The following is a 55,541-nucleotide window of genomic DNA, read 5'->3' as shown; positions in this document are numbered from 1 at the left end:
CCTTCGACCCCACCGCCCCCACCTCCAGACGGACCGCGCGGGAGGCACCTGATACCGCTCCACCCTTCGCCAAGCGCGACCGCAGCGCCAAGCTCGCCGCGCCCGAGCGCGTGGCCTCGGGGGCGGCGGGTGCGCTGCTTCTCGCCTGGGGCGCCGGCCGAGACGGCCTGCTAGCCAAGCTCGCCCTGTTGGGAGGAGCCGGGCTGCTGGCGCGCGCCGGCACCGGCCGGTGTGCGTTGAAATGCGCCCTGCAACCCAAGCCCTACGAGCGCGAGGTCGCCGAAGAACGCAACTGGCCGATCGCCACGGTCGTCAACTACGCCGTCACCATCAATCGTCCACGCGAAGAGATCTATCGGTTTTGGCGCGACTTCGCGAACCTGCCGCGATTCATGCAGCACGTAGAACAGGTAGAAACCATCACGCCCCAACGTTCGCGCTGGACGGTGAAAGCGCCCCTGGGCCGCAGTGTTCAGTGGATCTCCTATGTCATGGAGGATGTGGAGAACGAACGCATTGCGTGGGAAGCCGAAGCCCAGGCCGACATCCCCAACGCCGGCTGGGTCGAATTCCGCGACGCGCCGGGCGGTCGTGGCACCGAAGTCCGCGCGCAGATCAGCTACCAGCCACCGTACGGCCATGCCGGCCGGCTGGTCAGCCAATTGAAAACCGCCGAGACCCCGAACAATCAACTGGCCGACGACCTGCGCCGGCTGAAACAGGTTTTGGAAACTGGCGACGCCACGACCTCCCAGACCCGTACTCAAGCATAAGGAGCAGAACTATGCGCGCACTCTGCTGGCAAGGCACGAATCAACTTAGCATCGAACGCATCCCTGATCCGGAAATTGTGAATCCGCACGACATCCTCGTGCGGGTGACGATGTCGTCAGTCTGCGGGTCAGACTTGCATTTGATTGGTGGATATGTGCCCGCCCTGAAACCCGGCGACGTGCTGGGGCATGAATTCATCGGCGAAATCGTCGATGTAGGCAAAAACGTAAGCACGCTGCAAAAAGGCGATCGCGTGGTGGTTGTCTCGATTCTGGCTTGCGGGTCCTGCGAACACTGCTTGAGGAAAGCCTTCTCGTGCTGCGATAACACCAATCCAAAACCACAACTGACCGAGCTCGCGTACGGTCAGGCGTGCGCCGGGATTATTGGATATAGCCATGCGTTTGGCGGCTACGCAGGCAGTCATGCGGAATATATTCGCGTGCCGTTTGGCGAGACCAACGCCTTCAAAATACCCGAGGGCGTGCGCGACGATCAGGCGCTGTTTGTTTCCGACGCCGTGCCCACGGGCTATATGGGCGCGGATCTGGCGGACGTGCAGCCGGGGGATGTGGTCGCGGTCTGGGGATGCGGCGGCGTCGGGCAGATGGCCATATGCTCGGCCTATCTACGTGGCGCGGAACGCGTCATCGCCATCGACAAGGTGCCCGAACGACTGCGCCTGGCCGCACTGCACGGGCACGCGGAGGTGTTGAATTTTGAAGAGGTCGATGTACACGAAGCCCTGCAAGACATGACGGGCGGCCGGGGGCCGGACCGCTGTATCGACTGCGTCGGCATGGAGGCAGACGGCACCGGCATCGAGTACTGGTACGACTACATGAAGCAGCAAACCTTCATGCATACCGACCGCGGTGTCGCATTGCGTCAGGCGATCCGTGCGTGCCGTAAAGGCGGCGTGGTCTCGGTCATGGGTGTCTATGGAGGCCTGATGGACAAATTCCCGATGGGCGCCATCGTGAATAAGGCTTTGACGGTGCGCTCGGGCCAGCAACACGGCCAGCGCTATGTGAAGGAACTGTTTGATCTGATCCAAATCGGAAAGTTGGATCCGTCCTATTTATTGACGCATCCCATGTCGCTGGACGAGGGCCCAAAGGGCTACGAGCTGTTCAAAAGCAAACAGGATAACTGCCTGCGCGCGGTGTTCATGCCCGAGGCTTCGGCGCCGATGGTCGCCTGATACAACAAGAAGCCTGCCCTATCGCTAGATTGGGCAGGCAGCAGAAAAAGCGTAGAGTGGATTTGTAGTTGGCGACTCGCGGCGATTAGCGGCTCCCACCGGTATTGGGATAGCGCGGGCCTGCGGAGTTGCTGTTGTTGGTGTCCATGCTGGCCGGAGGTGGCGCAGCGGTAGTGTTCTGCATTTGCGAGCGATCGTAGTCGCTGCGCTGATCGTAATTGCCGTGATGCGTGCAGCCTGCCAGCACCATGCCGGCAGCGATGATAGGTAACGCAAGAATACGTGGTGTCATGACAACCTCCTTTAGTAAGGGAAAGGTGTCATCCCATGCAGCATTTTGCGTGCCTAAAGTAGGCTCGCATTACGAGCTGTGGTTGAGTGCCCGCCTGGGCACATCTCCAAAAATGGGACTAAAGGACATGCGCCAGCGGCCGACCTATGGGAACCGCTGCACCGCACCCGTTACCAAGCTTAGGCAGTCATTGACCATTCAACACCACGCTGAGAGACACCATGCATCCGCAAACACACGTGTTAGCCGAACTAGGAGAACGCCTCGGTGTACCGCTGTCCTTTGGCGAAAGCGGCCAATGCTGCATCGTGCTTGACCAGGAACTATACGTTGCCATTGAGACGCTCGCCTCTGGTTGGCTCTTCACGGGCCTGCTCGGGCAGGGCGTGGACAACCGCGGAAGCGCATTCTTGCAAGACGTGCTTTCGCGCAACCTGAAGCTTACGCAGCAATACGGAGGAACGATCGCATGCGAACCGCAGTCGGGTGCACTCCTATACGTCAGCAAGCTGCCCCTGTCACAACTTGATGGCGAAAAGGCCTACGAATTTCTCGAGCAATTCGTGGATCAGCTGGAAAGCTTGAGTCACCAACTTCAGTTGCACTAACTCTCGCGCACCGTTGACATCCAATCCGGCGCTAAACCAACATCCCACCAACATCGAAATGAACACAATTCCCCTCACGACGTTCGCCGACCTCCAGACGCTGGAGAACTATCTGGCGGCCACCCCAGACACCGATAACGAAGTCTGTCCTACGGTTGCCGCCGGAACGTTCAAAGGCTATGTGCTCGCCGCCCTGAGCCACATTCCTATTTTTCGAGACCTGCCAGCGGTGGTCGACTACTGCAATCAACTCCAGAGCGCAGAGGAATCAGCATTGATCGAAAATGCCCAGGCATTGGGTGTCTTCATGCACGCACTCGCGGCTAAATATGGCGACAGAGCGACCGAGCGTGCGCTGATGATCAATGACGTGAGCTACGACGGCCATACGCCCTTGAATGCTCGCGTCGTGTCGCGCGTGATCGAAACGGCGGAAAAACTCACAGTCGTCAGGAACGATTCGCAACCTATCGGTTTTGAAAATAAGGGCCTGACCTGTTATGCCAACTCTGCGTTGAAAATGTTGATCGCCGCGATGGGCGAAGACGTCCTCGTCGACCATCTTAATAACCTGGTCCACACGTGCGAGGATCCGCGGAAACAGGATGCCGCGAAAAAATTCCTGATTCTGCTGGACGCCTACGCGGCCGGTGGAACCACGGCGGGCAGCGAATTGCGGGCATTCTTCCAAAGCCTGCAAAAGACGCGCCAGTTCAAGAGCGATTTCCAGATTCTCCGGAAACAAAACGATGCCCACGAATTCATGCAAAAGCTGCTCGAGGCCATGGATCTTCATAAGGCAGCTGGCTTTGGCTTAGGGCTGCAAGCAACCAAGACCTTCAACGGCGAGACGCGCCCAGGCAGTACCCAGTCGCCATTTATGCAGACGATCAACATCGGTAGCGATGACCTCGCCACGATGCAAGGCATCATGGATCGATTGTGTGCGGATGAACTGCGCGAATGTCACTGGAATGATGAGGATACCTTTGATAGCAAAGTCAATTTCTCGGCTCAGTGGACCACTCCGGATTTGACGGCGGTGAAGCGGCTTACCATCGACATCAATCCAGTCGTCTGGGATCGAAACAGTGGTGAGACGACCAAGACCATCTTGAAGGACGCCAAGTTCGGCTCCAACGTTTTCATCGTGATTCACGATGAAAAGACCAAAGAGAAGTATCAAGTGGAGCTAGAGCCACGAGAAATCGTGGTCCAGGACGGCGGAGTGAATTCCGGGCACTACACCGCCTACACGAACAATGGGTTCGGGACTTGGTTGTACCACGATGATGCCGACGTGAAAGAGGTCAAAGGCATCGCCCCTGGTCACCAAGCTAAGCTGATCAGCTACGCCGTGAAAAGTGCGGAGAAATGGACTGGCGAGTGGACCGGCAAAGCAGCGTCGGTCATGGGCGAGCCACTCACGGCTTCCAGCATGCACCGTTCGGCCCGCGGCTAATCGGCTGAACGCCGCCTGCGGCTTTTGAGTCGCGGCAAGGTCTGAGCTTCGCGCCTCCGGCGCCATCTGCAAGTCAGATGGCGCCTTTTCGCATTTGGCCGTATGAGTCACCCGTCTGCTGGGCATAGCAAGGGGGGCGCCCATATCTACATTCGCTCGGCCACTAGGACCAACTGTCCCGCTATCCAGAATTCTCAGCCTGTTACGCGCTTTAGCCCCACGCCGATACCGTCTAAAATGCGTGCTCGATACTTTTTGTAACCGCGCCTCCCGGCAGGTTTGCCCCCTAGGCTGAGGGCCAAGCATTTCGCAACATCGGGTTATGCTTTGTCTTGGCTCTTTGTATGCAGCACTGAACTCAATGGCAAGAATCACTATAGAGAACGTCACCAAGCGCTATGGCGACGTGACCATCATCGACAAACTCTCCCTCACGATCGAGCACGGAGAGTTTTTTACGTTATTGGGCCCCAGTGGCTGTGGCAAGACGACGCTCTTGCGGATGATCGCGGGTTTCATCATCCCGGATGGCGGACGCTTGCTGCTGGATGACGAGGACATCACCCGCATGCCGCCTCACAAGCGCGAAACCGGCATGGTGTTCCAGGACTACGCGCTGTTCCCCGATAAAACGGTGTTCGACAACGTGGCCTATGGTTTGCGCGTGCGCAAATTCTCCGCGCAGCAGATCAAGCAAAAAGTCGGCGATATGCTCGAGCGTGTCGGCCTGGGTCATTTGCCGGCGCGTTATCCGGGCGAACTGTCCGGCGGCCAGCGTCAGCGCGTGGCATTGGCTCGCGCTTTGGTCATCGAGCCCCGCGTGCTGCTGATGGACGAGCCCCTGTCGAATCTGGATGCCAAGTTGCGCATCCAGATGCGCGACGTCATCCGCCAGCTGCAACAGGAATCGCGCATCACCGCGATTTTCGTGACGCACGACCAGGAAGAAGCCCTGTCCATGTCCGACCGCATCGCGTTGCTGCGCCAAGGCAGGATCGATCAGCTCGATACGCCCGAGGGTCTGTACGCCCGGCCCGTGACGTCCTACGCCGCAGACTTTATCGGCGCGGCCAATCTGATCAAGGTCCAGGCACAACAGCCGCAGGGCAGCGACGTACTGGTGGACATCCCCGGGGGCCGCATTTCGGTGCCTGGGCCCACGCCGGGTCCGGACACGATGCTCGCCGCGCGACCGGAACATGTCGAGATGCATGCCGAGAGCGGCGCCGGCGGACGCGTGCCGGCCGAGGTCATTTTCCGCCGGTATCTGGGTTTCAAAGCCACCTACGCCCTGCGTCTGGCCGATGGCACGACGCTGAATGTCGATGTTCCTTCGGCTCTGGACCCCGCCTACGCGCCGGGCACCCGGGTTCATCTCAGCTTCAGCCAGGCTTGCCGGCTGGTGACGGCGTGAGGGAGCAAGCGTCATGAGTTCGCATGTTCAACCCGCCGCGCCCGGCCCTTTCGGCCGGCTGAGCGAGTTTTTTGCTTCGTCGCGCTCGCCCTGGCTGTGGCCCGCGCTGTTTTGTCTGGTCGTGCTGGTGGCGCTGGTGGTCTGGCCCCTGGTCGCCCTGTTCCACCATAGCGCCCTGGACCCGCAAACCGGCCAGCTCAGCTTGGACGGATTCCGGCAGTTTTTCGACAACCCGCGCTATACCACCGCGTTTTTCAACACCATCATCCTGGGTGTGGCCTCGACCACCGGCGCGATGATGCTGGGCGCGCCGCTGGCCTATGTGGTGGCGCGCTACGACTTCCCCGGTAAAACGCTGGTGGCGCTATTGCCCCTGGCCACCATCATCCTGCCCGATATCGTGGTGTCGCAGGCTTGGCTGATGCTGCTGGGCAATAACGGCATCGTGCGTCATTTCCTCGAAGGCGTAGGCATCGATCTGCCGTCCTTCTACGGCTGGTTCGGGATGGTGTTCACGCTGATCCTGAACGACTATACCTACGTCTACATTGGCATGCTCGCCGCGCTCAAGGCCATCGACGGCTCCATCGAGGAGGCGGCGGTCAACCTGGGCGCGAGCAATTTCCGCCGGGCCATGACCGTGACGCTGCCCGTGCTGGCGCCGGCGCTGCTGGTCAACGCGATGATTGTCTTTACGCTCGCGGTGGACAATTTCTCGATCCCGATGATTCTCGGTGGGCGCGTCGATGTGCTGTCTTCGCTGACCTATACGACGTTCCTGTCGGAAATGGGCGGCAGCCCCGTGATGCAAAGCGTGCTGGCCGTGGTGTCGGTCGTGCTGGTGGGCTGCGTGCTGTTCCTGCAAAAACGCGTGGTGGAACGCAAGACCTACCAGATGTACCAGGGCCGCGCTCCCAAGGCGGTGCGGGCACGCGGCGTGGCGGCGATATTCCTGGCGGGGTCGGCGGTGCTGTTCGTGGCGATCTCCATGATCCCGGCGGTCATCGTGGTCGTCGGTGCGTTCACCAAGGCACGCGGGCCGGTGATGCGTTACGGCACCTGGACGCTGGAGAACATGGAACGGGCCCTGCGTAACGCGCCCGAGCCCATTATCAATTCGCTCATGCTGGCTAGCGTCGCCGCCATCGTCGGCACCTGCTTTGCGACGGTTGCCAGCTATCTGATCGTGAAAAAGCGCCTGTGGGCCGTCTCGATCCTGGATTATGTCGTGATGCTGCCATTGGCGATTTCCGGCACCGTGCTGGGTATCGCGCTGATCCAGACGTACAACAGCGGCATGATTGTGCTGACCGGCACCTGGGTCATCATGGCGGCCGCGCTGTTCGTGCGCAAGGTACCATTCTCGATCCGATCGGCCTCGGCTTCGCTCTATAGCATTCCCGATTCGATCGAAGAGGCCTCGATCAACCTGGGCGTGTCGCCGATCAAGAGCTTTTTCAAGGTCGTGTTGCCCGTGATGAAGCCGGCGATTCTGGGCGCGGCCATCCTGATGTGGGTGACCTCGCTGGCCGAGATTTCGGCCACGATTGTGTTGTACTACGGCGGCATGGAGACCATGCCGATTCAGATGTTCCGTCAAATCGACGCCGGCTATCTGGCGCGTGCTTCGGCATATGGCGTCATACTGATGGTTGTCATCATTGTGCCGATCTATTTGGCGGTTCGTTTCCTCAAGCTAGACCTCTTCTCAAATCGTTAGCCCTAACCGAGAACGCTCTATGTTCAGTCACTTCAAACTCAAGACGCAACTGGCCGCCATCGTGGGCGGCGCCTCGCTGGTCATGGGCGCTGCGGCGCAGGCCGAAGAAGCCGTCGTGTACACCTCGAACAACGTCCAAGTGATCGACACGGCCGTGGATATTGGCAAGGAAAAGGCCCCGAATCTGTCGATTCAAAAGGTCACCTCGGGCACTGGCGCGCTGATGAAGCGCATCGAGGCCGAGGCCGGCAAGCCGCTGGGCGACGTGGTGTGGGGCGCGGGCTTCGGCACGATGGCGGCGTTCAAGCAGAACTTCCAGCCCTATAACTCGCCGCAGCTCAAAGAGCTGGACGCGCGCTTTATCGGCCCGGACAATCTCTGGGCGGGCAGCAACGTGCACGTCATGATGATCATGGTCAACGAAAAGCACCTGAAGGATCTGCCGGCGCCCAAGCGTTGGTCGGACCTGTTTGACCCGAAGTGGAAGGGCAAGGTCATCATCGGTGACCCGACGTCCTCGGGTAGCGCCTACGATCAGGTGTACGGTCTGTACCAGCTGTATGGCCAGGAAGGCTTTGACAAGCTGCTCGCTAATGTCGATATCTCCAAGAGCTCGGCCCAGGTCTACAAGAGCGTGGCCAACGGCGAATACGCCGCCGGCATCACAATGGAATATGCGGCCTATGCGTACGTGGCGGGTGGTCAGAAAGAAATCCGCCTGATCTACCCCGAGGAAGGCTCGTTCGCCGCACCGGAAGCCGTCGCGGTCATCAAAAACCCGAAGAACGGTGCCAAAGTGGCCGAGCAGCTGTATGACTTGCTGCTGTCCAAGGAAGTTCAGGAAGCCGAACTGACCGAAAACTTCCGCCGTCCCAGCCGTTCGGATATCGATGTCGCGGCGCTGACTGATCTGCCTAACCTGAAAGACATCAAGATCGAAGCCACCGATCCGCTGAAGGCCGCCGCCGATTACGACAAGATCATCGGCGCCTGGAAGCAGGCGATGGAAAAAGCCGGTAAATAATCTGAGTCGCTAGCGCTGCCTTCAATCGGCAGCGCACAGCCGGCGCGTCAGCACGTCGCGGCGCGTCGGCGTATCGCCCATACGGGGCCTTTCCGGTTGGACACATGCCCATGACCCAATCCAAGCATGACGACCCCAATCCGGGGCGCGCGTTCGCCAGTCTCTCGCCGCCAGTGTGGCGCGGCTCGACCGTGGTGTTCGATTCCATTCGCGATTTCTGCGCGCGAGCGGCCCGTTCGCCGGATGGATTCAGCTATGGCATCACCGGCACGCCGACCGCGCGTCTGCTGGAAGACCGCATCGCCGCGCTGGAAAACGGCAAACGTTGCGTGATTGCCCCCTCGGGCGCGGCAGCGCTGATGATGGTGGTGATGTCCTACGTGCGCGCGGGCGACCACTTGCTGCTCTCGGCGGCCAGCTACAGCTCGCTTGCCTCGCTGGCCGACAAATGGCTCGCGAATCTGGGTGTCGAGGTCGAATACTATCCGCCGCGTATCGGCGCGGAGATCGAGGAACGGATACGCCCCAACACGCGCATGATCTGCCTGGAGTCACCCGGCAGTATCACCATGGAAATGAGCGATGTGCCCGCGATCGCAGAAGTCGCGCGACGGCACGGCGTGCTGACCATGATCGACAATACCTGGGCTAGTCCGCTGGGGTTTCGGCCACTGGATCATGGCGTGGATTTCAGCGTCGAGGCCGCCACCAAGTTTTTCAGCGGGCATTCCGACGTCATGATGGGCAGCGTCGCGATGCAAAGCGAGGAACACTACGCGGTGCTACGCGATGCACAGGGAACCTTGGGATTGCAAGTCAGCCCCGAAGACTGCTTTCTGGTGTTGCGCGGACTAGAGACATTGGCCGTTCGAGTGCGAGCGCAAGGCGAAGCGACGTATCGCTTGGCAAGCTGGCTGGAAAGCCAACCCCTCGTGGACCGTGTCTGGTACCCGCCCCTGGCCAGCGATCCCGGTCATGCGTGGTGGAAACGGGATTACCGCAGCAAGGGCTGTCTGTTCTCGCTGCAATTGGCGCCCGCGCCGCAAGAGGCGTTTGAGGCGTTCTTTGATGCGCTCCGGCACTTTTCCATTGGAGCGAGTTGGGGCGGCGTCCATAGCCTGGCGGCGTATTATCCGGCCGAGATGCAACGCATTCGGCGCTATAGCGCGACGGATCGTCCCTTGATTCGTCTGGCCATCGGATTGGAAGAGCCGGACGCGCTGCAAGCGGATCTGGCGGCGGCTCTGGGCGCGTTTGCCGAACGTCGCGCGTAATGCGCTCGCAGACCGCATCGCGGCCTGAGTTGCACTACGACCGCGGCAACATTAGATCGACCGGGCTTTCCTCCGGCGGGCCACCGGCGTGCGCTGTCCCACGTCCACGCCGCGCTCTGGCACATCCGTGCACACCGCCAGGACGCGCGCCGGCGTTTTGCTCGTCGACAGATAGACGTGCCCCACCGAGCTGTCGAAATACGCGGCTTCGTCACGCTTGAGCCGGATTTCTTCGCCATTCTCGAACACCAGTCGGATCGCGCCGGACAACACATAGGCGAACTCCTGTCCGGGATGGCGGATATATTCGGAGAACTCGTCCACGCTGCGCGAGAACACCGTCGCCACGATGGGCGTCATGACCTTGCCCGAGATCTCGCTGAAGAAAAACTGATGCCGGTAGGTCGCGGTCTGATAGTCATGCTGGTCCTGCATGCTGGCCTTGATGACCTTGCCGTTGAGGCGATTGGATGGCTGCTCGCCGTCCGGCTGCAGAAGCACGGACATATCGACGTCCAGCGCCAGGGCGATGGCGACGAACTTCTCATAACTCAGCGCCGTCTGTCCCAACTCTGCCTTCGATAGCGTTGACAGCGCGACCCCGGAGGCCTGCGACAGTTGTTTGAGGGTGAACCCCTTTTCTTTGCGGATGGCTCGCAGACGAGCTCCCATGGCCTCTTTAGAAAAACTTCGTTGTTTGTCCGCATCCCTGCTTGAGGCCATCCAGCGCTCCGTGTGTTTATAACGGCTGTCGGCTGGCGCCAACTCTTTCCACGATGGCCTGATAGTGCTCGGGCCTACGGTGCCGCTCAAAAGCGAACATGTTACCCCTGTAGCCATCGGCCAGCGTCATGTCGCAGACGTAGTTGATCACCTCGTCATCCTCGGACAGCGCCTGCACCGCGATCTCGCCCGTCGGCGCGACGATGCACGAACCGCCGATCATATGGATCCCCTCCTCCACGCCGGCTTTGGCGGCGGCGGCGATCCAGCAGGTGTTTTGATAGGCTGCGGCCTGCAGCGACAGATGATTGTGGTGTGCGGGCAGATGCTTGGGCTCACCCAGCCGGCCGTAGCCTGTGGGGGTGTTATACCCGACCATGACCAGGTCCACCGCTTGCAATCCCATCACCCGATACGTCTCGGGCCAGCGGCGGTCGTTGCAGATGCACATGCCGATGCGCACATCGCCCGCGTCGAACACCGGGAAGCCGAGATCGCCGACCTCGAAGTATTTCTTCTCCAGGTGTTGTATCGGGTAGCCGTCCTGCGACGTGGCATCGCCGGGGATGTGGATCTTGCGATACTTGCCGATGATGGCGCCAGCCCCATCGACCAGGATGCTGGTATTGAACTGGCGATCACCATCCAGCTCGGCATACCCCAGATAAAAGCCCACACCCAGCTCGCGCGCCAGGTCGAAGAGCGGCTGGGTTTCTTTACCCGGCATCTCGGTTTCGTAAAAACTGCGAATCTCGGCGGGGTCTTCCATGTCCCAGCGCGGAAAAAACGTCGTCAGTGCGAGCTCGGGAAAGGTCACCCACTTCGCGCCACGACTGGCGGCATCCTTGAGCAGTTCACACAAGCGCGCCACCGCCTGCCGGCGCGTATCGCTGCGTTGAATCGGGCCCATCTGGGCGACGGCAATATGCATCTTCATGTTGGAGTTCTCGCTATGGATCAGTCGCGCGACAACACGCGGCCGGGGAAATTGCCGGTGAATCGTTCCTTGGCATCCCAAACTTGGGTGCCGTTGACGTACACCTGATGAATCCCGCGCGAGTGCTCCATCGGCGTCTCGAAGGTCGCGGCATCCGCAACCGTGGCCGGGTCGAACACAACCAGATCCGCGAAAGCGTTTTCCTGAATAACGCCACGGTCCTTCAGGCCAAAGCGGCTGGCGGTCAGCCCGGTCATTTTCCACACCGCGGTTTCCAGTGGGAACAGACCCAGATCGCGGCTGTAGTGACCCAGCACGCGCGGGAACGTACCCCACAAGCGCGGATGCGGATGGGTGTCGTGCGGCAGACCGTCCGAGCCGATCATGGTGTCGGGGAAGGCCATGATGCGCTGGACATCGTCCTCGTCCATCATGAAGTAGATGGCGCCCGCGGGCATCAGTTCGTCCACGACATCCCAGCGATCCTTGCCACGTTCCTTGGCGATCTCGTCCAGATCCCGGCCCGTGTATTCCGGGAACGGCTTGCACCACGTGATGATCGTCTTGGCCGACAGCAGTGCACGATCTTTCTTCAGGATGGTCGAGCCCGCGATATAGGGATAGGCATCCAGCGAGATTTCCTGACCCTTCATCGCTTCGGAGATAATAGCCAGCGTCTCGTTGGAGCGACCGAAATTCTGCTTGCCCATCAACTTGTGGTGCGAGATCACCACGGGCACATCGAGTTCCTTACCGATGCGGAAGGTCTCGTTCAATGCCTCGACGATGTGGTCGCCCTCATCGCGCATGTGCGTGGCATAGATACCGTTGTGCTGCGAAAGTGGACGGCAGACTTCAATGATTTCCTCCGTCGTTGCGTTAGCGGCCGGCGGATAAAACGTGCCAGTGGAAATCCCGATCGCGCCGGCCTCCATGCCTTCCTGCGCCAGGCGCTGCATGCGTTCGATTTCATCGGGCGTCGCATTGCGATCCAGGTTCGGCATGATCGCCGCACGCAGGGTCGAATGCCCCAGCATGCAAGCCGCGTTGACGGCCGGCGGCGTCTCACGCAATGCGTTGAGATAGCCCGCGAATGTCGAGAACACGTAACTGCCACCCAAGTCCAGCAGGTCCAAAGGCGGCGGCGGGCTGTCGTGCAGCAAGGGCGCCAGACTGATGCCGCAATTGCCCGTGACCACCGTCGTCACCCCTTGCGAGATTTTCGGCTCCATGGCGGGTTTACGCAGCAACAAGTTATCGTCGTGCGTATGCGAGTCGATAAAGCCGGGCGATACCGCCAGACCCGACACATCTACGCGACGCGTCGCATTAGCCTGACTCAGATCGCCAATGGCGGCAACACGGTCGCCGCGCACGCCGATATCGGCCAAGAATGGCTTGGCGTTGGTACCGTCGACCACCAGGCCGCCAGACAGAATCAGGTCAAAGGAATCATTGGTCGGGTTGCTCATACCCTGCTCCACGGAAAATGAATTAGGCAAAATGACAGGCCACCACGTGGCTATCGCTGAATCGCTTGGCCTCTGGCAAACGTTCGGCGCATAAAGGCTGTGCGTTGGGACAACGTGTACGGAAAGCGCAACCCGAGGGAGGCGACAAGGGGCTGGGGATTTCGCCCGTCAGTCGCAGCGCCTTTGCCTCACCCTGGCTGGCCTCGGAAAAGCGCGGAACCGCCGCCATGAGCGCGCGCGTATAGGGATGCCGCGGGGTATTGAATATCTCGTCGCGCGTGCCGGTTTCCACCACGCGACCCAGGTACATCACTGCCACCGAATGACTCAGATGACGCACCACGCTCAGATCGTGCGAGATAAACAGGTAAGTCAGGTGCAGGGATTTCTGCAGATCCACCAGCAGATTGATGACCTGCGCCTGCACCGACACGTCCAGGGCCGATACGGGTTCGTCACAGACGATGAATTCAGGCTCCAGCGCCAGGGCGCGCGCGATCACCAGACGCTGCCGTTGGCCGCCCGAGAACTGGTGCGGATACTTATCCAACGATTCCGGCTTCAGGCTGACCAGACGCAATAACTCATCCAGACGCGCGGAGACCTTGGCGGCTGGCACGTTGAAGTTGTGCAAGGGTTCGGCCAATACCGATCGCACTCGCATGCGCGGGTTCATCGAGGAATACGGATCCTGAAAGATGAACTGGATCTTCTTGCGCAGCTCGCGCAACTCTCCGTGGGCGAGTTTGCCGATGTCTTGCCCCTCGAACATCACCCGGCCGTCCGACGGTTCGAGCAGGCGCGCAATGCATCGACCAAGCGTCGACTTACCGCAGCCGGACTCCCCGACGATACTGAAGGTCTCGCCCTTTTTGACGGTGAACGACACATCGTTGACCGCATTGAGCACAGCATTCTTACCACCGCTCTTGACCGTGAAACGCTTGCTCAGTCCGATGACTTCCATCTGCACGTCACCGGCATGTGCGGTGCGCGGAATTTCATTAGCCATATTCGCTACTCGCTATAGATTTCGTCGACGCGACTAAGCCGCTACCCTGCACCAGTAGGTATGGATACCGCCGTCTTGCAAGGCGACGGGCGGCGTCGTCTGGCAAGCGTCGATCGCATGCGAACAGCGCGACGCAAACGCACAGCCGCGCGCCTGGGGAGTGATGGTGGGCACGATGCCCGGCAACTCCGCCAACCGGGTCTGGCTGGCATCCGCATCGGCAAAGGCTGGCAGCGATCGGATCAGTGCCTGGGTGTACGGATGCCTGGACCGGTACAACACGTCGGACACCGAGCCTTCTTCGACCTTGGAGCCGGCATACATCACCATGACGCGGTCGCATGCCTCGGCCACCACGCCCAGGTCGTGTGTGATCAGCACGATGGCGGTACCGAGTTGCGCCTGAATGTCCTTGAGGATCTGCAGAATCTGCGCCTGAATCGTCACATCCAGCGCCGTGGTGGGTTCGTCGGCGATCAACAGGCGAGGCCGGCACGCCAGCGCGATGGCAATCATGACCCGCTGCCGCATGCCGCCCGACAACTCGAAGGGATAGTTCGACAAGCGCTTTTTCGGGTCGGAGACCTGCACCAGTTCCAACAGTCCCTGCGCGTCCACCAGGGCTTGTTTATAGGTCTTGCCCTGATGCCGTACGATCGACTCCGCGATCTGCCGGCCGACCGTGAATACCGGGTTCAAGGACGTCATCGGCTCCTGGAAAATCATCGACAGCTGATTGCCACGCACGGCACGCATTTGCCGCTCGGACAGCGCCAACAGGTTCTGATCCTCGAAATGAATCGCCCCGCTATGTATCTTGGCCGATTTCGCCAGCAGACGCATGATCGCCAGCGAGGTCACGCTCTTGCCGCAGCCTGACTCGCCCACGATGCCCAGCGTCTCGCCGCTGCGCACATGGAACGACAGGTTGTTGACGGCCACGACCGTGCGTTCGAGCCCCTCGAAATGCACGCTGAGATTCTCAACGCGCAGAATGTCTTGATTGCTCATCACGTCGCCCGCCTTAAATCTTCTTGGCCAGTTTGGGGTCCAGCATGTCGCGCAACCCGTCACCCAGCATATTGACCGCCAGCACCGTCATCGCCAGGAACAGGCCTGGGAACAGAATGATGTGAAAGGCAATCGACAGGAAATTGCGTCCGTCGGCCATGATGTTGCCCCAGCTCGGCGTCTGCGGCGGAATGCCCACACCCAGAAAACTCAACACGGCCTCGGTGATGATGGCCGAAGCGGCGATGAAGGTCGCCTGCACCATCAACGGCGCAAACAGGTTCGGCAGGATATGCATGACCAGGATCTTGTGCGTGCGCGTACCCAACGCATGCGCAGCCTCGACATAGGGCTGATTGCGAATCGACATGACGAGCGCGCGCACCAGCCGCACGACCCGTGGCACTTCCGGGATGATGATGGCCGCGATCACCGTGAGCAAACCGCCTTTGAATACCGCCATCAACGCGATAGCCAGCAGGATGTTCGGTATCGCCATCAAGCCATCCATGATCCGCATGATGATCATGTCCAGCTTGGAGAAATAGCCGGCCAGCATACCGATCACCACGCCCAACAAGACACTGAGCAAGGCGACCGCGATGCCGACCACCAGGGACACGCGCGCGCCCCAGACAACACGCGAGAAAATATCGCGGCCCAACGCATCGGTGCCAAAAATATGGGCGGCCGATGGCGGCTTCATCCGGGCTAACGGATTGATGTCCGTGGGACTATAAGGCGCGATCCACGGCGCGAAAATCGCCATCAAGGCCAATGCGACCAGGACCGCGATGCCGATATACATCGTGGGTTGTTGACGCAGCGCGAACGCGATGCGTTTGCGGCTGCTGATAGGATTGGGAGCAAGCACTTGCATGACGATCAGCGGTCCATTCTGGGATCAAAAATGCGATAGCTCAGATCGACCAGCAGGTTGATGAGCACATAGACAGCCGAAGAGATCAGCAAGACCCCCTGAATAACCGGGTAGTCGTGACGCAACACGGCATCCACCGTCAACCGCCCCAGACCCGGGATCGCGAAGACGGTCTCGGTCACCACCACCCCGCCGATCAACATGGCGATACCGACACCGATGGTCGTGACAATCGGATTGGCGGCGTTCTTCAACGCATGCCAGATGATGAGACGCGAATCCAGCCCCTTGGCGCGCGCGGTGCGGATGTAATCCTCGCCCAGCGCTTCCAGCATGGTGGCGCGGGTCATACGCGTGAGCAACGCCATATAGACCAGACCCAGCGACACACAGGGCAGAACCAGATGGCGCGCATACGTAGCCAGCCCGTCCGACATGGGCTTATAACCCTGCACGGGCAGCACGCCCAGCTTGACGGAAAACACATAGGCCAAGCCATAGCCGATCAAAAACACCGGAATGGAAAAGGCCACGACCGACCCCAACATGATCAATCGGTCTGTCAGCGACCCGGCTTTCCACGCGGCGATCACACCCAGCGGCACCGCGAGGAACACCGCCAGGAGGATCGTAAACAGCGCAATCGACAAGGTCGGTCCCATGCGCTGATGAATCAAGGTCAGTACCGGCATCTTTGTCGATGTCGATACGCCGAGATCGCCCCGCAGGACATTACCGCCCCAGTGCAGAAATTGCTCGACCAGCGGTTTGTCCAGCCCCATGGCGGCGCGGATTTTCTCCACGTCTTCCACGGTGGCGTTATCCCCTGCCAGCACCGCCGCCGGATCGCCCGGCGACATGTGGGCAAGAAAGAAGACAAACACCGCGACGATCACCATCACGGGGATAGTGGCGACCAGTCTTCGTATTAAGTACGGCAATTCAACACTCCTTGGGCAAGGTCCCGCCGGGCGGCCTCACACTACTTCTCGACGTTCCACATCACCGGAATACCGACCTTCATCAAGTCGGTGTTTTTCAGGCCGCGCGTGGCGATCACGGGCTTGAATTCGCCCCACATCACATAAGGCACCGATTCGTAGGCGCGTTCCTGGATCTTGGCGGCGAGTTCCTTGCTCTTGGCGGGGTCGCCTTCGGCAATCCATTGCGAGCGCAGCTTGTCGAGTTCTTCATCGCAGGGCCAGCCGGGCAAGCCGTTGCCGCAAGGCGCCGACAGCCACGGATTGGTCACCGGCGTACTGGCATCGAAGTAACCGCCATGCGTGAGGAAGATGTTCCATCCGCCGTTATCGGGCGCGTCTTTCTTCAACCGACGCGCGGCGACGGATGCCCAGTCCATGGCCTGCAGATCCACGTTAAAGCCGGCCTTTTGCAGCGCCTGGGCGAGCACGAGGTTGGCCGGGCCGTTGACGTTATCTGTCGGATACAAGATCACGACCTTTTCGTTCTTGTAGCCGGCTTCCTTGAGCAGTTGCTTGGCCTTTTCGAAATCCGGCTTCTTGTAAGGCGCGGCACCCGCATCGGTCGCGAAAGGCGAGCTGCAGGTATACATCGAACCGCAGTACTCGGTGCGATACTTGCCGCCATAACCGACTGCCGACACGAATGCCGCCTGATCGATCACGTGGTACATCGCCTGACGGGCTTTGGCGTTGTTGAACGGCGGGTGCAGGAAGTTCGGTACGACCATGCCTTGCGAAGCCAGCGACGGGATCAGGCTGACGTCGGAATTGCCCTCCAGCACAGGCAGGAAGTCCGGCGTCACGCTTTCAATCATATCGATCTCGCCGTTTTGCAACGCCGCGGCGGCGGTGTTGGCGTCGGGAATGTAGACCCACTCGACTCGGTCCACTTTCGCGACCTTGCCCCCGGCCAGGCCATCGGCAGGCTCGGCGCGCGGCTTGTAGTTGGGGTTCTTGACGTAGACGACCTTGTTGCCAGGCACCCATTCGTCTTTCTTGAAGAGGAACGGGCCCGAGCCCACCATTTCGGTGATCGGCACGTTGGGGTCGGTGTCGGCCAAGCGCTTGGGCATGATGAACAGCGGCATGCCCGAAGGTTTGGACAAGGCCGCCAACACCAGACCGAAATCGTTGTCCAGGGTGAGCTCGAACGTCTTGTCGTTGACCACATTGAACTTGGCGCCGGCCTTCATCATCAGACGGCCCAGCGTATCTTTCTTGGCCCAGCGCTCGATAGATGCTACGCAGTCAGCCGCGGTCACCGGTGCGCCGTCATTGAACTGCAGGCCGTCGCGCAACGTGAACGACCATTTTTTGCCGTCGTCGGATTTGGTCCAGGTATCGACCATCTGCGGGCGGATCTCGCCCTTGCTGTCCTGAGCGAACAAGGTGTCGAACACCATGTAGCCATGGTTACGCGTGATATAGACCGTGTTGAACGACGGATCCAGCGTCTTCAGATCGCCGTTGGGCGCCATGCGCACCGTCGTCGTGGCCCATGCGCTACCGCTGGCCAGCAATACGCCAGCCGCGGTCAGCGTCGCAGCCAGCGTTTTTAAGCCTGCGAATGTCCTCGTCATAACTGCTCTCCTGTGTTTATCGAGTTTTGCTGCGTTTACACGGCCGGCGTTGTCAGTGGCCACTTGGGGTAAACGATTTTTTGATACGGCAGCGCATTGAGGTCCGACGACACCGAGCCCGGCGTCTTCAGATAGATCACCTGTGCCGCGACCTTGGAGTACTCCGCATAAAAATGCTGCGAGGACTTCACCACGATGATTTTGAATTGCGAAAGATCGATGCCAAATTGCGTGAAGAGGTCGCGCCCGATTGCCTGATTGCGCACGGTGTTCAGCACCAGCGTAATGCCCTCGGTCTCGACTACTGCCACATCGCCGATCAGCGATGGCGTGTTCGACAGCCCGGTCATATAGGCATCGCGTTTGAGCGCCTTGACGACACAGCGGGCATCGACGGGATTACCTGAGGCCGCAGACACCTTGCCGCCGATGCGCAACTGCAACGTGGCGCCAACGCCTGCGTTCATGCACAGACCCACCGCCACCGGGTCCCAGATCGGAGCAATCGCTGCGTCACGCACGCCTTTTTCCAGGAGTTCGGCCAGCACATAGGTCGAATCGCTACCCGCACCGCCGCCCGCGTTGTCGGCGGAATCGGCCAGCACGGCGGGGTAGCGCTGATTGTCCTGGATGATCTTCAGGGCTTCGGCCGTCGAGGGGTACGCGGGCTGCAAGGAATCACGAAACGCGATGATCTCTTTACCCAGGCTTTCAGACAATTGCTGCGCGCGCGCCGCATCGCCATCGGTGTAGACGAGGACCTTAGATCCCATCCCCGGCACATCGCCCCAGGGGAAACCGTGCGCGATGGAAATCGACAGAATGCCAGGCTCTTTTTCCATCGCCAGCAACCGATCGACGAAGCTGCGCATCGGCTCGCGGCTGGTATGCATGATGGAAATCATCTCGCAGTCGAACACCGAGAGCGTGGGCTTGACCTCGCCGCGCACCTTGGCCGCGCACAGGTCCACCAGATCATAGGCTCGCTCGAGAATGTCGGTGTGGGGGTACTCCTTAAAGCACACCAGCACGTCGGCCGTGTCATACATCAGCGGCGTCATATGGCAATGCGGATCCAATTCGGCGCCGATCACGACATCCGGACCCACGATCTCGCGCACGCGCCAAATCAGATCGCCTTCGCAATCGTCGTAGCCGTCCGCGACCATCGCGCCATGCAGTCCCAGCACCACCATATCGACCTGACCGGCATTGCGCAGATCCTGCAGAATCTCATCGCGCAGCGTTTCGTATGCGTGACGCGTAGTCAGACCCGCCGGCATGGCACCCGCCACGGTGCCTTCGATAACCGTCCATCCGTGCACCTTGGCACGCTGGCGCGCCGCCCACAGCGGTCCGGCGAACTGCTGCATGGTGTCGGGATGTTCGCCGGCGCGGTAGTAGCCGCGCGACCTGAACGAATCGATACCCGTGGGGATGGGCGAAAAGGTGTTGGTCTCGGTGGCCAACGATGCGGTGAAGATGCGCATTGCCTGTCTCCTGGACGTCAGTGGCGTTAACGATCCAACGCCTGGATTTCGATTTCGAGATCCACGCCCATCGCGAGCTTGGCTTCAACCGTCGAACGCACTGGCAGACCTGCCGCGAAATACGTGCGATAAACCTCATTGAACTCGGCGAACATCGCCAGATCCGATAGCCACACGGTGGCCTTGATTACATCCTCAAAGCCCAGACCGACCTCGGCAAGACTGTCGCGCAGGCGTTCCATGACGGCAGCCGTTTGCGTCTTGATATCGCCGCGCACCACCTGGCCGTTGCTGTCCATCGGGATCTGGCCCGAAAAGAACACAAAACCGCCGGCGCGGATCATGCGCGAGAAAGGCAGACCCAAGGGAGACTCGTAACGTTCAATGCTCATATCAGTGACTCGCTGTTTAGGTGTTGGGATTCAAGCGTGATAACGTGCTGGCGATACGAGCGCCGCGTCAATGTCTTCAGCCTGCAAAGACGGGTCCAGCGGCTCGCCCAGGACGAGGTTTGCGGCCAGCATCGAAGCGCCGGGCGCCGACTGAATGCCATAGCCGCCCTGCCCCACCAGCCAGAAAAATCCGCTCACTTGCGGGTCCCAGCCGATGGCGAAATCGCCATCGGGCAGAAACGAACGCAGTCCTGCCCAGGTGTGCTTCGGGCGGCGGATCGTCAACGTTGTCGCGGTGCAAATGCGGTCGATACCGATTGCGATATCGAGTTCTTCGGCCACGACATCGTGCGGTTCAACCGGGTCGGCGTTCGCGGGGGAACCCAGGAACTGCCCAGCATCCGGTTTGAAGTAGAAAGACTCGTCTACGCCCACGACGGCGGGCCAGTGATCGGTATCGGTCCATTGGCCGTCGTTCGCGTCGAGCTTGAATGTAAATGCACTGCGACGCTTGGGCTGCAAGCCCAGCGGCGCGGCCCCAAACAATGCGGCGACACGCTCGCCCCAGGCGCCTGCCGCATCCACCACACTACGCGCAGCCACTGTCGTGCCATTGGAGAGCGTCACCTGCCACAACTCACCCTCGCGCTCTGCCCGCTCGACGGCCGCGCTATAGGTGAATTCCACGCCCGACTGCTTCGCGCCGCGCAAGAAACCGTGCAATAGCGCATGCACATCGATATCCATCGCGTCGGGCTCCTCGATCGCACCGATCAGTCCCTCGCGACGCACGCAAGGCACGCGCGCGATGACTTCATCGGCGCTCAGCAAGCGTACCGTCGCCCCAGTGGCCTGCAGTTGTTCGAGCGTCTCGGCGAGCAAGCTCTCCTGCCCCTCATGCGCGATATAGACCACGCCGCGATCGGCCAGCAAAGCATGTTCGCTAAAGCCCGCCGGCGGCGTTTCGAAAAACGACCGGCTAGCGCGAGTCAGGGCGCGTATGGTCGGCGTACCGTAGGTTTCCATGAACATCGCAGCCGAGCGCCCGGACGTGTGATAACCGGCCTGGCTTTCCATCTCGACCACCATGATCGACCCGCGGTCCCGCAGCCGGTAGGCCAGCGAAGCGCCAGCCATTCCCGCGCCAATGATCAGATAGTCGTATACCTTCCCGCCCGTCATGCCGCATCATCCTTTGCACACCGAATTTATTTTCGGATATGAGAATTCTCGAAAACGGGAATATTCGCCGCAATGCAGCAAATGGTCAAGGTCGTAGAGCTGAGGGTTTACCCGTGATGGTAGTTTCCCGGCGGGCCGCACACGGCAAGGCAAAAGGCGACGGCGCCGGCATTGCACCGGCGCGAGAATCAGTAAGGTCGGACGCTGGAGAGTACCCGCAGGCAGGCATCCGCCACGCGCGCGGGACTCACGCGCTGGATGTCGACGACGCCGTTCTCCGGATAGACCGCGGCCGAGTAAGGCCGGGCCCAGAACCATTCAGGATTCGCTTCGTTGAACACGCCCACATATGGCACGCACACGCCTTGGCCGATATGGGAAGGCCCGCAGTCGTTGGCCACCACCAGCCGCGCATTCAGCATCAAGCTGGCCAACTCGGGAATCGAGCGGCCGACGATCAGTTCGAAGTCCGGCCGGCGCAGGGCCTGGAGCGCCCCAACTTCGGCCGCCTCGGCCGGCCCCAGCACGAAGCTGAATCGCGCATCGCCGCCAAGACGGCTTTTCAGCGAATCGGCCAGCGCCAAGAAATTCGCGACGCCCCAACGCTTGAACTCCCCATCGCCACCACCGGGAATCATCACGATATCGGCGGGGGCAGGCTGCGGCACCGCCTGCGCCGCGATCTGTTCGAAACACCGACGTGAAGCCTCCTCGGGCGCGACGGGCCGGTACGTATTCAACAATAACAAGTTGGCCAGCGCGATGTACTCGTTAATGTCTTTGTCGTGCGCGTGGGTCCAGCAACAATCGAGCAAACGGAGATTACGAAACCCTAGCCGCAGCTTTGGCCGTCGCAGCAGATTCACGAGCGCGTAGCGCTCACTGGTGTGGTGCAGGCTCACCGCCAGATCCGCGCGAGGCGGCATGGCGCGTACCGCCTCGACCAGCGTTTCTGCCTGCACGAACTCATCCACCCAGGGTAATGAGCAGTAGTAATGCGACACCGCATGCTGCGCCACGACCCGCAAGCGTGCCTGTGGCCACCAATGCTTTAGTTGGGACAGCGTGGCGTAGGAAACCACCTGATCGCCGAACTTGCATCGGCTGCGAATATAAACTGCGATCTCTTGCATATACGGCAACAAAGCCCTCCCTCGCGGGAGTGAGGACGGAATTGTATAGAAACGGCGTGACGCGCTGGTATCAGAGGCATAAGCAAGCGTGAAATATGTTGCCAGCTGCGTGAATGGCCCGAATGATCCCAGCGGCGTCGTACAAACGCATACACTGTGAGTTACTTCGCTTTTATTTCGGTTCCGTCGTGACTCAATCCCCTTTTTCCGCCCTGCCTTTGCTGCCCGCTTTGTTAGAAAACCTGCAAAGCCTGGGCTTTGACCACATGACGCCGATCCAGGCGCAGAGCCTGCCGCTCATTCTCGAAGGCCGCGATCTCATCGCCCAGGCCAAAACAGGCAGTGGCAAGACCGCCGCTTTTGGGTTGGGCCTGCTGCAAAAACTGGATGTCGCGCGCCTGGTCCCGCAGGCGCTGCTGCTTTGCCCCACGCGGGAATTGGCCGATCAGGTGGCGCAGGAACTGCGCCGGCTGGCCCGCCTGATTCCCAACGTCAAAGTCCTGACGCTCTGCGGCGGCGCGGCTGCCAGACCCCAAGCCGAATCGCTTGCCCGTGGTGCGCACCTGATTGTGGGCACGCCGGGCCGCATCCAGGACCACCTGGCGCGCGGCAGTCTCGATCTGTCCCAACTGAGCACCCTGGTCCTGGACGAGGCAGACCGCATGGTCGACATGGGGTTCTACGACGATATCGTGGCCATTGCCTCCCAATGCCCAGGCAAACGCCAGACCCTGCTGTTCTCGGCGACTTATCCCGACAATATTCGCAAGCTGAGCGCGCGCTTTTTGCGTAACCCGGCCGAAGTCAAGGTCGAGGCGCAACATGACGCGAGCCGCATCGAACAGATCTTTTACGAGATCGATAACAGCCAAAGGCTGGACGCCGTGGCCACGCTGCTCGCGCATTTCCGGCCGGCCTCCACGCTGGCGTTTTGCAATACCAAGATCCGTAGCCACGATCTGGTTGAACGCTTGCAGGCCGAAGGCATCAGCGCCCTGGCGCTGAATGGCGATCTGGAGCAGCGTGAGCGCGACGAGATCCTGATCCAGTTCGCCAACCAGAGTTGCGCCGTGCTGGTGGCCACCGATGTGGCGGCACGCGGCTTGGACATCCAGAATCTAAGCGCCGTCATCAACGTGGATGTGACCAAGGATACGGAAGTGCACATCCACCGCATTGGCCGCAGCGGCCGGGGCGATCAAAAGGGCTTGGCACTAAGCCTGTGTTCGCCCGAGGAAATGCGCTGGGCGAACCTGATCGAACAATATCAGGGCACGCCGTTGAAATGGGCGGATATCAAAGCGCTACGTCCGAAGGCGGACCGGCCATTGCGTGCGCCGATGGTGACGCTATGCATCCAAGGTGGTAAGAAGGACAAACTACGTCCCGGCGATCTGTTGGGCGCTCTGACCGGCGATGGCGGCTTGACCTTCGAACAAGTGGGCAAGATCAATATCCACGAATTCAGCGCCTATGTGGCTATCGATCGCCAGATCGCCAAACAGGCGTTTGCGCGCATATCGAACAGCAACATCAAGGGCCGCCGCTTTCGCATGCGCTACCTGGAAGAGTTTTGATCGCGGCATAGACGGTAAAACATAAACGGCGAGCAAGGCGTCACGCCTTGCTCGCCGATTTCTTATCGCATTACCGCGCCGTCAGGCCGACGCGTTCACGATCAGGCTTCGCTCATGCCCGAGGCTGGTTCCGGCGCTTGGCCCGCACGGACTTTTTCCTCGATGCGCCGGCCCACATCGGGGTCGATCTGTTTCCAGTAGTCGAACGCACGCTCAAGCACCGGGCTGCGCACGCCGCCTAACAACGCACCCGCGACGGTTTCGACCAGCTGCGCGCGAGCGGCATCATCGAACACTTCGCGCACGAGCGCGCCTGGCTGACTGAAGTCATCGTCCTCGGCATGCAGCGTGTAGGCACTGCGCACCATGTCGCCATCGGCCTCCCAACCGTCTTCCATCTTGCCGGTCGTGTCCGACCAGGTACGACCTTGCGAGTTGGGCGCGTAAACCGGCTGATTACCACTGTGTTCGTAAGCCATCTGGCCATCGAACATATAGGACTGCACCGGGCACTTGGGCTTATTCACCGGCAGCTGATGGAAGTTGGTGCCGATACGATTGCGTTGCGCGTCGTTGTAGGCAAACGCGCGACCCAGCAGCATCTTGTCGGGCGACAGGCCGATACCCGGCACCGTATTGCCCGGCGAGAACGCGGCCTGCTCGATCTGCGCGAAGAAGTTCTCCGGATTGCGATTCAAGGTCATCGTGCCGACCTTGATCAACGGGTAGTCCTTATGAGACCAGACCTTGGTCAGGTCGAAAGGATTGAAGCGATACGTCTTGGCATCCGCATACGGCATGACTTGCACGAACATCGTCCACACCGGATGCTCGCCGCGCGCGATGGCGTCAAACAGATCACGACGATGGTAGTCAGCATCGCGACCGGCCATCTCCATCGCTTCGGCGTTGGTGAAGTTCTTCGTGCCCTGCTGCGAATGGAAGTGATACTTCACCCAGAAACGTTCACCCGCGGCATTGACCCACATATAGGTGTGGGAGCCATAGCCGTTCATATGGCGCCAGGTACGCGGCAGCCCACGTTCACCCATCAAATACGTCACCTGGTGCGCGGTCTCGGGATTGAGCGTCCAGAAGTCCCACTGCATATGGTTGTCGCGCAAACCGGAATCCGGCAGGCGTTTCTGGCTGCGAATGAAATGGGGAAACTTCATCGGGTCACGCACGAAGAATACCGGCGTGTTGTTACCCACCAGATCGTAGTTGCCTTCGGTCGTATAGAACTTCAGCGAAAACCCTCGCACATCGCGCCACGTGTCGGGGCTGCCGGCCTCGCCCGCCACCGTCGAAAAACGCGCGAGCATTTCGGTTTGACAGCCTTTCTGAAACAGCGCCGCCTTGGTGTAGGCGGAGACGTCTTCGGTCGTTTCAAACACACCGAAAGCACCTGAGCCCTTGGCATGCGGTTGACGCTCTGGCACTTTCTCGCGATTGAAGTGCGCCATCTGCTCCAGGAAATGCACATCGTGCAAAACGATAGGGCCATTCGGTCCGATGGTCAGCGAATTACGATCGCTCGGTGCGGGAGCGCCGGCTCCCGTCGTCGAACCTACGGCTGCTTTATTTTTCGAATCAGTCATCTGCACCTCCTGAGGTCTAAACGCAGGGCGGCTTGGATGCCCCCTGCTGCCCCAATATACTGCACACAGGTTACTTGATGAATCAATGTGTAGCGGGCATAGACAGTTTGCATGCAAACCTTTATACTCCTAGCCCTTTACGGATGGCCGGTCACAGCTTTATGGTCATCCATCACTAGGCTGCGCACAGCGGCCCGGCAATTTTGCTGAAACACAATCTCCGGCCAGCGGGTTTGGCCGCGTAACACCATGCCGGCTAAACAAGCCGGTTCATTGCTTCCGATCTCGGGATCCGACTGGGCGCCGTCGCCCACGAACACGGCCCGCGGTAGCGCTGCACCTTTGTGTGCGTTCAACGCTGCATGGCTAGCCGACACCCGGCACCAGCCACGCAGGATAACGTGCGCGCGTCGATCGCGCGTACGGTGTTTCAGCACGCCAGTGGGTTGTCGCCACCCATCGCACAGTGCGGAAATGGCTTGGGCGGTCGCGCGCTTTCGGGTGCGCTACGACGAGAGGAGAAAAACATCCCCATGCAGGAAGCACAGCTTTTTCAGCTATCGGGCACAACGGCCATCATGTTATTGGTCGGGTTTTACGGCGCCACATTTTTGATGTCTTTGTTCATTGGCAAGCGCAATGAAAATGTGGACGGCTACATGACTTCGAACAACGCTGTCGGCTTTGGCCTTGCCGCCGCAAGCATGATCGCCACCTGGATCTGGGCGGCTTCCTTTTACGCTAGCGCGACATCTGGCTTTAAGTACGGGCTGTCGGGCCCCATCCATTATGGATTCTGGGGCGCGTTGATGATTCTGTTTATCTACCCTTTTGGCAAACGCTTTCGTCAACTGGCGCCCAAGGCACACACCTTGGCGGAGATCCTGCAAGCGCGCCACGGCACGTCAAGCCAGATGATCATGGCAATATCGAACATCATTGGCAGCTGTATCAGTCTGATGGTGAACTTCACCGCGGCGGGTGCACTGGTGTCGATCTTGAGCCCCTTGAGCTTTACGCAAGGTGTGCTGATCGCGGGTCTGGGCGTCTTGTCCTACTCATTTTGGTCGGGCTTTCGCGCGTCGGTCATGACCGACTTTGCGCAATTGCTGGCGATGATCTTGTCGGCGGTGATCATCATCCCGCTGATCTTCTTTAATGCAGGCGGACCCGATCTGTTGGATACCAACATGTGGCGGCTATCGCCCGAACAAGCGGACCTCTATTCCACTACGGCGATTCTCGAACAAGGCGCACCGTATTTCGTCGCGGTATTGGCGTATGCCATTGGCAACCAAACGATCGCGCAGCGTCTGTTCGCCGTGCGGGAAGACCTGATCAAGCCTACCTTTCTGACGGCCACGATCGGCTATGGCGCGGTGGTGATCGGCTTGGGCATGCTGGGATTGCTGGCACTATTCGTCGGCCTGCAACCGGTAGACGGCGACTTGAATAACATCATCCCGCAAATGGCTTCGACCTATCTGCCGCCGGTGGGCATTGCGTTGTTCTTTATTCTGGTGGTGGGCTCGCTGTCGTCGACGGCCGACTCCGATCTCGCGGCGCTCTCGGCCATTGTCATGACCGACGTTTACGCGCGCAATATTGCCAAGGGCAAGCCCGATCCGCGCCGCATGCTGTGGTGGGGCCGCGCCACAATGGTCGCCGCCACCATGGCGGGCGTGATTTTCGCCAGCATGCGTTTGGACATCCTTGTGATGCTGGTGTTTGTGGGTGCCTTGTGGGGCGCCATCGTGTTCCCGGTCATTGCCAGCTTTTTCTGGGACCGTGTCGATAACCGCGCATTCGTGTGGTCGGTGATCTCGGCTGTGGCTCTGTTTACGGTTGTACGCTTTGAATTGCTGCCCATCGAAGGCGCTGTCGCGGTGTTCTTTGAGGTCTGCGCGGCCCTGGGCGGCGGTGTGGTGCTGGGTCTGATGACGTTTGGTTTCTTCGGCCGTCGTCCCGCGCTGGTGATTGGCGTGATCGCGGCGGTGGTGTTGATGCCCTTGTGCATCGGTTTTCTGCGCGACTACACCGTGTTGACCGGATCGCTCACAGCGTATGGCGTAAGCACCATTGTGTGCGTGGCATTGAGTCTACGGAGCCGCGAGCGTTTTGATTTCAGCCAGTTGTCGCAGCGCGTCACGTCGTTTCAACAAGAGAAAGAAGCCCTGCCCAACCCTAGCACGCTGTCCGGCAACCCTGCCCCGGCCCGCGCCTGATCGAAAGGAGTCCAAGATGCTACTGACGCTTTATATCCTTGTTTGGCCCGTCATCTCGGCGGCGATTCTGGCTATTCTCCTCGTGGCATTACGCCGCGATGTAAAACGCGCCAAAGAAACCGGCGAGTCGATGATCTGACAACGACTGCGCTTGCACCGGCGGCCGCTCACACGGCGCGTGCCGCTGGCAAGGCCTTTTGCAGTACGCGGGCAACATGCTCGGCTTGCCGCCCGCCGTGCGTATGCAAACCGTGCGCGATTTGATGGCGGCAGCTGGTTCCATCCGCGATCAGCAAGGTATCGGTATCCGCCTGCCTCATCGCGGGCAGCAGCGACAGCTCCGCCATTTGCATCGAGGTCTCGTAATGCGAGGCCTCGTAACCAAAACTGCCCGCCATGCCGCAGCAGCTGGATTCAATCAGTTCCACCTTCAAGTCGGGAATCAGCCCAAGTATGCGCTGCACGGGCTTGACCGCATCAAACGCTTTCTGATGACAATGGCCGTGCAACAGCGCGCGCTTTTGCGGCAACGCCTGAAGCGCCAGAGTTAACCTCCCGGCCTGATGCTCACGAGCCAGGAATTCCTCGAATAGCAGCGCCTGCGTGGACAAGGCCTGCGCCTCGTCACCCAGGCCCATCACGAGAAACTCGTCGCGCAACGACAGCAGGCAAGATGGCTCCAGCCCGATCACGGGGATGCCGCGCTCAACGTAAGGGCGCATGGCTTGAACGACGCGCAGCGCCTCCGCTCGCGCCTCGTCCACCATCCCGGCCGACAAATAGGTGCGACCGCAGCACAGCGGCCGCTGGGGCTGGGCATCTGTTGCGTCCGGCCGCGCGATCGCCACGCGATAGCCTGCGGCTTGCAACACCGCCAATGCGGCACGCGCGTTATCCGGCTCCAGATAGTTGTTAAAGGTATCAGCAAACAGCACCACATCTGCTTGCTCCGCAGGGACCGATGAGGCTGTGCGCGTAAACACGTCAGAGCGCCATGCTGGAAGGTTGCGCTTTGCCGACAGACCGAACCAACGCTCCGAAATCTGCGCCGCACCCGGCACGCGGTCGCGCAGATTAAACAACCAGGGCAAACGCGCCGCCCAGGGGGCCCACCGGGGCAGCGTTGCAATCAGCCTGTCCTTGATGCGCACGCCGCGCTGCTGGCGCCAATGGCTAAGGAACTCGATCTTCATCTTCGCCATATCCACGCCGGTCGGGCAGTCGCGCTTGCAACCCTTGCAACTGACGCACAGATCCATGGTCTCGCGCAGCGCGTCGCTGGCCAACGCATCGGATCCTAGCTGTCCCGACAAGGCCAACCGCAGCGTGTTGGCCCGACCTCGGGTGAGATGCTGTTCGTCGCGCGTGACACGATAGCTGGGACACATGGTGCCGGCATCGAACTTACGGCAATGCCCGTTGTTGTTGCACATCTCCACAGCTTTACCAAAACCGCGTGCCGGATCACCGCCCGTGCCGGCCGGCGTCATCGTTTCCGTGGCGGGATCGGCACGCACGTCCCATCCCGACCAATCCAGCGCGGGCTGCAGAGCGATCACGCGATAGTCCGGTTTAAACCGGAACAAGGATCGGTCGTCCATCCTGGTGCCGCGCACGATCTTACCCGGGTTCATCAACCGGTCGGGATCGAACGCGTCCTTGATCGCTTCAAAGGCACGCATCAGGCGCGGGCCAAATTGCCACGCGACCCATTCGCTGCGCACCAAGCCATCGCCATGCTCGCCGGAGAAGGCGCCCTTATAACGCCGCACCAACTCCCCCGCTTCTTCGGCGATCGCGCGCATCTTGGCTGCGCCATCGCGACGCATATCCAAGATCGGCCGCACGTGCAGCGTTCCGACCGAAGCATGCGCGTACCAAGTGCCCTTCGTGCCATGCTTGGCAAACACCTCGGTTAACTGACTGGTGTAGTCGGCCAGATGCTCAAGAGGCACCGCGCAGTCCTCAATGAATGACACCGGCTTGCCGTCGCCGCGCATGCTCATCATGATATTGAGACCGGCTTTACGCACATCCCACAACGCCTTTTGCGCGGCGGCATCGGGCATCTCTATCACGCTGCCCGGCAAACCGAGGTCGGCCATGAGCTCGACCAACCGACCCAGATTCGCCACCTGCTCGGCATGCGACTCGCCGGCGAACTCCACCAGCAGTATGGCTTCGGGCTCGCCCGTCAGCGCCTTTTCGATCACGGGTCGGAAAGCCGGATTGCCGCGCGCCAGATCGATCATCGTGCGATCCACCAGCTCGACGGCACAAGGCCCCAGCGCCACGATATGGCGCGTCATATCCATCGCCTGATAAAACGTTGGAAAGTTGACCACGCCCAGCGCCTTGGCCACTGGCAGGGGAGAGAGTTTGAGGGTGATGCTACGCGTATAAGCCAGCGTGCCCTCGCTGCCCACCAGCATGTGCGCGAGGTTGATGTCACCGTCCGGGCTGTAGGGGCGTGGACTTTGTGGGTGATAGATATCGACGTTATAGCCACCCACGCGGCGCAACACACGTGGCACCTGCCGTTCGATTTCTTCCCGTTCGCGAGTGGCGATATCGCGCAGCGTCTGCATCAACGTGCGTACCCGCTCGGGCGCATTCTGCATCCGGCGCTCTTCGCAGAACACGGCTTGCGTGCCATCCAGCAGCAGCGCCTCGATGCTCGCTACGTTGTGAACCATGTTGCCGTAGGCAATCGAGCGCGAACCACAGGAGTTATTGCCTGCCATCCCGCCCAAAGTGCATTGCGCGGAGGTGCTGACATCCACGGGGAACCACACGCCATGCGGCTTGAGCCATGCATTGAGATGGTCCAGCACAATACCCGGTTCCACCGTGACCGTCATGGCCGCGAGATCAAAATCCAGCACCCGGTTCAGGTATTTGCTGTTGTCGATGACCAGCGCGGCGCCCACGGTTTGGCCGCATTGCGAAGTCCCCGCGCCACGCGCCAGCACCGGGATGTGCAGCTCGCGGCAGTGTTGCAACGCGACGGCGACATCATCGACGCTGCGCGGGATCAACACCCCCACGGGTTCAATCTGATAGATCGATGCATCGGTGCTATATCGCCCCCGGTCTGCCCGATCGAAGCGCACTTCGCCCTGCGTGTGCTGGCGCAACCGTCTCGCCAACTCGGCTTGTTCAGCGTTCAAATCGGTCGGGGCGGGCGAAACTTTGAATGCGCTCATAGGGCTCCTCAACGGTTCAACACAGCGATCTCATACCGCGTCTGCGGGTCAAGCATCGGCGGATCTTTATCCAGCGGGCGCCTGGGATTCCAGCGCCAGCGCCTCCAACACCGCCTCGCCCTTGCGACGCAAGTGCTGGCGCATCAAACGCCCTAACCGCTGGCCGTCGCGCGCGGCCAGCGCATCGACCATTTCCAGATGCTCCGACATCGCCTTGTCCCACTTTTCCGCATTGAGATTCGAGCGAAATCGCAGGCTCTGCACACGCAGATTGATGTTCTGGTAGACGTTGCTCAACAACTGGTTGCGCGCGGCCGCGTTGATACGGTCATGAATCGCGCGGTTGACGTGAAAGTACGCCGGCATATTGCGGCGCGCGTGACTGGCTTGCATCTCAAAGGTCAATGCGCGGATCTCGGCGATTTCCTCGTCGGTAATGTGTTCACACGCCAATTCACCAGACAAGGCCTCCAGGCCGCCCAAGACCTCGAAACTTTCGCGAATATCCTGCGGCGACAGCGCGACCACCTGCGCGCCCCGATTGGGCTGCAGATTGACCAGGCCATCGGCGGCCAACAGTCGAAACGCTTCGCGCAACGGCGTGCGTGAGACCTCCAATTTGTCGCACAAGCTGCGCTCGTTCAGCCGCGCCCCGGGGGGTAATTCCCCTTCAGTGATCATGTCGCGCAGTTGTTGAGCGATGGTGCTGGGCAAGGTGCGGCGATCGGTGGTTTCTACCGAACCGGTGGGTGATGTTGCCTCGGGCAGTAACGGTGTCAAATTCATTGGTATACAAAATTAATGGTTGCGGCCGATCTCGCCTGCTCCACCGCACACCCCCGAAAAACCCCGCGTTTTACCGGAGAAAATTGCTGTGGTGCCGCATAATTTATGCTTGCATGCGTGACTGTTTGATGCGTATTCTTCAACAACATTGGCAGCTTGTATACCAAAAATTTACGTTGGAGCGCCTTATGATGCGTCTGCATTCGCACCCGTCCGGTCGTCATTTTTTGCAGATTCCCGGTCCCACCAATGTGCCTGATCGCGTCCTGCGGGCCATGGACAATCCAACGATTGACCACCGGGGTCCGGAGTTCGGTGAACTCGGCAAAGCGGTATTGGGAGGGATGAAAAAAATCTTCCAGACCGAATCGGATGTCATCATTTATCCGGCCTCTGGCACCGGCGGATGGGAGGCCGCGTTGGTCAATACGATGTCGCCTGGCGATAAGGTGTTGATGGCGGAGACGGGTCATTTCGCCACGCTGTGGAAGCGCATTGCCGATCGCCTCGGCTTGCAAGTGGAATTCCAACAAGGCGATTGGCGTCATGGCGCCGATCCCCGCCAGATTGCCGAGCGTCTGGCTGCCGACACCGCTCACGAAATCAAGGCGGTTTGCGTCGTGCACAATGAAACCGCGACCGGCGTGGTCAGCGATGTACAGGCAGTGCGCCGCGCGCTCGATGACACCGGCCATCCGGCCTTGCTGATGGTCGATACGATCTCTTCCCTGGGATCGGTGCAATACCGCCATGATGCCTGGGGCGTTGATGTCACGGTGGCGGGCTCGCAGAAGGGTCTGATGTTGCCACCCGGCCTGGCATTCAACGCGATCAGTGCCAAGGCCTTGAAAGCCTCTGACAGCGCCAAATTGCCGCGCTCGTATTGGGACTGGAAGGAAATGCTGGCCATTAATGCCTCTGGCTACTTCCCCTACACACCCGCCACGAACCTGCTTTACGGCCTGTATGAAGCCATAGGAATGCTGCTGGACGAAGGCCTGGACAACGTATTCGCCCGTCATCAACGGCATGCCGAGGCGACTCGCCGTGCCGTGCGCGCGTGGGGTCTGGAGATTCTGTGCTTGAAACCCGAGGAATACAGCCCTGCGCTCACGGCCGTGGTCATGCCCGAAGGCCATAGCGCCGACGCATTACGCAAGACCATCCTCACCCATTTCAACATGTCGCTGGGGCAGGGCCTGAGCAAGCTGTCCGACAAGATATTCCGCATTGGCCATTTGGGCGACTTCAATGATCTGACGCTATGTGGCACGCTGGCCGGTGTTGAAATGGGCTTGATGAAGGCAGGCGTGCCGCATCGCCATGGCGGGCTGCAAGTGGCGCTCGATTACCTCGCGGAAACCAGTCAGGCGCAGCCTTCGGCGCGCTGACGATCCGACATTTCACGCACAACCAGAATCCCTGAGTATTCACGAAGGAACGCAGCACACGCAGCAATCGGACACGCAGGACCGCTCAATAACAAGGTGTATCGCAAGCACGACATAACCCGTGGCATGACCCGGAGGAGACACTGATGAAGCACCTGAATCGCACGCTGTCTGTCAAAACTTGGATAGGGGCCTCGGCCTCCCTGCTGGCTGGACTGTGCATAAGTCCCGCGCATGCGTGGGAGCCCACCCGCTCCGTTGAAATCATCGTTCCCGCTGGCGCGGGCGGCGCATCCGATCAGATGGCGCGCACGATTCAAAGCATCATCCTCAAACACAACCTCATGAAGCAGTCCACCGTCGTATTGAACAAAGGTGGCGCAAGCGGTGCGGAAGGGATCATGGATACCAAGGCCTCGGCCAAGAATCCGCACAAACTCATGGTGGCCTTTTCCGCCATCTATACCCTGCCACTCGCGGTCAATCTGCCCTTTAACTGGCGCGACCTGAATCCGGTCGCCATGATTGCTCAAGACGAGTTCGTCTTGTGGACCAACGCTGAAGAACCCTATAAAACCCCGAAGGAATATATCGAAGCGGTCAGGGCCGCTCCCCCGGGAAAATTCAAAATGGGCGGCACGGGCGCCAAGCGGGAAGACCAGATCATCACCGTCGCACTGGAAAAAGCGGCCGATGTGAAGTTCACCTATGTGCCCTATAAGAGCGGTGGCGAAGCGGCCACCCAACTCGTAGGCAAGCACACGGACTCGAACGTCAACAATCCCAGCGAGAACATCGCGCAGTGGCGTGCCGATCAGATCAATGCACTATGCGTGTTCGCCGACGAACGCATGGCCTTCAAGGACAAGATCACCAAAACCCAGTCCTGGGCCGACATCCCCACTTGCAAGGAATCCGGCTACGACGTGCAGTATCAAATGCTGCGCGCGTTTTTCCTGCCGCCTGACACGACCCCCGAGCAAGCCGCCTATTACGCTGACCTGATCAAGAAGATCAGCGAGACCGAGGAATGGAAAGACTACCTGGCCAAACAGGCGCTCAAACCCGACTTTCGCACAGGCGAAGACTTCGTCAAGTTCCTCGAGCAAGACGAGGCCAAACATAAAACCCTGATGCAGGAAGCCGGTCTTGCCGCGAAAAAATAAACGGGGGAGACAGGATGGACCAACAAGCGCAGAACAGCCCGTCTCCGCGAGGACTGACACATAGCGCCGTCGATGCAATCACCGCCGTGGTGTTTTTCTTGATCGGCGTGGTGATGATGGTGGATAACCAGCATATCGGTGTCTCATGGGGACCGGACGGACCGGAGTCCGGCTATTTCCCTTTTCATATCGGCTTGATCATCTGTATCGCGAGCGTGGCGGTTTTTCTGAAATCGGTGTTCAGCCGTGATCGCAATACCGAGGTCTTTGTCAGCTGGTCACGATTCCGCCTCGTACTGATGGTGCTGATCCCCACCGCGCTTTACATCGTGCTCATTCAGATGGTGGGAATCTATGTCGCCTCCACGGTGTTTATCGCGGGCTTTATGCGATTGCTGGGTAAGTGCCCGTGGTTAAAGACGGCGCTGGTCAGCGTGGGCGTGAGCGCGCTGCTGTTCTGGATGTTCGAGGTGCAGTTCTTGGTGCCATTGCCCAAGGGCCCGCTCGAAGCCCTGTTTGGCTACTGAACCGCATTAGGGAGACCACAATTGGATGAGCTGAACTCGCTGATGCAGGGTTTCGGTACCGTGATGAGCTGGTACAACCTGGGCATGATGCTGATAGGCCTGGTACTGGGGGTCATCATCGGCGTGCTGCCCGGGCTGGGTGGGCCCAACGGCGTGGCGATTCTGCTACCGCTGACCTTCACCATGCCGCCCACTTCGGCCATCATCATGCTCTCGTGTATTTACTGGGGCTCGTTGTTTGCCGGCGCGATCACCTCCATTCTGTTTAACATCCCAGGGGAAACGTCATCGGTCGCCACGACATTCGACGGTTATCCGATGGCGCAGCAGGGCCGCGCGGGCAATGCGCTCACCGCGTCGTTTACGGGATCGTTCTTTGGCGCGTTATCCGGCGTGTTGCTGATCACGTTCCTGGCGCCGCTGGTATCGAAATTCGCATTGCGCTTCGGACCACCAGAATTTTTCGCCGTGTTCTTGCTCACGTTTTGCAGCTTTGTCGGCACGGACAAGAAAACCCCTTTCAAGACGATTATCTCGATGATGCTGGGCTTTGGCCTGGCCGCCATCGGCATGGATACGGTCAGCGGCGAGCTGCGCATGACCTTTGGCTGGTCAGAGCTGCTGCGCGGCGTGGACTTTCTCGTAGTAGTCATCGGCTTATTCGGCATTGGCGAAATCCTCGTCAGCATGGAGGAAGGCCTCAAATTCGAAGGCAAGAGCGGCCGCATGAATCTGCGCGTGGTTCTGCAGACCTGGAAAGAAATGCCGAAGTATTGGATGACGCTCATTCGCAGCACGGTCGTGGGTTGCTGGATGGGTGTCACGCCCGGCGGCGCCACGGCGGCATCGTTCATGGGCTATGGCCTGGCGCAACGCTTCTCCCGCAACAGCGACAAGTTTGGGAAAGGCGAAATCGAGGGCGTAATCGCGCCCGAAACGGCCGCGCATGCCTCGGGAACCTCTGCGCTGTTGCCGATGCTCGCATTGGGCATCCCAGGCTCAGCGACGGCGGCCGTATTGCTCGGCGGACTCATGATATGGGGCCTGCAGCCCGGTCCGCTGCTGTTTGTTGAACAAAAAGATTTTGTCTGGGGCCTGATCGCCAGTATGTATCTGGGCAATTTCGTGGGCCTGATTCTGGTGTTGAGCACAGTCCCCTTGTTTGCCGCGATCCTGCGCATCCCATTCGCCATTGTCGCGCCCATCATCATCGTGGTCTGCGCGATCGGCGCCTATTCGGTCAACAACGCCATGCTGGATGTGTGGTTCATGCTGTTGTTCGGCGTGATCGGATACGTTCTGAAAAAGCTTTCTTATCCGCTGGCACCGATGATATTGGCCCTGGTACTGGGGGATCGCATGGAAGATGCATTCCGGCAATCCATGCTGGGGCCCGGCACCGGTTTGCACGTGTTCTGGTCCAATCCCTTGGTGGGCACCATCACCACCGCCGCGCTGATTATGCTGGTATGGCCACTGTTGAGCCTGCTCTGGACGCGTTCGCGCAGGCCAGCTGGCGACTCCGACAATCCGGCCAGCCACGTTCAAACAAAAACCGAGCAATCGTGATCAACGCCCTTAAAAAGACCCGCGACTACGTTTACGAAAGCGGGCGGTCTCTGTGTAGCAGCACCCTACCCGTATTTACTTCTGCGCCACGCTGATACCGCTGCGTTTAGCGGTCTGGGTGAACACTTCCACGTCATGCTTGAGTTGAGCGTTCATGGCCGCGCGATCCGACGGCGCTGCCGTGGCACCTAACCCCGCCAAGAACGTCTGAAAGTCCGACATGGCGACGATACGAGTCACCTCGGCATTCATCTTGTCCAGGATAGGCTCGGGCGTGCCGCTCGGTGCCAGTACTGCCCACCAAACTTGCGGCTCGTAGTCCAACTGGGTCACCTCACGCACCGTCGGCACGGAGGGAAAGCCCGTCTCCCGCGCCGTACCGGTGAACGCCAGCTTGGGCAATTCGGCAGCTTGGGTTCCATTGATCGAGGCCAATGTCGTGATCATGAAATCCAAGCGCCCTGCCAACAAATCCATTTGCGCGGGGCTGACGCCCTTGTAGCCCACTTGCTGCATCTTCAGCCCGACCAGGGAGCTAAACAGCTCGGTCAGAAGGTGACCGCTGTCGCCGGCGCCAGTGGTGCCGTAGTTGATCTGCCCCGGATGCGCTTTTGCGTATTCGATAAATTCGCCGAGCGTCTGCGCGGGAAAATCCTTGCGCACCAGCATGACGAAGGGCGCTTGCGCCACGCGAGCTACGGCATCAAACGCCTTGAGGGTGTCATAGGGCGGGTTCTGCGTGGCGGCGCTGGTCGCCAAGGACGCCGAGACGAATAGGAAGGTATAGCCGTCCGGGGGCGAGTTCGCCACCATGGCCGAGCCAACGACACCTGCTGCACCGCCTCGGTTTTCCACCACGACCGTGGTGCCCAAGGACTGGGATAACGATTGCGCCAGACGGCGCGCGATGTGGTCGTTGCTGCCGCCCGGTGTGAATGGAACGACGATGCGTATCGGCTTGGTCGGCCACGCGGCGGCCTTGCCAGCAGCACTCACCGACAGCGGCAACCCTGCCATCAGCGAACAGGCCATCGTCGCGGCCAGCATATGTTTGATCCACGTGCGTCGGCCGCGGTTCTGCTCTTTGCCCTGCTGTCTCATACCTCTCTCCTCGATCTGACGAATGCGAACTTGCGTAGTCGTACAGCACCCATGCACGTGGCGACACGGACCGGGCCTGAAGATTTTTTAGAAATAATGAGATCATTATGACTATGGCATTCCGCACGGTCAATAAGTGATTTCGGTCTCGAGTAGAATCACCATGGCTTGGCCACTCCACACAAAAACAGATTCTTCACAGGAACGAACGCATGGCACTGCACACCAGCGCTCCGCCGTCCGGGCGCGCCCGGTATCTCATCGTGACCGACACCTTGGCTCGGGAAATCGGCGCCGGCACGTTTCCCGTCGGCACACTCTTGCCGCGCGAGGCAGAGCTGATCGAACGTTTCCAGGTCAGCCGGACAACGATTCGCGAAGCCTTGAAACGCTTGTCCTCCATGGGATTGGTCTCCACCCTGCACGGGGTGGGAACCCGGGTCGAGGCCCGCGAGGTACATGCGAGCTACCTGGTTGCCATGCGCTCAATCAAAGATGTGTTGCAGTACGAAGGCGAACGCACGCGTTTTCAAGTAGAGGACCGCCGCGATCTGATCGCGCGCGACAGCGATCGGGAACTGCTGCGCTGCGCTGCCGGGCAAAAGTGGAAACTGATAAAGGGCTGCAATCTTTCCTCTGCCGGTCCCTACAAAGTATTTGCGGACACCATCATTCATATCCGCGCGCCGTACGACGACATTCTGACGCGCAAGTCGCGCTACGACGTGCCGTTTTACTCACTGATACGCGAACGGCACGGGCTGGAGATCGTGCGCATCGAGCAGGAGCTCGAAGCCATCGAGCTCGATGAACGGCAGGCCGAAGTGCTGGAAGTCGCCGTAGGCTCGCCCGGATTGCGCATCGTGCGTCGCTATTACTGCGAAGAAAACGAGCCCTTCGAAGTCACGATCAACGTCCATCCCTCCAAGCGCTTTACCTACAAAATAAGCCTGGACCGCAAGGCGACCTGAACGCACGGCGGCTGGCTCACTCTCTACTCTCCCGCTTACTTCGTCTCTCTACCCGCGCCGCGCCACCGCCGCGCGGGTAGGCTTGTACCTTTTACTTTTCCATAGATATAATGATCTCATTATGACAAGACGGAGGAGAACATGGTGCAGCAAAGCCTCTCTCGGCTCAGAGAAACCACCGCATCGTTTACTCCTACCAAGGCGCTGGCTCACTTCGCCGCCAGCTTGCAATGGGAACATATCGACACCCACGCACGCCGTCACGCCAAACGCCATTTTCTCGACACCCTGGGCTCGGCTATCGCAGGCGCGCCGCAGCACGCGACCTTGTCGGTCATCGGCGCATTGCGTTACGCGGGAGAAACGGGCAGTGAAATGCCGACGGCCCTGCCCGGCAGCGACATGCGCGATCTGGGCATGTTGGCCGCCGCGCACCTGATGGGTACGGCCACGCATGGGCTGGAGCTGGATGACGGCTATCGGCCTGGCATGATGCACCCGGGCTGCGTAGTCGTCCCGCCCGCGTTGCTGCTGGGTGCGCGCCTGAAGGTATCGGGTCGAGACGTACTGACTGCCATGACAGTAGGCTATGAAATCGCATGCCGCTTGTCGGCCGCTACCCATCCTCGGACGCGCTGGCGCGGCTTTCATCCCACCTCGGCGGCAGGCGTATTCGCCGCCGCCGTCACGGCCGGCAAACTATTGAACTTCGATGCCATCGGGATGGAAAGCGCCATGGGCATCGCCGCCAGCTCGTCGGCCGGCCTGTTTACCTTTCTGGATGGGGGAGACGTCAAACGTCTGCATGGTGGCCTGGGCGCGCGCGAGGGACTGTTCGCCGCCATTCTGGCCAAGCATGGTTTGGTTGGGCCGCCTGACGCGCTGGAATCCACGAACGGCTACTTCCATTCGCATGCCGGTGCAGACAACGGACAGCACGACTACGCCGGCCTGCAGATTCTGCAAGCCGGTGGCAAGCCTGACCAGCTCCTGGTCACGCAGTGCTATTTGAAACCCTATTCCAGCTGCCGCCACATCCACGCGCCTACCGAACTCCTGCTGGAACTGCGCGCAGCACATCGGCTGACCTTGGCCGAGGTCGAAGCCATTCATGTGGACACCTACGCCGTGGCCGCCGCGCATGGCATGCCCGGATGGAGCGAGATGACGACCGCCCAAATGAGTATGCGTTACTCACTCGCGGCGGCGCTGGCTCGCGGCAAGCTCACACCGGCGGAGTTCGATGAAACCACACGCGCGGACCCTGATATCACTGCCTTTTGCAGCCGCGTGACCACCTCGGTAGACCCAGACTGCGAGGCGCGCTACCCGGACAAGCGTCCGGCCAAGATTCGCGTGACACTAAAGAACGGCCGCACGTTGACAGCCGAATCCGACGAGCCGCCCGGCGAGCCTGACCGGCCCATGAGCGACGAGCAAGTCGAACAGAAATTTCTGCATCTGGCCGCACCCGTTATTGGCGACCATGCCGCCCGGAAGGTCGCGACCCTGATCGGCAACATGGATGAATGCGAAGACGTCGATGCCATTCTGCGGTACTGCGCACTCGCCCCGAATTCAACAGTCACCACGCATTGACAACGGCCGCCCCCTTAACGATGGAAGAGACAAGCATGGACAACTCCCGAACACCGCTGCCCAACAAGCTCCCCGCCAAACGCTTCAATGCCCAAGCGCGCGGCCCATTGCACGGCGTGCGCGTGGTCGATTTATCGCGGCTCGTCGCCGGCAATATGCTGACGTTGCAGCTGGCCGATTTCGGCGCCGACGTGATGAAAGTCGAACCCAGCTCGGGCGATAGCTTGCGCGCATTTCAGTCGGGCGGCGTCGAAACGTTCTGGAAGGTCTATGCGCGTAACAAGCGCAGCATCTGCCTCGACTTTCACCACGCACGCGCGATCGAGATCCTGAAAGAACTGGCGAAGTCCGCCGACGTGCTGGTGGAAAGTTTCCGCCCTGGCGTATTGGAGGATATGGGTCTGGGCCCCGAGGTGTTGCACGCCATCAATCCTTCGCTGGTCATCGTGCGGATTTCGGGCTGGGGCCAGACCGGCCCTTATCGCCGCCGGCCAGGCTTTGGCACGCTGGTAGAGGGCTATTCGGGTTTCGCCGCGATCAATGGCTTTGCCGACCGGGAACCGGTATTGCCACCGTTCTTCCTCGGCGACATGGCAGCAGGACTTTATGGCGCCAACGCCACCATGGTGGCGCTATGGAATGATCGGCTCAACGGCGGAGGCGGTCAGGTCATCGACTTGTCGCTGTTCGAGCCTCTGATCTCGCTGCTCGGCCCGCAGGCAGCCAGTTATCAAATCACGGGCAATGTCAAGGCTCGCACTGGCAGCCGCTCCAGTACCACGGCACCGCGCAATACGTATCGCACGGCCGATGGCGAATGGGTGTGCGTATCCACCTCGACGGCCACGATGTGCGCGCGCCTGTTCCACACCATCGGCCGCGACGACGTGCTGAAAGACCCACGCTACGCCACCGTGGCCGCGAGGCTGGAACACGTCGAAGAAGTCGATGCGATCGTGGGTGAGTTCGTCGGACGTCACACGCTGGCCGAGAACCTGCGCATCTTCGAAGAGGCCGACGTCACCGTGGGCCCGGTCTATGACGCCTCGCACCTGATGGTTGACCCCTACGTGGTGCAACGCGAGAGCCTCGTGCAGTTGCCCGATGACGACATCGGCATGATGCCCATGCACAACATCGTGCCGCGCCTGTCGAGCACGCCGGGCCAGTTCCGCCGCCCCGCGCCCATGAAGGGCGAACACAGTGCCGAATGTCTGATCGAGCTGCTCGGCCAGGACAGGTTCGAGCAGCTGATCGCCGACGGCGCCGTGTACCAGCACCCCGCCCCCCAAACCCAGCGCGCACCGCAAGCCGCGTGTGCTGCCCCTATCGAACAATGAGCCACTGCGGCCGCATCCGTCCAGGAGACTGAACATGAGCAAAATCGGAACACAACTCGAAGGCGCCGGCGTATGGAAAGGCCCCGCCATCGATTGGATGAAGGAAGGTCTGCATATCCTCTCGGATTCCGAACTACGAGAAATCGATCTCGCGCTAAAGCACTTACTGTCGCTGGGCGAGGTGGATTTCCCGGACATCACACCCGAGACATTCCCGCTGGACAAGGTCGGTGATCTGATGCGCGAACTGACCGTACGCTTGCGCTATGGCCGGGGCTTTCTGATGCTGCGCGGCCTGCCCCGCGAGAAGTATTCCGACGACGATATGACGCGCATCTACTTTGGCCTGGGTTCGTATATCGGCAAGCCCATGACCCAGTCGTATCTGGGCGATATCCTGGGTCATGTGATGGACGTGAGCGATTACGAGCCGAAGTCACGCGGCTATCGCAAAGGCGGCGGCCAGCTGATGCACACCGACTCGTGCGACATCATCGGGTTGATGTGTCTGAAGTCCGCCATATCGGGCGGTGAAAGCCGTATTGCAAGCGCGCTGGCGGTACATAACGTCATGGCCGAACAATATCCCGAGTTGTTGGAGACACTGGCCAATGGCCTTTATCTGAAGCGCGCCGACGAAGACGGGCGCCGCGCCACGCGCACATTCAGCAAGGACCGCGTACCGTTTTTCTACGAGCAAAACGACGAAGTCACCTGCTATCTGCCGACGGGATACGCGCGGCTGGCGGAAAAAAGCGGTCAGATTCCCTTTACCGAACAAGAGTCCCAAGCGCTCTATCGCGTACGCAAAGTCGCGGCCTCACCGGAGCTGTACCTGGACATGGGTTTCAAGGAAGGCGATATCCAATTCCTGAATAACCGCATGATGGTGCATGGCCGCACCGACTATCAAGACGCGCCGGAACTGGAGAATCGCCGTCACTTGTTGCGCTTGTGGTTCGAAGTGCCGACCTGGCCCGCCATGCCCGAGCCGCAGATATTCCATACCGCCGAGGACCGTGCGATGTGGAGCCAGTATCGTCAACCGCTCATCGAATTCCCCTCGGTTCACTACAAGAAACTGATCGAAGGCTCGCTCGCGCAGATGGTGGACTAACGCACGTCATGCGCTCGGAGCACATTGCGTGCTCCGCTCAAAGCTCGGACCATTCGCGCAAGAGATTGTGATAGCAGTTGGTGAGCGACAGCGTCTGCTCGGTCTCACCCAGCTGCATGCGCAGTTGTTGAATGGTCTGATCCAGTTCAAACAACATCTGTCTGCGACCATGTTCGCGGATCATGCTTTGAATCCAAAAAAAGGACGCGACACGGGCGCCGCGAGTCACCGCTGTCACGCAGTGCAGACTGTTGGCGGGATAAAGAATCATGTCGCCGGCAGGCAGCTTGACCAGATGCTCGCCATACAAGTCTTTCACAATCAGTTCGCCACCGTCATATTCGTCAGGTTCGCATAGAAACAGCGTGGCCGACAGATCGGTGCGCAACCATCCAGGTGCCGCCGGATGACTGCGCACGGCGCCATCGACATGAAAGCCATAGGTTTCCTCGGATTCATACCGATTAAACAAGGGCGGCACCACGCGCAGGGGCAAGGCGGCGGCGAAATACAAAGGGTTGCGGGCCAGCGCGCGCAATACGATTTCGCCTAGCTCACGAGCCAGCGCCGACGACTCCGCGAGTTGCCGATTGCGTTTGACCACGGCTCCTTGTGTGCCCACCGTGGCGCGGCCATCGACCCATTGCGCGTCGTGCAGACGAGCGCGCATCTCGCGTACCTCGTCGGGGGTAAGCACTTGAGGAATATGCAGCATGCTGAAGGCTCCTGATTACGCGCGCCGCTATCCGGCGGGATGAGCATCCATCTTAAAACGCGGCGCCGCCGCGGGGAATCACCACCGCGGCGGCAGCTTCACGCGACGATCACATCAATAGTGAATATTGGCCGTCAACATCACGGTGCGCGGCGCGCCCGGGAAATAGCGATACCCGCTCTTGTTGATGGAAGCCACATACTCCTTGTCAAAGAGATTGTAGACATTGAACTGGAAGTCCAGATTCTTGTTGACCTCATAAGCCGCCATCGCGTCAAACACCCAATACGACTCCACCCGATCGGGCGTGCCCACGGAGCCGTCCGTACCGCGTTTCATGCTGCCGACGTAACGCGCGCCACCACCGACCGTGAACCCGCGCGGCAGGCGATAGGTACTCCACAGCGACAACGCGTGCTTGGGCGTATAGCTCAGGTTGTTGGAGCCATCATTGCTGACCGCTGCGCTGTTCTTAACCTTGGCGTCTTGAATGGTGTAGCCCGCGCTGACCGACCAGTTGGGAGTGATTTGACCGAACGCACCGAGCTCGATGCCTTCGACGCGCTTCTTGGCGGTCTGACTGTACGTGCCATCGGCATCCTGCTGCACCTCGTTATTGACCTCCGTGCGGAACAGCGCGGCGCTAAGCAGCAGTTGGTTATCGAACAGCTCCCACTTGGTGCCCAGCTCTGCGGTCTTGGCCTTTTGCGGGGCAAAGTCCACGCGGTTGGCGCTACTGCCAGTGTCGGCGGCGGCAAGCTGGAAGTTCGCTCCACCCGGCGGCTGCTGCGACACGCCGTAGTTCACATAGATGTTGCCGTTGGGCGTCAGCCGGTACAAGGCGCCGAGTTTCCAGTTAAACAGGTTGCCAGAGATGCGCTCATCGACCGTGGTGATGGGCGTGCCCACGGCCGCGCCATTGCACGCAATGGCGCCGCGGCCCGATCCGCCGCAAGCCGTCGCGCTATCGAATTTGGTGCGATAGTGGTCCAGACGAACGCCGCCGTTGATCTGCCATGAGTCTGTCAGGTCGATCGTATCGAAGGCATACACCGCCATCGTGTCGGTCGTGCCGTGCGAGTTAGCTCCATTGTTATGGATGCCGTTCGCGCTGATACTGTTATCCGGATGATAGATACTGACGGGGGGAAGCGTGGGCGCCGTCATGCCGAAGGTGTCCTGCATCTCGTGCATGAACTCGACCCCCGCGCTCAGGTCGTGCTTAAGCGTACCCGTATTGAACTTCGCCGTGACGTTGGTCTGGTTGGCCCAGATGCGGTTGTTCGAGTTTCGCTGGTTGGGCGTGCGCGCCATATACCATGTCGATGGGTCGTTCGGGTTGCCGATGGTCAGGTTCGAGGCGCCCGCCATGAACGCGGTCAGCAGATAGTTCTGCTTGGTGCGCGCCCAGCGGGTGATATTGCGCACCGTCACCTTCTCGTTGATATCGTGCTCGAACCGCAAGGTCGCCATATCGGTCGTGATGTAGTCGTGATCCGATTGCGTGCCGTAGAAGTTGTTGGTGTCCGCCTTGGACGCGTCATTCAAGAAAGACAGCGCAGAACTCGGCGCGCTATAGCCTGGCAGACCAATGGTGACCACGCCGCCATCGGGCACGTTGGTCTGCTTGACGTGCAGAAAGTCCAGATAGACGCGCGTGGGCGTACCGAGCCCGAATGCCAATGACGGCGCCACACCCCAGCGGTCGTTCTTCACCTCGTCGCGGCCCTCCACGTGCGTCTTCTGGCCCATGACATTGAGCCGGAACGCCGAGGTCTCGCCCAGGCTTTGATTCCAGTCCAGGGTAGAACGCTTGTAGCGCGCACTGCCCACGCTCAGACTGGCGTCGAAGCTGTCATCCAGCTTCGGTTGCTTGCTGATCAAATTGATAGAGCCGCTGGGCGCGCTGCGGCCGTAGTCAGACCCTGACGGCCCCTTGATCACCTCGACGGCTTCCGTATTGAACATATCGCGGTTCACGCTGGCGATATCGCGAATGCCATCCACATAGATACTGTTGGACGTATCGAAACCGCGCAGGTAGATCGCATCCCCGGTCGATGTATTCCCGTTTTCTCCGGCATAGAAAGTGCCCGCCCCCGCCACATTACGCATGGCTTCGGCAAGCGTCGTCGCCTGCTGGTCGCGCATGAGCTGGTTGGTAATGACCTGCACCGTCTGCGTCGTATCGACCAGCGGCTGGGTGAATTTAGGGGAATCCAGCTTGCCGGCTTTATAGCCCGTGGTGTCGTCTCCCATGACCTTGACCGGCGACAACGTGCTGACGCCCGCGGCGTTATCCGCGGTTTGCGCCAGCGCGACGCCTGGCTGCCCCAGCATCAGCGTGGTTAGCACCGAAGCCGCGGCGCCGGCGGCTAGCGTGGTCTGGCTGGGCATACGAACGGGCGCGCACTTTCGATTTCTGATGTATTGCATTCGGGCTTCTCAAAAAGTGGATGGCGAAGGGCCAAAACGGCGGTCTGTAATCACAAGTTGCATTAAACGCGAATCCGAGTCTAAATGGGAATTATTTACATTAAGCTGAACGCGAGCTGAAAATCTCGCCGTCCATCCCGGGGACAATGCACGCCCATCCACGCGCCGGGGGCCTTATGATTCGGTCTTCCTGATAGTTATTCGAATTCCTGTTTCAGCCATTCATAGGTCTTTTATGTCGTCACGCTTACCCCGCCTCGCCTCGATCATGGCCGGCTTGATCCTGAGCGCGGCCAGCGCCGCCCACGCCGCCTACCCGGATCGGCCCATCAATCTGGTCGTGCCCTTCCCTCCCGGACAGGCAACCGACATCTTTGCCCGCATGCTGGGCGAGCAGCTGGCCAAGGAAGTCGGTCAGCCCGTGGTGGTCGAGAACAAGGCCGGCGCCGGCAGCAATATCGGCATGCAGTTCGTGGCGCGCAGCACGCCTGACGGCTACACCCTGGTGGTGGGCGGCAGTGCAGCGGCCGTGAACCAAACCCTCTACAGCCACCCCGGCTATTCGCTGCAAAACGACTTTGTCCCCGTGGGCGGCATATTTACCGTGCCGCTGGTGTTTTTGGCGAACCCGAAAAGCGGGATCGAAACACTGCCCCAGTTGATCGAAAAAGCCCGCGCCAACCCGGACGAATTGGCCTATGCGAGCGCCGGCATTGGCGGCACGCAGCACTTGTCGGCCGAGATGTTCAAGGCCGACGCGAAGGTGGAAATCCGCCACATCCCCTACAAGGGCAGTGGCCCCGCGCAAGCGGATTTCCTCGGCAACCATGTGCCGCTGATGGTGGACTCGGTCACGGCCGCCTTGCCGCATATCGGCACCAAATCCGCCGTGCCGCTGGCCGTCACCACCGCCAAGCGCGTGCCGCAGCTGCCGGACGTGCCGACCGTGGCCGAGTCGGGCCTGCCCGGTTTCGAAGCCGTGGGTTGGGCGATGGTGTTCGCGCCGTCGCAAACGCCCAGCGAGATCGTCACCTTCCTCAACCAAAAAATCAATGCCATCCTGAAGTCGCCCGAGATGACCCAGGCGCTGCAAGAGCGCGGCGGCCAACCGTTGGTCTACACGCCGGCAGAAGGCAAAACGTTCGTCGAACAAGAAGTCGCCAAATGGGGCACGGCTGTCAAGCGCTCCGGCGCGTCAGTAGACTAAGCAACGTTGCACGCGGCTCACGATGCTGACCTTCAAGCAAATCGAAGCCTTGTACTGGGTGGTCCAACTGGGCAGTTTCGCCAATGCGGCCGAGCGGCTCAACACCACTCAGTCCGCCATCACCAAGCGGATACAGGAGCTTGAAACCAGCTTCAATATTCAGATCTTTGATCGCAGACGGCAAAAGGCCACGCTCACACGCACGGGCGAAGACCTGCTGAACATGGCGGCCGACCTGTTAGGTCGCCGCGATCAGATGCTGCTGAAGTTAAAGGGCTTCAAGCCCTTTACCGGCTCGCTACGCCTGGGCATCACGGAAATCACCGCCATGACATGGCTGCCCATGCTCATGACCGAGCTGCGCACGCTATTTCCCGAACTCGTGGTGCAGCCCAAAATCGGCCTGGCCTGGCATCTGCAGCAAAGCTTGCTGCAGGGGCAGCTGGACATGGCGATCTTGCATAGCGAGCTACGCAATCCGCATCTGGAGGCCGAGCCTATCGGGCAGGTCAGTTTCGTCTGGGCGGGCAGCCCCGATGTGATCTCGCCCAGCAAGATCTACACCCCCGAGGACTTGTCGCGTCTGAACGTGATCCGCCAGGATCCCGAGTCGGGCCTGAACGCGATCTACGACGAATGGTTTGCGCCTCATACCCCGCAGTCGAATCTGTTCACCATCAACAGCCTGCAGGCCATGGCTGGCATGGCGGTGGCGGGCTTCGGAGTGGCGTGTATGCCGGAAGACTATTTCTCGGATCTCTTTGCCACCCGCAAGCTGATCGTGGCCCGTAGCACGAAAGTCATGCCGACGTCCTTGTATTGCGCGATGTACACCAAGCAATCCAACAGCATGTTCTATCAGGAAATCGCGCGCATAGCGCGCGACGTCGCGGATTTTTCTCAGCCCTATGGCGGGCTGAAGGCTTAGTGACGGATATCGGCCAGGAATTTGCGTGCGCGGTCGGTCTGCGGCTGCTCGAAGAATTCCTTGGGCGGCGCTTGTTCGACGATACGGCCGGCGTCCATGAACCAGACCGTATCGGCGACTTCGCGCGCGAAGTTCATTTCGTGCGTCACGCAAACCATGGTCATGCCTTCGGCGGCGAGTGACTTCATGACCATCAGCACTTCATTGACCATTTCCGGATCGAGCGCGCTGGTGGGCTCGTCAAACAACATGATGCGCGGTTTCATCGCCAGCGCGCGCGCAATCGCGACACGCTGCTGCTGACCGCCAGAGAGCTGACCCGGATACGCGTCGGCCTTGTGCCCCATGCCGACTCGTTGCAACAGCTCATGCGCATGCTCGCGCGCCTGGGCTTTATTCATACGCTTGAGCAGCACCGGCGCCATCATCAAATTTTCCAGCACGTTCATGTGCGGGAACAGATTGAACTGCTGAAAAACAAAGCCGATATGGCTGCGCATATCGTCGATCGAGCCGCACTTATAGACATCCGTGCCGTCAACAGTGATGCTGCCTTCCTGGATGGGCTCAAGCCGGTTGACCGTGCGAATCAGTGTGGATTTTCCCGACCCCGAAGGCCCGCACACCACAAGCACCTCGCCTTTTTTGACGCGCGCGTTGATATTGTCCAGGGCGAGATACTCGCCATACCATTTACTGACGTTCTTGAATTCGATCATAAGTGAGCCCTAGGCTGCGACGGGTCGGGTGCCGTTCATGCGGCGTTCTACAAGCTTGACCACGCCGGTGAGAATCAGGTTCAGCGTGAAATAGGTCAGCGCGAGCAGCGCGAAGACTTCAAACGGTTTGGTCAGCAAAATGTTGTTGACCTGGGCGGCGGCAAACGTCAACTCGTGCACGCTGATGACGAAACCCAGCGAGGTTTCCTTCACCGTCGAGATAAACTGACTGAGCATACTCGGGATCGTGTTGTAGAGCGCTTGCGGCAGCACGATCTTGCGCATCGTCTGCATATGGCTCAAGCCCAACGAGCGCCCGGCCTCCATCTGCCCCGCAGGCAAGGCCTGGATGCCGCTGCGAATGATCTCCGACAGATAGGCTCCCTCGTACAACACCAAAGCAGCCACCATCGTCATCACGCCACTGACGGAGTTCCCGATCAACAGCGGCAGGAAGAAATAGGCCCAGAAAATAAACATGATGAGCGGCAAGCCGCGCACCAGATACACGACGGCCGTAGCCGGCCAGTAAAAAATCTTATGGCTGCTGATGCGGCCCAACGCCAGCAATACGCCCAACGGGAACGCCAGCAACAGGCTCATCACCGCCAAACCCACCGTGGCGGCCAGGCCACCGATGGGCCCGTGCGGCCACTGGCCAACGAGCAACAACAACCAGTTATTCGAGAGAATTTCCAGCATGGCGGTCACCGGGTCTTGGCCACGTACGCGACCCGTTTAGAGAGATAAGCCCCCGCCACCATCAACAGCAGCGAAATGGCCAGGTACATCAGTGTCACGACGGTATAGATCTCAAACGTCTTGAAAGTCGCGGATTCGATCTCGCGGCCCGCGCCTGTCAGCTCGATCAAGCCGATCGCCATGGCCAGGCTGGTGTTCTTGAACAAGAGCAGCGTCTGATTCGTCAAAGGAGGAATGGCGATCTTGAAAGCCTGCGGCAGTATGACTTTGCGCATCGTGCGCAGATAACTCAGACCCAGACTGCGCGACGCTTCCATCTGACCGCGCGGAATCGCGCGAATCGCGCTGCGCAGATCCTCGCTGACATAAGCCGCTGTCACCAGACCGATAGCGATAGTGGCGTAGAAGAACTCGCCGCCTATGTGATTGATCACATCCTCGACCGCCAACGGCATGATGGCCGCTACGCCGAAATACCACAGCAGGATATGGACGAGCATCGGCACATTCCGATGAAAGGCCACATACGTAATGATCACGTAGTTCAACACCCGGATATTCAACATGCGCAGTACGGCGAGCAGGCTGCCGAGTGCGAATGCCAATATCCAGGCAAGCAAGGTCATCTTCAGGGTGGTGAGCAAGCCACCCCAAATCAAGGACGGGTAGCCATTATCAAGTAACGCACCGAAATCCAATGTGTAGTTCATAAGTAGCTACCCGCCTTCGAGGGATTAACCCTTGATTTCTTCGACCTTGAACACCCGCTTGGTCGGGAACTTGCTGTCCGGACCAAACCAGCGATCAAAGATCTTTTGCATCTCGCCCGAGTTCTCGAGCTTGGTCAGCGTCTTGTTGACTTCGGCTTGCAGCGCGGATTCACCCTTGCGCATGCCGATGCCCCACGGCTCGACAAACAGCGGCTCTTCGATCAGTTCCAGTTGGACGGGCGAGTTCTCGGCGTCTTGCTTGAACTTCAACAGCATGAGTTCCGAACCGACAAAGCCGGACACCTTGCGCTGTTGCAGGGCCACGAAAGCGGTCGGGGGATCCTTGAAGGTCACGGTCGTGACATCGGGGATCAAACGCTTGGCGCCCGCTTCGGACGACGAACCCGCCACCGCGCTCACGCGCTTGCCGGCGAAATCGGCGTTGGTCTTGAGCGAACCAGCATCATCGCGACGCAGCAGAATTTTTTGCGGGCTGACGTAGTGCTGGTAGCTGTAGTCGATCTGTTTGGCACGCTCGGGCGTCCAACCGAGGTTCGCGGCGACGACGTCCACGCGGCCGCCGGCCAGTTCCGGAATACGGGCAGCCACCGAGATCATCTTCACATCGAGCTTGACGCCCAGATCGTCGGCGATGGCTTTGCACAGGTCGATCTCGTAACCGACGACCTGACGGGTCTGCGGGTCTTGGAAGCTGAAGGGCTCCGAGGTACCCAGCGTGCCGCACACCAGGGTGCCGCGCGATTTGATGTCCGACAGCGCGTCAGCGTGCGCGACGCTACCCATGCCCAGGCAAGCCACCAGAGGCAGATACTTCAGCATTTGCTTCTTAACCATGATTTCCTTCCTTGCGTGTGGTGTTATTGAAGTTGGCGGCAAGCCTGCGCGATTTTTTCGCAACCGGTCTTGATGGTCTCAAGGTCGGTGGCAAAGCTCATACGCAGATAGCCGGGGTTACCGTAGGCCGTGCCGTCGAGAACCGCGACGCCGGCAGCGTCCAGCAGATAGTGCACGAAATCCAGATCGTTCGTGATGGTCTTGCCGTCAGGCGTTTGCTTGCCAACAAAACCTTGAACATTGGGGAACACATAGAACGCGCCGGCAGGGCTGGCGCAGGACATGCCTTCAATGTCGTTGAGCATGCGCACAATCGTGTCGCGGCGCTCTTTATAAATCGTCACCGTGTCGGCCACGCATTGCTGATCGGCCGTCAACGCGGTGGCTGCCGCGATCTGGCAAATTTGGCTGGCACACGAGGTCGATTGCGAGATCAAGGTGGAGATGGTCTTGGCCAACCAAGCGGGCGCGGCGGCATAGCCGATACGCCAGCCGGTCATCGCATATGCCTTGGACACACCGTTGACGAGCATGACGCGCGGCGCGAGTTCCGGACGCACGGTCAGTGCCGATATGTATACGCCGTCATAACAGAAGTGCTCATAGATCTCATCGACCATCAGCAACACCTGCGGATGGCGCGCGAGCACATCCAGCAACGCCTTGAGCTCGGCCTCGGTATAGATTGCACCAGATGGATTGTTAGGCGCGTTCAACAACAGCCACTTGGTCCGCGGTGTGATCGCGGCTTCCAGCGATTCAGGCGTGATCTTAAAGTTTTGCGCTTCGGTCGTCGGCAGAATGACCGGCTTGCCGTCGTTGAGCAGCACCATATCGGGATACGAGACCCAATACGGCGTAGGGATGATGACTTCATCGCCAGCGTTCAGGGTGGCTTGCAACGCCGAAAAGATCAACTGTTTGGCGCCCGTACCGACAACGAGTTGATCCAGTTCAAACGACAATTGGTTCTCGCGCTGGAACTTCTGCTGCACAGCGACGAGCAGTTCACGAATGCCGGCTGACGCGGTGTACTTGGCCGCGCCGCGCTGGATCGCGGCAATACCGGCTTGAGCGATATGGGCGGGGGTGGGCAGATCAGGTTCACCAATGGTGAAGTCGACGATCTCCTTGCCCTCGGCGCGCAGCTGGTCGACACGGCGCTTGGCCGCCATGCTGGGCGAGGGTTTGATCACGCTCATGCGCTGAGCGAGAAACGATGTAGCGGTGGTGGTGTTTGCAGACATGATGCGGCTCACAGGAGGTTTTTCGCTTGCAACACGGGGTGCAACCAGCTTTGTTGCTCCGCGCCCGTGGCGATTTCGGCCATGATGCGCTCTTCCTTGGCGGCATGGGCGCGGGCTTTTTCGATCAGGCTTTCGGCTTGCGCCACGGGGAAGGACACCAGTCCGTCCTCATCGCCCACGATCACATCACCGGGCTGGATCACCTGACCGCCAATGGTCACCGGCACATTGACTTCGCCCGGGCCATCTTTATAGGGTCCACGGTGCACATGCCCGCGTGCATAGCAGGGAAACGAATCGTTTTCGAACGCCACCACGTCGCGGATCGCGCCGTTGACGATCAAGCCCGCGCAGCCGCGCTGCTGCAAGTAGAGCTTCATCAGTTCGCCCACGCAGGCATTATTCACGTCACCGCCCGCATCCACCACCAAGACATGGCCCGGCTGTATCAGCGTCATGGCTTTGTAGATAAAGAGGTTGTCGCCTGGACGCGTCTTCACCGTGAGCGCGGTGCCGACCAGTTTGCCCTTGCGGTTATAGCGGTGCAGCCCGACTACGCCGCTCTGGCGGTGCAGGTTGTCGCTCAAATGGGGCGTGACAATGCCCTGGAAAGCTTGCGCCAGCTCGGCACTGAGCACGGGTGCGGCTGCGTTGACGGTAAAGGTAGAGGCGTTTTGCATGGAATTCGGTCTCCGGAAGACTCGATCATGCAAAAAACTGATACAGGCTAAAAGGGAATTAAACTACACCCTTAACATTCCTTTTAGGAATGTTATGCCGGCGCGCGTATTCCCGCCGTGACGGGTGCCTAAATTTTCCTTGATTTCACAATCACTTACGCGTTCTGTGGTTGGGCGGTCACAACTATCAGCATGGCCCGTCGAGCCTGCACCATCATGGAGCTTCTAGGGGAAAGTCCTAGGGTTAGAAAACGTTACTAGGCAACCACAAGCGCGCTCTAAAGCCCTGCTATCAGGCCGCACGAGCGGAGCGGGTATCATTTGCCCGTAGTCCTTTATTCTTCACTTGTTTATCAGGAGCCCTTCATGGCACAAGCCAGCGCCCGCCACATCCTCGTTTCCACCGAAGCCAAATGCAACGAACTCAAGGCCGCCATTGAAGGCGGCGCCGACTTCGCGCAAGTCGCCCGCGAAAACTCCTCCTGCCCGTCCAGCCGTGACGGCGGCAACCTGGGCACGTTCCGCCCGGGTCAGATGGTTCGCGAATTCGACCAAGTCGTTTTCAGCGCCCCGCTGAACGTTGTGCAAGGCCCGGTCAAGACGCAATTCGGCTATCACCTGGTCGAAGTCACGTCGCGCCAAGACTAATTCGGTCTCGTCGGTCGGCCGGGACTATCCCGCCGACCGCGCTTTGATCTATACGTTAACCTGCAGGTTAACAATGCTTTGAATCCGCGCCCGTGCGCGTGCATTCCCGATCGGTACAGTGTCTGACGCATAACCTGGCGATCAACGCCAGCAGGAGTCAGCCTATGAAAACGTACCGTATCGCAACCATCCCCGGCGATGGCATCGGCAAGGAAGTCATTCCCGCCGGACAGGCCGTCATGCAGGCGCTAGCCGAAACCGACAAATCGTTTGCCTTCGAGTTTGAGAACTTCGATTGGGGCGGCGACTATTACCGCAAGCACGGCATCATGATGCCGGCCGACGGACTCGACGCGCTGCGCGACAAGGATGCCATTTTGTTCGGTTCCGCGGGCGATCCGGACATCCCTGACCACATCACGCTATGGGGTCTGCGACTGAAAATCTGCCAAGGCCTGGATCAATACGCGAATGTGCGTCCCACGCGCATCCTGCCCGGCATCGACGCCCCGCTCAAGCGCTGCACGCCCGACCAACTGGATTGGGTCATCGTGCGCGAAAACTCCGAAGGCGAATACTCGGGCGTAGGTGGGCGGGTGCATCAAGGCCTGCCGATCGAGGCGGCCACCGACGTTTCGATGATGACGCGCGCAGGCGTCGAACGCATCCTGAGATTCGCCTTCCGTCTGGCGCAATCGCGTCCGCGTAAACATCTCACCGTCATCACCAAATCCAACGCACAACGCCATGCCATGGTGATGTGGGACGAGATCGCGGTCGAAATCAGTCGCGAATTCCCAGATGTTCGGTGGGACAAGGAACTCGTTGACGCGGCAACGGCCCGTATGGTGAATCGCCCTGCCTCCTTGGATACCATCGTCGCCACCAACTTACACGCCGACATTCTCAGCGACCTCGCCGCCGCGCTGGCCGGCAGCCTGGGCATTGCGCCCACGGGCAACATCGATCCCGAGCGCCGCTATCCATCAATGTTTGAACCCATCCATGGCTCTGCCTTCGACATCATGGGCAAGGGCCTCGCCAATCCCATCGGCACGTTCTGGTCCGTGGTGATGCTGCTCGAGCACCTGGGCGAAAACCACGCTGCGCGCCGCGTCATGCAGGCGGTTGAAGCAGTGACGGCTAACCGCGAGCTGCACACCCGTGATCTGGGCGGCAACGCCACCACGGCGCAAGTGACCGAAGCGGTCTGCCAGATCCTTAAACAGAGCGCGACGCAGGCCGTCGCCGCTTAACGACATCAAGACTCGCCGCGACCTTCGGGTCGCCACGCGAGCAACCGTCGGCCCATATCGATAAAAGCGAGGAGACATCATGAAACTGGCAAAGAAAACCCTGCGTGCCACGCTGACCGCCGCGCTATGCGCAACCGGCTTGAGCTTCGCGGCCGTGGCACAGGCACAGGCACAGAACTATCCCGCCAAACCGATCAACCTGATCGTGCCCTTCCCTGCGGGCGGCACCACCGATGTGCTGGCGCGCGCCTTGGGCCAGGAACTGTCCAAAACGCTGGGGCAATCGGTCATCGTCGAGAACAAGCCCGGTGCGGGCGCCACGCTCGGCGCCGACTATGTGGCCAAAGCCACGCCAGACGGCTACACCTTGCTGATGGGCGCGGTGCATCACACCATCGCCAGCAGCGTCTATCCCAACCTGCAATACGATTTCCAAAAAAGCTTCGTGCCCGTCACGACCGTTGCGTTGGTCCCCAACATCCTGGTCGTGAACCCAAAGGTTCCCGCCCAAGACGTGCAGGCACTACTGGATCTCGCCCGTAAATCGCCGGGCAAGCTGACCTTCGGCTCCAATGGTGTCGGCACCGGCCAGCATCTGATCGGAGCGCAATTCCAGGCCCTGGGCGATGCGACGCTATTGCACGTCCCGTATAAAGGCAGCGGCCCCTTGACCACCGATTTGCTAGGCGGCCAGA

General features: G+C 60.0%; 49 protein-coding genes (1 of these 49 only partly in view). 24 read left to right on the top strand and 25 right to left on the bottom strand.

Going from position 1 to position 55,541, the window contains the following annotated elements; genetic code table 11:
- Positions 1-773, top strand: a 773-nt coding sequence (locus tag GOQ28_RS06995) for an SRPBCC family protein (RefSeq protein WP_160355933.1), incomplete at its 5' end; no start/stop codon positions are given.
- Positions 774-784: 11 nt separating this feature from the next.
- Positions 785-1,978 carry a zinc-dependent alcohol dehydrogenase gene (locus GOQ28_RS06990; RefSeq protein WP_160348868.1) on the top strand — a complete coding sequence of 398 codons (1,194 nt, stop codon included), beginning with the start codon at positions 785-787 and terminating at the stop codon, positions 1,976-1,978.
- Between the two features lie 85 nt (positions 1,979-2,063).
- Here GOQ28_RS06990 and GOQ28_RS06985 read toward each other — a convergent pair whose 3' ends face one another.
- On the bottom strand, positions 2,064-2,270 hold the full coding sequence (locus GOQ28_RS06985; RefSeq protein WP_160348869.1) for a hypothetical protein: 207 nt from the start codon (positions 2,268-2,270) through the stop codon (positions 2,064-2,066).
- A gap of 221 nt (positions 2,271-2,491) precedes the next feature.
- Here GOQ28_RS06985 and GOQ28_RS06980 point away from each other — a divergent pair, with 221 nt between their 5' ends.
- The 6 genes from GOQ28_RS06980 to metC all read left to right on the top strand — a co-directional run bounded on the left by GOQ28_RS06980 (position 2,492) and on the right by metC (position 9,772).
- A complete protein-coding gene (locus GOQ28_RS06980) occupies positions 2,492-2,878 on the top strand; it encodes a CesT family type III secretion system chaperone (protein WP_160348870.1) in 387 nt (128 codons plus the stop codon).
- Between the two features lie 13 nt (positions 2,879-2,891).
- Positions 2,892-4,340, top strand: a complete 1,449-nt coding sequence (locus GOQ28_RS06975) for a type III secretion system effector BopA family protein (RefSeq protein WP_160355932.1) — start codon at positions 2,892-2,894, stop codon at positions 4,338-4,340.
- A gap of 361 nt (positions 4,341-4,701) precedes the next feature.
- Positions 4,702-5,754 carry an ABC transporter ATP-binding protein gene (locus GOQ28_RS06970; RefSeq protein ID WP_160355931.1) on the top strand — a complete coding sequence of 351 codons (1,053 nt, stop codon included), beginning with the start codon at positions 4,702-4,704 and terminating at the stop codon, positions 5,752-5,754.
- A gap of 13 nt (positions 5,755-5,767) precedes the next feature.
- Positions 5,768-7,474 (top strand): ABC transporter permease, encoded by a 1,707-nt coding sequence (locus GOQ28_RS06965; RefSeq protein ID WP_160348873.1) that lies wholly within the window; start codon positions 5,768-5,770, stop codon positions 7,472-7,474.
- A gap of 19 nt (positions 7,475-7,493) precedes the next feature.
- Positions 7,494-8,498 (top strand): extracellular solute-binding protein, encoded by a 1,005-nt coding sequence (locus GOQ28_RS06960; protein WP_160348874.1) that lies wholly within the window; start codon positions 7,494-7,496, stop codon positions 8,496-8,498.
- Positions 8,499-8,608: 110 nt separating this feature from the next.
- The gene (metC, locus tag GOQ28_RS06955) at positions 8,609-9,772 is read left to right on the top strand and encodes a cystathionine beta-lyase (protein WP_160355930.1); all 1,164 of its coding nucleotides are present in this window, start codon (positions 8,609-8,611) and stop codon (positions 9,770-9,772) included.
- A gap of 51 nt (positions 9,773-9,823) precedes the next feature.
- On the opposite strand, the gene GOQ28_RS06950 is transcribed toward metC, so the two are convergent.
- From GOQ28_RS06950 to GOQ28_RS06895, 12 genes are all read right to left on the bottom strand, one after another.
- Positions 9,824-10,495 (bottom strand): helix-turn-helix domain-containing protein, encoded by a 672-nt coding sequence (locus tag GOQ28_RS06950; protein WP_236844254.1) that lies wholly within the window; start codon positions 10,493-10,495, stop codon positions 9,824-9,826.
- Positions 10,496-10,511: 16 nt separating this feature from the next.
- Positions 10,512-11,432 carry an N-carbamoyl-D-amino-acid hydrolase gene (locus GOQ28_RS06945; RefSeq protein WP_336603751.1) on the bottom strand — a complete coding sequence of 307 codons (921 nt, stop codon included), beginning with the start codon at positions 11,430-11,432 and terminating at the stop codon, positions 10,512-10,514.
- Positions 11,433-11,452: 20 nt separating this feature from the next.
- A complete protein-coding gene (locus GOQ28_RS06940) occupies positions 11,453-12,904 on the bottom strand; it encodes an N-acyl-D-amino-acid deacylase family protein (protein ID WP_160355929.1) in 1,452 nt (483 codons plus the stop codon).
- A gap of 22 nt (positions 12,905-12,926) precedes the next feature.
- The gene (locus tag GOQ28_RS06935) at positions 12,927-13,916 is read right to left on the bottom strand and encodes an ABC transporter ATP-binding protein (RefSeq protein ID WP_160355928.1); all 990 of its coding nucleotides are present in this window, start codon (positions 13,914-13,916) and stop codon (positions 12,927-12,929) included.
- 33 nt (positions 13,917-13,949) lie between these two features.
- Positions 13,950-14,927 (bottom strand): ABC transporter ATP-binding protein, encoded by a 978-nt coding sequence (locus tag GOQ28_RS06930; RefSeq protein ID WP_160355927.1) that lies wholly within the window; start codon positions 14,925-14,927, stop codon positions 13,950-13,952.
- A gap of 13 nt (positions 14,928-14,940) precedes the next feature.
- Positions 14,941-15,807 (bottom strand): ABC transporter permease, encoded by an 867-nt coding sequence (locus GOQ28_RS06925; protein WP_160355926.1) that lies wholly within the window; start codon positions 15,805-15,807, stop codon positions 14,941-14,943.
- Between the two features lie 5 nt (positions 15,808-15,812).
- A complete protein-coding gene (locus GOQ28_RS06920) occupies positions 15,813-16,748 on the bottom strand; it encodes an ABC transporter permease (RefSeq protein ID WP_160355925.1) in 936 nt (311 codons plus the stop codon).
- A 41-nt stretch (positions 16,749-16,789) separates the two neighbouring features.
- On the bottom strand, positions 16,790-18,370 hold the full coding sequence (locus GOQ28_RS06915; protein WP_160355924.1) for an ABC transporter substrate-binding protein: 1,581 nt from the start codon (positions 18,368-18,370) through the stop codon (positions 16,790-16,792).
- 35 nt (positions 18,371-18,405) lie between these two features.
- Positions 18,406-19,860: a M81 family metallopeptidase gene (locus GOQ28_RS06910; protein WP_160355923.1), complete on the bottom strand. Its 1,455-nt coding sequence runs from the start codon at positions 19,858-19,860 to the stop codon at positions 18,406-18,408.
- Positions 19,861-19,886: 26 nt separating this feature from the next.
- Complete coding sequence (locus GOQ28_RS06905; protein WP_160355922.1) at positions 19,887-20,252, bottom strand: RidA family protein; 366 nt, start codon at positions 20,250-20,252, stop codon at positions 19,887-19,889.
- A gap of 30 nt (positions 20,253-20,282) precedes the next feature.
- On the bottom strand, positions 20,283-21,434 hold the full coding sequence (locus GOQ28_RS06900; protein ID WP_160355921.1) for an NAD(P)/FAD-dependent oxidoreductase: 1,152 nt from the start codon (positions 21,432-21,434) through the stop codon (positions 20,283-20,285).
- Positions 21,435-21,622: 188 nt separating this feature from the next.
- Positions 21,623-22,567, bottom strand: coding sequence for a glycosyltransferase family 9 protein (locus GOQ28_RS06895; RefSeq protein WP_160355920.1), 945 nt, complete (start codon positions 22,565-22,567; stop codon positions 21,623-21,625).
- Positions 22,568-22,755: 188 nt separating this feature from the next.
- Here GOQ28_RS06895 and dbpA point away from each other — a divergent pair, with 188 nt between their 5' ends.
- The gene (dbpA, locus tag GOQ28_RS06890) at positions 22,756-24,144 is read left to right on the top strand and encodes an ATP-dependent RNA helicase DbpA (protein WP_160355919.1); all 1,389 of its coding nucleotides are present in this window, start codon (positions 22,756-22,758) and stop codon (positions 24,142-24,144) included.
- Positions 24,145-24,245: 101 nt separating this feature from the next.
- Here dbpA and GOQ28_RS06885 read toward each other — a convergent pair whose 3' ends face one another.
- Complete coding sequence (locus tag GOQ28_RS06885) at positions 24,246-25,745, bottom strand: catalase (protein ID WP_160355918.1); 1,500 nt, start codon at positions 25,743-25,745, stop codon at positions 24,246-24,248.
- Positions 25,746-26,278: 533 nt separating this feature from the next.
- On the opposite strand from GOQ28_RS06885, the gene GOQ28_RS06880 reads away from it, so the two are divergent.
- Positions 26,279-27,970 (top strand): sodium:solute symporter family protein, encoded by a 1,692-nt coding sequence (locus GOQ28_RS06880; protein WP_160355949.1) that lies wholly within the window; start codon positions 26,279-26,281, stop codon positions 27,968-27,970.
- 16 nt (positions 27,971-27,986) lie between these two features.
- Positions 27,987-28,109 (top strand): putative transporter small subunit, encoded by a 123-nt coding sequence (locus GOQ28_RS18615; protein WP_236844253.1) that lies wholly within the window; start codon positions 27,987-27,989, stop codon positions 28,107-28,109.
- A gap of 28 nt (positions 28,110-28,137) precedes the next feature.
- Here GOQ28_RS18615 and GOQ28_RS06875 read toward each other — a convergent pair whose 3' ends face one another.
- Positions 28,138-31,176 (bottom strand): FAD-binding and (Fe-S)-binding domain-containing protein, encoded by a 3,039-nt coding sequence (locus GOQ28_RS06875; RefSeq protein ID WP_160355917.1) that lies wholly within the window; start codon positions 31,174-31,176, stop codon positions 28,138-28,140.
- Positions 31,177-31,242: 66 nt separating this feature from the next.
- On the bottom strand, positions 31,243-31,962 hold the full coding sequence (locus GOQ28_RS06870) for a GntR family transcriptional regulator (protein ID WP_160355916.1): 720 nt from the start codon (positions 31,960-31,962) through the stop codon (positions 31,243-31,245).
- 188 nt (positions 31,963-32,150) lie between these two features.
- Between GOQ28_RS06870 and GOQ28_RS06865 the strand changes: the two genes are divergently transcribed.
- From GOQ28_RS06865 to GOQ28_RS06850, 4 genes are all read left to right on the top strand, one after another.
- The gene (locus tag GOQ28_RS06865; RefSeq protein WP_160355915.1) at positions 32,151-33,353 is read left to right on the top strand and encodes a pyridoxal-phosphate-dependent aminotransferase family protein; all 1,203 of its coding nucleotides are present in this window, start codon (positions 32,151-32,153) and stop codon (positions 33,351-33,353) included.
- Between the two features lie 146 nt (positions 33,354-33,499).
- Positions 33,500-34,519 carry a Bug family tripartite tricarboxylate transporter substrate binding protein gene (locus tag GOQ28_RS06860; RefSeq protein ID WP_160355914.1) on the top strand — a complete coding sequence of 340 codons (1,020 nt, stop codon included), beginning with the start codon at positions 33,500-33,502 and terminating at the stop codon, positions 34,517-34,519.
- A 14-nt stretch (positions 34,520-34,533) separates the two neighbouring features.
- Positions 34,534-35,046: a tripartite tricarboxylate transporter TctB family protein gene (locus GOQ28_RS06855; protein WP_160355913.1), complete on the top strand. Its 513-nt coding sequence runs from the start codon at positions 34,534-34,536 to the stop codon at positions 35,044-35,046.
- A 21-nt stretch (positions 35,047-35,067) separates the two neighbouring features.
- Entirely contained in the window at positions 35,068-36,615 is a 1,548-nt protein-coding gene (locus GOQ28_RS06850; RefSeq protein WP_160355912.1) for a tripartite tricarboxylate transporter permease, read from the top strand.
- A 75-nt stretch (positions 36,616-36,690) separates the two neighbouring features.
- Here GOQ28_RS06850 and GOQ28_RS06845 read toward each other — a convergent pair whose 3' ends face one another.
- Positions 36,691-37,716 (bottom strand): Bug family tripartite tricarboxylate transporter substrate binding protein, encoded by a 1,026-nt coding sequence (locus GOQ28_RS06845; RefSeq protein ID WP_160355911.1) that lies wholly within the window; start codon positions 37,714-37,716, stop codon positions 36,691-36,693.
- A 212-nt stretch (positions 37,717-37,928) separates the two neighbouring features.
- Here GOQ28_RS06845 and GOQ28_RS06840 point away from each other — a divergent pair, with 212 nt between their 5' ends.
- The 4 genes from GOQ28_RS06840 to GOQ28_RS06825 all read left to right on the top strand — a co-directional run bounded on the left by GOQ28_RS06840 (position 37,929) and on the right by GOQ28_RS06825 (position 42,743).
- Positions 37,929-38,687 (top strand): GntR family transcriptional regulator, encoded by a 759-nt coding sequence (locus tag GOQ28_RS06840; RefSeq protein WP_160355910.1) that lies wholly within the window; start codon positions 37,929-37,931, stop codon positions 38,685-38,687.
- Positions 38,688-38,828: 141 nt separating this feature from the next.
- Entirely contained in the window at positions 38,829-40,286 is a 1,458-nt protein-coding gene (locus tag GOQ28_RS06835; RefSeq protein ID WP_160355909.1) for an MmgE/PrpD family protein, read from the top strand.
- 35 nt (positions 40,287-40,321) lie between these two features.
- Positions 40,322-41,626: a CaiB/BaiF CoA transferase family protein gene (locus tag GOQ28_RS06830; protein ID WP_236844252.1), complete on the top strand. Its 1,305-nt coding sequence runs from the start codon at positions 40,322-40,324 to the stop codon at positions 41,624-41,626.
- A gap of 34 nt (positions 41,627-41,660) precedes the next feature.
- Positions 41,661-42,743, top strand: a complete 1,083-nt coding sequence (locus GOQ28_RS06825) for a TauD/TfdA family dioxygenase (RefSeq protein ID WP_160355908.1) — start codon at positions 41,661-41,663, stop codon at positions 42,741-42,743.
- Between the two features lie 37 nt (positions 42,744-42,780).
- Here the strand turns inward: GOQ28_RS06825 and GOQ28_RS06820 are convergent, their stop codons facing one another.
- Complete coding sequence (locus GOQ28_RS06820) at positions 42,781-43,458, bottom strand: Fe2+-dependent dioxygenase (protein ID WP_160348899.1); 678 nt, start codon at positions 43,456-43,458, stop codon at positions 42,781-42,783.
- 114 nt (positions 43,459-43,572) lie between these two features.
- Positions 43,573-45,894: a catecholate siderophore receptor Fiu gene (locus GOQ28_RS06815; RefSeq protein ID WP_160355907.1), complete on the bottom strand. Its 2,322-nt coding sequence runs from the start codon at positions 45,892-45,894 to the stop codon at positions 43,573-43,575.
- Positions 45,895-46,129: 235 nt separating this feature from the next.
- Here GOQ28_RS06815 and GOQ28_RS06810 point away from each other — a divergent pair, with 235 nt between their 5' ends.
- Complete coding sequence (locus tag GOQ28_RS06810) at positions 46,130-47,101, top strand: Bug family tripartite tricarboxylate transporter substrate binding protein (protein ID WP_160355906.1); 972 nt, start codon at positions 46,130-46,132, stop codon at positions 47,099-47,101.
- Positions 47,102-47,123: 22 nt separating this feature from the next.
- Positions 47,124-48,029 carry a LysR family transcriptional regulator gene (locus GOQ28_RS06805; RefSeq protein ID WP_160348902.1) on the top strand — a complete coding sequence of 302 codons (906 nt, stop codon included), beginning with the start codon at positions 47,124-47,126 and terminating at the stop codon, positions 48,027-48,029.
- On the opposite strand, the gene GOQ28_RS06800 is transcribed toward GOQ28_RS06805, so the two are convergent.
- From GOQ28_RS06800 to GOQ28_RS06775, 6 genes are read right to left on the bottom strand one after another with little or no spacing between them, the layout of a single operon-like run.
- Positions 48,026-48,748 carry an amino acid ABC transporter ATP-binding protein gene (locus GOQ28_RS06800; RefSeq protein WP_160348903.1) on the bottom strand — a complete coding sequence of 241 codons (723 nt, stop codon included), beginning with the start codon at positions 48,746-48,748 and terminating at the stop codon, positions 48,026-48,028. The genes GOQ28_RS06805 and GOQ28_RS06800 overlap by 4 nt on opposite strands.
- A gap of 9 nt (positions 48,749-48,757) precedes the next feature.
- The gene (locus GOQ28_RS06795; RefSeq protein ID WP_160348904.1) at positions 48,758-49,450 is read right to left on the bottom strand and encodes an amino acid ABC transporter permease; all 693 of its coding nucleotides are present in this window, start codon (positions 49,448-49,450) and stop codon (positions 48,758-48,760) included.
- A gap of 5 nt (positions 49,451-49,455) precedes the next feature.
- On the bottom strand, positions 49,456-50,160 hold the full coding sequence (locus GOQ28_RS06790; protein WP_160348905.1) for an amino acid ABC transporter permease: 705 nt from the start codon (positions 50,158-50,160) through the stop codon (positions 49,456-49,458).
- A gap of 24 nt (positions 50,161-50,184) precedes the next feature.
- Complete coding sequence (locus GOQ28_RS06785; RefSeq protein ID WP_160348906.1) at positions 50,185-51,015, bottom strand: ABC transporter substrate-binding protein; 831 nt, start codon at positions 51,013-51,015, stop codon at positions 50,185-50,187.
- Between the two features lie 23 nt (positions 51,016-51,038).
- Positions 51,039-52,262 (bottom strand): aminotransferase class I/II-fold pyridoxal phosphate-dependent enzyme, encoded by a 1,224-nt coding sequence (locus GOQ28_RS06780; protein WP_160355905.1) that lies wholly within the window; start codon positions 52,260-52,262, stop codon positions 51,039-51,041.
- A gap of 8 nt (positions 52,263-52,270) precedes the next feature.
- Positions 52,271-52,942, bottom strand: a complete 672-nt coding sequence (locus GOQ28_RS06775; protein ID WP_160355904.1) for an RraA family protein — start codon at positions 52,940-52,942, stop codon at positions 52,271-52,273.
- 366 nt (positions 52,943-53,308) lie between these two features.
- Here GOQ28_RS06775 and GOQ28_RS06770 point away from each other — a divergent pair, with 366 nt between their 5' ends.
- The 3 genes from GOQ28_RS06770 to GOQ28_RS06760 all read left to right on the top strand — a co-directional run.
- Complete coding sequence (locus GOQ28_RS06770) at positions 53,309-53,590, top strand: peptidylprolyl isomerase (protein WP_160348909.1); 282 nt, start codon at positions 53,309-53,311, stop codon at positions 53,588-53,590.
- A 164-nt stretch (positions 53,591-53,754) separates the two neighbouring features.
- The gene (locus tag GOQ28_RS06765; RefSeq protein ID WP_160355903.1) at positions 53,755-54,846 is read left to right on the top strand and encodes a tartrate dehydrogenase; all 1,092 of its coding nucleotides are present in this window, start codon (positions 53,755-53,757) and stop codon (positions 54,844-54,846) included.
- 79 nt (positions 54,847-54,925) lie between these two features.
- Positions 54,926-55,541, top strand: partial view of a Bug family tripartite tricarboxylate transporter substrate binding protein gene (locus tag GOQ28_RS06760; RefSeq protein WP_160355902.1) — the 5' portion only. 377 nt of this gene lie beyond the right edge of the window; 616 of the gene's 993 nt are visible here — the first part of the coding sequence; the start codon lies at positions 54,926-54,928; the stop codon falls past the right edge of the window.

The organism is Bordetella sp. 02P26C-1 (assembly GCF_009763255.1).
GTDB lineage: Bacteria > Pseudomonadota > Gammaproteobacteria > Burkholderiales > Burkholderiaceae_B > Bordetella_A.
Note: the sequence above shows the minus strand (reverse complement) of the source record. Positions and strands in the feature narration are given on the sequence as shown.

What these genes read in the sequence shown, in the direction of transcription:
- GOQ28_RS06960 (WP_160348874.1), top strand. Translation starts at nt 7,494, where the DNA reads ATGTTCAGTCACTTCAAACTCAAGACGCAACTGGCCGCCATCGTGGGC.
- GOQ28_RS06990 (WP_160348868.1), top strand. Translation starts at nt 785, where the DNA reads ATGCGCGCACTCTGCTGGCAAGGCACGAATCAACTTAGCATCGAACGC.
- GOQ28_RS06925 (WP_160355926.1), bottom strand. Translation starts at nt 15,807, where the DNA reads ATGCAAGTGCTTGCTCCCAATCCTATCAGCAGCCGCAAACGCATCGCG.
- GOQ28_RS06770 (WP_160348909.1), top strand. Translation starts at nt 53,309, where the DNA reads ATGGCACAAGCCAGCGCCCGCCACATCCTCGTTTCCACCGAAGCCAAA.
- GOQ28_RS06790 (WP_160348905.1), bottom strand. Translation starts at nt 50,160, where the DNA reads ATGAACTACACATTGGATTTCGGTGCGTTACTTGATAATGGCTACCCG.
- GOQ28_RS06945 (WP_336603751.1), bottom strand. Translation starts at nt 11,432, where the DNA reads ATGAAGATGCATATTGCCGTCGCCCAGATGGGCCCGATTCAACGCAGC.
- GOQ28_RS06880 (WP_160355949.1), top strand. Translation starts at nt 26,279, where the DNA reads ATGCAGGAAGCACAGCTTTTTCAGCTATCGGGCACAACGGCCATCATG.
- GOQ28_RS06810 (WP_160355906.1), top strand. Translation starts at nt 46,130, where the DNA reads ATGTCGTCACGCTTACCCCGCCTCGCCTCGATCATGGCCGGCTTGATC.
- GOQ28_RS06940 (WP_160355929.1), bottom strand. Translation starts at nt 12,904, where the DNA reads ATGAGCAACCCGACCAATGATTCCTTTGACCTGATTCTGTCTGGCGGC.
- GOQ28_RS06895 (WP_160355920.1), bottom strand. Translation starts at nt 22,567, where the DNA reads ATGCAAGAGATCGCAGTTTATATTCGCAGCCGATGCAAGTTCGGCGAT.
- GOQ28_RS06905 (WP_160355922.1), bottom strand. Translation starts at nt 20,252, where the DNA reads ATGAGCATTGAACGTTACGAGTCTCCCTTGGGTCTGCCTTTCTCGCGC.
- GOQ28_RS06965 (WP_160348873.1), top strand. Translation starts at nt 5,768, where the DNA reads ATGAGTTCGCATGTTCAACCCGCCGCGCCCGGCCCTTTCGGCCGGCTG.
- GOQ28_RS06865 (WP_160355915.1), top strand. Translation starts at nt 32,151, where the DNA reads ATGATGCGTCTGCATTCGCACCCGTCCGGTCGTCATTTTTTGCAGATT.
- GOQ28_RS06805 (WP_160348902.1), top strand. Translation starts at nt 47,124, where the DNA reads ATGCTGACCTTCAAGCAAATCGAAGCCTTGTACTGGGTGGTCCAACTG.
- GOQ28_RS06815 (WP_160355907.1), bottom strand. Translation starts at nt 45,894, where the DNA reads ATGCAATACATCAGAAATCGAAAGTGCGCGCCCGTTCGTATGCCCAGC.
- GOQ28_RS06825 (WP_160355908.1), top strand. Translation starts at nt 41,661, where the DNA reads ATGAGCAAAATCGGAACACAACTCGAAGGCGCCGGCGTATGGAAAGGC.
- GOQ28_RS06845 (WP_160355911.1), bottom strand. Translation starts at nt 37,716, where the DNA reads ATGAGACAGCAGGGCAAAGAGCAGAACCGCGGCCGACGCACGTGGATC.
- GOQ28_RS06860 (WP_160355914.1), top strand. Translation starts at nt 33,500, where the DNA reads ATGAAGCACCTGAATCGCACGCTGTCTGTCAAAACTTGGATAGGGGCC.
- GOQ28_RS06765 (WP_160355903.1), top strand. Translation starts at nt 53,755, where the DNA reads ATGAAAACGTACCGTATCGCAACCATCCCCGGCGATGGCATCGGCAAG.
- GOQ28_RS06840 (WP_160355910.1), top strand. Translation starts at nt 37,929, where the DNA reads ATGGCACTGCACACCAGCGCTCCGCCGTCCGGGCGCGCCCGGTATCTC.
- GOQ28_RS06970 (WP_160355931.1), top strand. Translation starts at nt 4,702, where the DNA reads ATGGCAAGAATCACTATAGAGAACGTCACCAAGCGCTATGGCGACGTG.
- GOQ28_RS18615 (WP_236844253.1), top strand. Translation starts at nt 27,987, where the DNA reads ATGCTACTGACGCTTTATATCCTTGTTTGGCCCGTCATCTCGGCGGCG.
- GOQ28_RS06820 (WP_160348899.1), bottom strand. Translation starts at nt 43,458, where the DNA reads ATGCTGCATATTCCTCAAGTGCTTACCCCCGACGAGGTACGCGAGATG.
- GOQ28_RS06875 (WP_160355917.1), bottom strand. Translation starts at nt 31,176, where the DNA reads ATGAGCGCATTCAAAGTTTCGCCCGCCCCGACCGATTTGAACGCTGAA.
- metC (WP_160355930.1), top strand. Translation starts at nt 8,609, where the DNA reads ATGACCCAATCCAAGCATGACGACCCCAATCCGGGGCGCGCGTTCGCC.
- GOQ28_RS06785 (WP_160348906.1), bottom strand. Translation starts at nt 51,015, where the DNA reads ATGGTTAAGAAGCAAATGCTGAAGTATCTGCCTCTGGTGGCTTGCCTG.
- GOQ28_RS06900 (WP_160355921.1), bottom strand. Translation starts at nt 21,434, where the DNA reads ATGACGGGCGGGAAGGTATACGACTATCTGATCATTGGCGCGGGAATG.
- GOQ28_RS06915 (WP_160355924.1), bottom strand. Translation starts at nt 18,370, where the DNA reads ATGACGAGGACATTCGCAGGCTTAAAAACGCTGGCTGCGACGCTGACC.
- GOQ28_RS06985 (WP_160348869.1), bottom strand. Translation starts at nt 2,270, where the DNA reads ATGACACCACGTATTCTTGCGTTACCTATCATCGCTGCCGGCATGGTG.
- GOQ28_RS06795 (WP_160348904.1), bottom strand. Translation starts at nt 49,450, where the DNA reads ATGCTGGAAATTCTCTCGAATAACTGGTTGTTGTTGCTCGTTGGCCAG.
- GOQ28_RS06835 (WP_160355909.1), top strand. Translation starts at nt 38,829, where the DNA reads ATGGTGCAGCAAAGCCTCTCTCGGCTCAGAGAAACCACCGCATCGTTT.
- GOQ28_RS06775 (WP_160355904.1), bottom strand. Translation starts at nt 52,942, where the DNA reads ATGCAAAACGCCTCTACCTTTACCGTCAACGCAGCCGCACCCGTGCTC.
- GOQ28_RS06980 (WP_160348870.1), top strand. Translation starts at nt 2,492, where the DNA reads ATGCATCCGCAAACACACGTGTTAGCCGAACTAGGAGAACGCCTCGGT.
- GOQ28_RS06855 (WP_160355913.1), top strand. Translation starts at nt 34,534, where the DNA reads ATGGACCAACAAGCGCAGAACAGCCCGTCTCCGCGAGGACTGACACAT.
- GOQ28_RS06830 (WP_236844252.1), top strand. Translation starts at nt 40,322, where the DNA reads ATGGACAACTCCCGAACACCGCTGCCCAACAAGCTCCCCGCCAAACGC.
- GOQ28_RS06935 (WP_160355928.1), bottom strand. Translation starts at nt 13,916, where the DNA reads ATGGCTAATGAAATTCCGCGCACCGCACATGCCGGTGACGTGCAGATG.
- GOQ28_RS06780 (WP_160355905.1), bottom strand. Translation starts at nt 52,262, where the DNA reads ATGTCTGCAAACACCACCACCGCTACATCGTTTCTCGCTCAGCGCATG.
- GOQ28_RS06950 (WP_236844254.1), bottom strand. Translation starts at nt 10,495, where the DNA reads ATGGCCTCAAGCAGGGATGCGGACAAACAACGAAGTTTTTCTAAAGAG.
- GOQ28_RS06885 (WP_160355918.1), bottom strand. Translation starts at nt 25,745, where the DNA reads ATGACTGATTCGAAAAATAAAGCAGCCGTAGGTTCGACGACGGGAGCC.
- GOQ28_RS06800 (WP_160348903.1), bottom strand. Translation starts at nt 48,748, where the DNA reads ATGATCGAATTCAAGAACGTCAGTAAATGGTATGGCGAGTATCTCGCC.
- GOQ28_RS06870 (WP_160355916.1), bottom strand. Translation starts at nt 31,962, where the DNA reads ATGAATTTGACACCGTTACTGCCCGAGGCAACATCACCCACCGGTTCG.
- GOQ28_RS06930 (WP_160355927.1), bottom strand. Translation starts at nt 14,927, where the DNA reads ATGAGCAATCAAGACATTCTGCGCGTTGAGAATCTCAGCGTGCATTTC.
- GOQ28_RS06910 (WP_160355923.1), bottom strand. Translation starts at nt 19,860, where the DNA reads ATGCGCATCTTCACCGCATCGTTGGCCACCGAGACCAACACCTTTTCG.